Genomic DNA, 53,876 nt, shown 5'->3' with positions numbered 1-53,876 from the left:
TCCATCTCCAGCTTGCCCTTGCCGTTGAGCGTGGCGAGGACGAGGTCGGGGTTGTGCACCTCGACACCGGCCGGCGGCGCGATGTCGGCGGCGGTGACGAGACCGGGCCCCTGCTTGCGCAGATACATCACAACCGGCTCGTCATGCTCGCTGCTGACGACGAGCTGCTTGATGTTGAGGATGAGGTCGGTGACGTCTTCCTTGACACCAGGCACGGTGGTGAACTCGTGCAGCACGCCATCAATACGGATGCTGGTGACAGCCGCACCGGGGATGGAGGACAACAGAGTCCGACGGAGGGAGTTGCCGAGGGTGTAGCCGAAGCCCGGCTCCAGCGGCTCGATGACGAACCGGGAGCGGAACTCGTCGACGACCTCTTCGGTCAACGAGGGACGCTGAGCGATCAGCATGTCGTGAATCCTTCAGTCATGGACACCCACTATTTGATGCCCGACTAGTACTACAAGGGTACGGGCGGCACGGCCCCGAAGAGCCATACCGCCCGAACCGAAAACAACCGCAGATCAGAGAATCCGAAGACCCTCAGACCAGCTGATCAGACACGACGGCGCTTGGGCGGACGGCAGCCGTTGTGCGGGGTGGGGGTGACGTCCTGGATGGAGCCGACCTCAAGACCGGTGGCCTGGAGCGAACGGATCGCGGTCTCACGACCCGAACCCGGACCCTTCACAAACACGTCAACCTTGCGCATGCCGTGCTCCTGCGCGCGGCGGGCGGCCGACTCGGCGGCCATCTGCGCGGCGAAGGGGGTGGACTTGCGCGAGCCCTTGAAGCCGACGTGGCCGGCGGAGGCCCAGGAGATCACGTTGCCCGAGGGGTCCGTGATCGAGACGATGGTGTTGTTGAACGTGCTCTTGATGTGAGCGTGCCCGTGAGCGACGTTCTTCTTTTCCTTGCGGCGCACCTTCTTGGCAGCGCCCTGACGACCCTTGGGGGGCATCTAAATCTCCTACGGGGAGGTGGTCGGTCCTACAGCGAAGACCGCTGATGAAGCGTTGTCCGCTGCGGACTACTTCTTGCCCGGCTTCTTCTTGCCGGCGATGGCGCGACGCGGGCCCTTGCGGGTACGGGCGTTCGTGCTGGTGCGCTGGCCGTGGACGGGCAGGCCACGGCGGTGGCGAATACCCTGGTAGCAGCCGATCTCGATCTTGCGGCGGATGTCGCCCTGGATCTCGCGACGGAGGTCACCCTCGGTCTTGATGTTGGCGTCCACGTACTCGCGGATCGCGACGAGCTGCTCCTCGGAGAGGTCCCGAACACGGGTGTTCGGGTCGATGCCCGTCTCCGCCAGCGTCAGCTGGGAAAGCGTCCGGCCGATGCCGAACACATAGGTGAGGGCGACCTCCACACGCTTTTCGCGCGGGATGTCAACACCGGAAACGCGTGCCATTCAATGGCTCCAGTTGTCGTTCGGAGGTCTTCCACAAAGCCGTTTCCCGACTCGCCGTATGAGGTACGAGCTGGGTCCCCGGCCTCCGACCGGGGGTATCAGGCCCATGCAACTACGGACCTGGACTCTGCGTATGAACAAGTACTGCTAACTGCTACTACTGCTGCTCGCGTCGCGCGAATCTCTGCGGGTGCAGAGGGAAGGTCGTGCGTCAGCCCTGGCGCTGCTTGTGCCGCGGGTTCTCGCAGATGACCATGACCCGACCGTGACGGCGGATCACCCTGCACTTGTCGCAGATCTTCTTGACGCTCGGCTTGACCTTCATGGGGTGAGGTTCTCCGGGTCAGTTGCCGGCGGCCCCGCGAGGAAACACGGGACGTAGGCAAGATCTACTTGTATCGGTAGACGATGCGGCCACGCGTCAGGTCGTACGGAGACAACTCCACCACGACCCGGTCGTCAGGGAGGATACGGATGTAGTGCATACGCATCTTGCCGCTGATGTGTGCCAGGACCTGGTGGCCGTTCTGGAGCTCAACCTTGAACATGGCGTTCGGAAGAGACTCGACGACAGTGCCCTCGATCTCGATGGCACCTTGCTTCTTGGCCACGCTTCGCCCTTCGAATCGACTACCTTGATCGACTCCCTTGCGTCCCCTTCACGGGGCGCATGCGGACATGCGGGTGCACGAGAGCCGACGAGTCAGTCTACGTCAGCGCACCCGGAAAGACGAATCGAGGAAGAATGCCCCACACCCATGATCCTTAACCAGACCAGACACACGAACGAGCCCCGCCCACCCTCCAGAGACAGTGCCAAGGCCGCGACTCAGCCCGTCCGGCGATTGAGGACGAGGCCGTCCAGGCCGATGGGGGGTCCAGGGGCGCAGCCCCGGGGCGGGACGCAGAGGACGCGCGCCAGGGGTCCGGGGCGAAGCCCTGAGCAGGGTACAGGGGACGCAGCCCCCGCCGGGGTACAGGGGACGCAGCCCCGAGCGGGGTGGTGCAGGGGGCACAGCCCCAAGCGGGGTGCAGGGGACGCAGTCCCCGCGGGGGTGCAGGGGCAGCGCCCCGCCGGGGGTCCAGGGGGCCGTGCCCCCTGGTGGGGTGCAGGGGACGCAGTCCCCGCCGGGGTGCAGGGGCAGCGCCCCGCCGGGGGTCCAGGGGGCCGTGCCCCCTGGTGGGGTCGAAGGGGCGGAGCCCCTGGGGATGGGAACGGGTAGGGGCGGCGGGGGCGAAGAAAGCCCTACGCCAGCGGGTCCGGCGCAGCCGTGACGCCCAGCTCCGCCAACTTCGCCCGCCCCCCGTCGGGAGACGTAAGCACCAACGGCCCCGCCTCAGTCAACGCCACCGAATGCTCCCAGTGCGACGACCAGGTCCCATCCGTAGTGATGACCGTCCAGTCGTCCGCCAGGACCTCTGTCCGAGGCGTCCCCAGCGACACCATCGGCTCGATCGCAAGACAGAACCCGGGAACCAGCTTCGGCCCCTTCCCCCGCTTCCGCTCGACATAGTTCAGCAGATGCGGATCCATGTGCATCTCGGTCCCGATCCCATGCCCGCCATAGTCCTCGATGATCCCGTACCGCCCGCCCCCCGCCTTCGGCTGACGCCGGATGTACGTCTCGATCGCCCGCGAGACATCGACCAGCCGATTCCCCTGCTTCATGGCCGCGATCCCCGCCCACATCGACTCCTCGGTCACCCGAGACAGCTCAATCAACTCAGGCGCGTGCCCCGACCCCACGAACGCCGTGTACGCCGCGTCCCCGTGCCAGCCATCCACGATCGCACCGCAGTCGATCGAGATGATGTCCCCGTCCTTCAGCACGACCTCGTCGGACGGGATGCCATGGACGACGACCTCGTTGACGGAGGTGCAGATCGTCGCCGGAAACCCGCCGTACCCAAGGAAGTTCGGCTTCGCGTTGTGCTCCGCCAGCACCTTCCGCGCGACCTGGTCCAGATCCTTCGTACTGGCACCGGGCACGGCCGCCTCACGAGTGGCCGCGTGAATGGCGGCGACGACAAGCCCCGCCTCGCGCATCTTGGCGATCTGCTCGGGGGTCTTGATCTGCACCATGGGACCTACGGCCTTTCCTGAACCGGGTGGCGAACGAACACACTCGACAAGTCAACGGGTCAACGATACGGGCCCCCGCCCCACGCAGCAGCCGCGGTCCCCGACAGGGGAACCGCGGCTGTCCACACGTACAGACGAAAACAGCTACTCGCCCTCGCCCTCGCCCTTCAGCGCGGCCATCGCCTTACCGGTGACGTCCTCCACCTTGCCCAGCGCCGAGATCGTCACCACAAGGCCCTGGGCCTTGTAGTAGTCGATGATCGGCTCGGTCTGGGTGTGGTAGACCTCCAGCCGCTTGCGCACCGTCTCCTCGGAGTCGTCGTCCCGCTGGTACAGCTCACCGCCGCAGGTGTCACAGACACCCTCGGCCTTCGGCGCCTGGTACGTCACGTGGAAGACATGCGCGGAGTCGTTACGGCAGATGCGGCGGCCGGCGATGCGCTTGACCACCTCGTCCTCGGGGACCTCCAGGTCGAGCACCGCGTCCAGCTTCATGGACTCGGCCTTGAGCATCTCGTCCAGCGCCTCGGCCTGCGAGACGTTCCTCGGGAAGCCGTCCAGCAGAAAGCCGTTCACCGCGTCGGACTGCTCCATGCGGTCCTTCGCCATGGCGATCGTGACCTCGTCGGGTACCAGGTTCCCCGCGTCCATGTAGGACTTGGCGAGTTTCCCGAGGTCCGTCTGCTTGCTGATGTTGGCCCGGAACAGGTCGCCCGTGGAGATGTGCGGGATCGACAAGTTCTTGGCCAGGAACGCGGCCTGCGTTCCCTTCCCTGCACCAGGCGGCCCGACGAGGACGATTCGCATCAGCGGAGGAACCCTTCGTAATTGCGCTGCTGGAGCTGGCTCTCAATCTGCTTCACGGTCTCAAGACCGACACCCACGATGATGAGGATGCTGGTCCCGCCGAACGGGAAGTTCTGGTTTGCCCCGAAACCAACCAACGCCATCGTCGGGACGAGAGCGATCAGACCCAGATACAGCGAACCCGGCCAGGTGATCCGGTTGAGTACGTAGCTCAGGTACTCAGCGGTTGGCCGGCCAGCCCGGATGCCCGGGATGAAGCCACCATACTTCTTCATGTTGTCGGCTACTTCTTCGGGGTTGAAGGAGATGGCGACGTAGAAGAACGCGAAGAAAACGATCAGCAAGAAGTACGTGGTGATGTAAATCGGGTGGTCACCCTTGGTCAGGTTCTGCTCGATCCATGTCTTCCAGCCGGAGGTGCCGCCGGAGAACTGCGCGATCAGCGCGGGGATGTAGAGCAGCGAGGAGGCAAAGATCACAGGGATGATGCCGGCCTGGTTGACCTTGAGCGGAATGTACGTCGACGTACCGCCATAGGAACGGCGGCCGATCATGCGCTTCGCGTATTGAACCGGAATACGGCGCTGAGCCTGCTCGACGAAGACCACCAGCGCGACCATGACGAGGCCGACGGCGATGACCGTGCCGAACTCGATCCAGCCGTCCGCCAGGTCGCCCTGGGTCTTGATGGCCCACAGCGCGGACGGGAAGGTGGCGGCGATCGAGATGAACATCAGGATCGACATGCCGTTGCCGATGCCGCGGTCGGTGATCAGCTCACCGAGCCACATGACGACGGCGGTTCCGGCGGTCATGGTGACGACCATGGTGATGGTGACGAAGATCGACTGGTCCGGGACGATCTCGCTCGCGACCGGGCAGCCGCTGAAGAGCGCGCCGCTGCGGGCGGTGGCGACGAGGCCGGTGCCCTGGAGGATGGCGAGCGCCACCGTCAGGTAACGGGTGTACTGCGTGATCTTCGCTGTACCGGCCTGACCCTCCTTCTTGAGGGCCTCCAGACGCGGGATGACCACGGTCAGCAGCTGGAGAATGATGCTCGCCGTGATGTACGGCATGATGCCGAGCGCGAAGATCGTGATCTGCAGCAGCGCGCCACCACTGAACATGTTCACCAGACCGAACAGGCCCTGGTTGCCCTTCGCCACGTCGATACACGTCTGGACGTTCGAGTAGTCGACACCGGGGATCGGGATGTGTGTGCCCACCCGATAGACCACGATGATGCCGAGCGTGAAGAGCAGCTTCTTGCGCAGGTCGGGCGTCTTGAACGCCCGGGCGAACGCGGTGAGCACGGTGCCTCCTGCGACCCCCGCGCTACTGCGTCAGAGGTGACGGTCTTGAGGTTCGACGAATAAGCGGACAGATAACTAACAGCCAAGAGGGGTCCGGAGTTCCTCGTGAGCACAACGGACTCAAATTGACAGTGCTGGCCACCTTACCGGCGACCATGCCTCCCTAGGAACGACCAACCGGGGATACCCCTTTTGTGGGGTATCCCCGGCAGGGATCGCTCAAGTCATCGAGGCGCCTGTGGTGTTCAGACGAGCTCGGTGACGGTACCGCCGGCGGCGGTGATCTTCTCCTTGGCGGAGCCGGAGACGGCGTCGACCGTCACCTGCAGCGCCACGGAGATCTCGCCCTGGCCGAGGACCTTGACGAGGCTGTTCTTGCGAACGGCACCCTTGGCGACGAGACCCTCGACGGTGACCTCGCCACCCTCCGGGTACAGCGCGCCCAGCTTGTCGAGGTTCACGACCTGGTACTCGGTCTTGAACGGGTTCTTGAAGCCCTTGAGCTTCGGGAGACGCATGTGGAGGGGCATCTGGCCACCCTCGAAGCGCTCCGGAACCTGGTAACGGGCCTTCGTGCCCTTGGTACCACGACCAGCCGTCTTACCCTTCGACGCCTCACCACGACCCACACGGGTCTTGGCGGTCTTGGCGCCCGGGGCGGGACGGAGGTTGTGGATCTTGAGCGGGTTGTTCTCCGCCATGATCAGTCGACCTCCTCAACCGTCACGAGGTGGCGGACGGTGTGAACCATTCCGCGGAACTCGGGGCGGTCCTCCTTGACGACCACGGTGTTGATCCCCTTGAGACCAAGGGACCGCAGGGTGTCACGGTGGTTCTGCTTGCTGCCGATGTACGACTTCGTCTGCGTGACCTTGAGGCGAGCCATTACGCACCCGCTCCCGCACGTGCACGGAGCAGAGCCGCGGGGGCGACGTCCTCAAGGGGCAGACCGCGGCGGGCCGCGATCTCCTCGGGACGCTGCAGGCCCTTGAGGGCCGCCACGGTCGCGTGCACGATGTTGATCGCGTTGGACGAACCGAGCGACTTCGACAGGATGTCGTGAACGCCGGCGCACTCCAGGACAGCACGCACCGGGCCACCGGCGATAACGCCGGTACCGGGGGAGGCAGGCTTGAGCAGGACGACGCCCGCGGCCTTCTCGCCCGTGATCGGGTGCGGGATGGTGCCCTGGATACGGGGGACCTTGAAGAAGTGCTTCTTGGCCTCTTCAACACCCTTGGCGATCGCGGCCGGCACCTCCTTGGCCTTGCCGTAGCCGACACCGACGGTGCCATCGCCATCGCCCACCACGACCAGCGCGGTGAAGCTGAAGCGACGACCACCCTTCACAACCTTGGCGACGCGGTTGATCGCGACGACGCGCTCAACGTACGCGGTCTTCTCGGCGGCAGCAGCGCCGCCGTCACGGCCCTTCCGGTCCCGCCGCTCGCCGCCACCGGCACCGCTTCCGCGGCGCTGGGGTCCAGCCATTGGATTACCTCTCTCTTTTTCCGCTAGCTACGCTGCGCCGCGGCACGAAGCCGCGAGCGCGACGGGCGGCTCAGAACTTGAGCCCGGCTTCGCGGGCGGCGTCGGCCAGGGCGGCGATACGACCGGCGTACCGGCTGCCACCACGGTCGAACACAACGGCCTCGACGCCTGCGGCCTTGGCACGCTCGGCGACCAGTGCGCCGACCTTGCCGGCCTGCGCCGACTTGTCATCGCCCTCGGTACCGCGGATCGAGGCGTCCAGGGTCGACGCCGACGCCAGGGTGTGCCCCTGGATGTCGTCGATGACCTGGGCCACGATGTGGCGGTTGGAGCGGGTCACAACCAGGCGGGGACGCTCAGCCGTTCCGTTGACCTTCTTACGGATCCGGATGTGACGCCGCTTGATGGCAGCACGCTTGTAAGCGTCGCCCTTAGCGATCTTCGTACCGTATGCCATGGCTTACTTACCCGCCTTTCCGACCTTGCGGCGGATGACTTCGCCCTCGTACTTGACACCCTTGGCCTTGTACGGGTCGGGCTTGCGCAGCTTGCGGATGTTGGCCGCAACCTCGCCGACCTTCTGCTTGTCGATGCCCTCGACCGAGAACCGCGTCGGGTTCTCGACCTTGAAGCTGATGCCCTCGGGCGCTTCGACGGTGATCGGGTGGCTGTAGCCGAGCGCGAACTCGAGGCTCGTGCCCTTCGCCGCCACGCGGTAACCGACACCGCTGATCTCGAGCTTCTTCACGTAACCCGTGGTCACGCCGGTGATCATGTTCGCCACCAGCGTGCGGGACAGGCCGTGCAGGGCCTTGTTCTGACGCTCGTCGTTGGGGCGGGTGACGTTGAGAACGCCGTCCTCACCCTTGGCGATGTCGATCGGCGCAGCGACGGTGTGGGAGAGGGAACCCTTGGGGCCCTTCACCTGGACCGTGCGGCCATCGATGGTGACGTCCACGCCGGCGGGAACCGTGATGGGGAGCTTGCCAATACGCGACATAGCTGTTTCCTCCGTTCCCTTCTACCAGACGTAGGCGAGGACTTCTCCGCCTACGCCCTTCTTGCCGGCCTGCTTGTCGGTGAGGAGACCGTGCGACGTGGAGATGATCGCCACGCCCAGGCCGCCGAGCACCTTCGGCAGGTTGGTGGACTTCGCGTAAACCCGGAGACCGGGCTTGGAGATCCGCTTGATGCCCGCGATGGAGCGCTCACGGTTCGGGCCGAACTTCAGCTCGAGAACGAGGTTCTTGCCGACCTCGGCGTCCTCGACCTTCCAGCCCGTGATGAAGCCCTCCTGCTGGAGGATCTCCGCGATGTGCGACTTGATCTTGCTGTGCGGCATACCCACGGTGTCGTGGTACGCCGAGTTCGCGTTACGCAGACGAGTCAGCATGTCCGCGATCGGATCAGTCATGGTCATGAATTGGCCTTCGGCCTCTCTCGCCGGGGTTTCCTGGATGCGCCATCCCTCTCCCCACTCACTCAGTGGCGGGACGGGTGCGGTGCGGGGGACCTACGGCGTAGTAAGTCGTACGGGCGTCAGGCGCCCAACCCTCCTAGCCTAAGCCATGGAGGGGTGGGCACCTGACCAACCCATTTGCTTACCGAGAGCTTCCAGAATCCCAGTCCAGCCTGTCGGCCCGAAGGGCCGCCCTTGAGGGGTGGTGGTCGGGCGACGGGTGGGAGGGATTACCAGGAGCTCTTGGTCACGCCCGGCAGCTCGCCACGGTGAGCCATCTCACGAAGGCAGACGCGGCACAGGCCGAACTTGCGGTACACGGAGTGCGGACGGCCGCAGCGCTGGCAGCGCGTGTAGCCACGTACACCGAACTTGGGCTTACGAGCAGCCTTGGCAATCAGAGCCTTCTTCGCCATCTCGCTTACGCCTCCTTGAAGGGGAAGCCGAGGTGACGGAGAAGGGCGCGGCCTTCGGCGTCGTTGGTCGCCGTGGTCACCACGGTGATGTCCATACCCCGGGTGCGGTCGATCTTGTCCTGGTCGATCTCGTGGAACATGACCTGCTCGGTGAGACCGAAGGTGTAGTTGCCACGACCGTCGAACTGCTTGGGAGAAAGACCACGGAAGTCGCGGATGCGCGGCAGCGCGAGCGACAGGGTGCGGTCCAGGAACTCCCACATGCGGTCGCCACGAAGCGTGACGTGGGCACCGATCGGCTGACCCTCACGCAGCTTGAACTGCGCGATGGACTTGCGGGCCTTGGTGACGGCCGGCTTCTGACCGGTGATCGTGGTGAGGTCGCGGATGGCGCCCTCGATCAGCTTGGAGTCGCGGGCGGCGTCGCCCACACCCATGTTGACCACGATCTTGACGAGGCCGGGGATCTGCATGACGTTCTCGTACGAGAACTCGTCACGCAGCTTGCCCGCGATCTCCTCGCGGTACTTCGTCTTGAGACGCGGAGTGGTGGTGGTCGTCATTAGATGTCCTCACCCGTCCGCTTGGCAACGCGAACCTTGTTGCCCTCATCGTCGAAGCGGTAACCGACACGCGTGACGACCTTCTTGCCGTCCTTCTCAACGACCAGCTGGACGTTGGAGACGTGGACGGGCGCCTCGGTCGTGACGATGCCGCCGGCCTGCGAACCCTTCGCGGTCGGGCCAGCCTTGGTGTGCTTCTTGACCCGGTTGACACCCTCGACCAGGACGCGGTCCTCGCGGGGGAAGGCCGCGATGACCTTGCCCTGCTTGCCCTTGTCCTTACCGGTGATGACCTGAACCAGGTCGCCCTTCTTGATCTTCATGCTTACAGCACCTCCGGCGCGAGCGAGATGATCTTCATGAACTTCTTCTCGCGCAGCTCCCGGCCGACCGGGCCGAAGATACGGGTGCCACGAGGGTCGCCGTCGTTCTTCAGAACAACAGCGGCGTTCTCGTCGAAACGGATGTACGAGCCGTCCGGACGGCGGCGCTCCTTGACGGTGCGAACGATGACCGCCTTGATGACGTCACCCTTCTTCACGTTGCCGCCGGGGATCGCGTCCTTGACGGTGGCGACGATGACGTCACCGATGCCCGCGTAGCGGCGACCGGAGCCACCGAGGACACGGATGCAAAGGATTTCCTTCGCACCAGTGTTGTCGGCGACACGCAGTCGCGACTCCTGCTGGATCACGTCTATCTCCTGATTGTCTGCCGGTTCCCGGCGAGCTCCGCAAGTGTTCTGCGTGTCTTGCGGAGCTCACCGAGCCTGGCGGAACTGTCCTGCGGGGGTGCCCGCAGGAGGACTTACTTGGCCTTCTCGAGGATCTCGACGATGCGCCAGCGCTTCGTGGCGGACAGCGGACGCGTCTCCATGAGGAGGACACGGTCGCCGATGCCGGCAGCGTTCTGCTCGTCGTGCGCCTTGAGCTTGCTCGTACGGCGGATGACCTTGCCGTACAGGGCGTGCTTCACACGGTCCTCGACAGCGACGACGACGGTCTTGTCCATCTTGTCGCTGACGACGAGACCCTCACGGGTCTTGCGGAATCCGCGCGCCTCGGTCGTGGTGCTGTTCTCGGTCACGTTGCTCTCGCTCATCAGGCGCTCTCCACCGTCTCGATGCCCAGCTCGCGCTCACGCATCAGGGTGTAGATCCGCGCGATGTCCTTCCGGACGGCCTTGAGCCGACCGTGGTTCTCGAGCTGACCGGTCGCCGCCTGGAAGCGGAGGTTGAACAGCTCTTCCTTGGCTTCGCGGAGCTTGTTGAGAAGCTCCTCGTCACCCAGTTCGCGCAGCTCGGACGCCTTGGTACCGGCCGACATCACGCTTCACCTGCCTCGCGCTTGACGATCCGGCACTTCATCGGCAGCTTGTGGGCTGCGCGAGTGAGGGCCTCACGGGCGATCTTCTCGTTGGGGTAGGACAGCTCGAACATGACCCGGCCCGGGTGCACGTTCGCGATCCACCACTCCGGCGAACCCTTACCGGAACCCATGCGGGTCTCGGCGGGCTTCTTCGTGAGCGGGCGGTCCGGGTAGATGTTGATCCAGACCTTGCCGCCACGCTTGATGTGGCGGGTCATCGCGATACGGGCGGCCTCGATCTGGCGGTTGGTCACGTACGCCGGCGTGACGGCCTGGATGCCGTACTCGCCGAACGCGACCGTCGTACCGCCCTTGGCCATACCACGGCGCTTGGGGTGGTGCTGCTTGCGGTGCTTGACCCTACGGGGGATCAGCATGTCGGTCAGGCCTCCGTTCCGGTGCTTTCAGCAGCCGGAGCGGCAGCCGCCGGAGCCTCGGCCTTGGGGGCCTCGGCAGCGGGAGCCTGCTGCGGCTTGCGGCCACGTCCACCGCGCTCGCCACCACGGCCACCACCACGGGCCGGACGGTCGGCACCGCCACCGGCACCACCGCGGGCCGGGCGGTTACCCGCACGGGCAGCGGCGTTCTCGGCGCGGACCTCGGCGATGTTCTTGACGTCGCCCTTGTAGATCCAGACCTTCACACCGATACGGCCGAAGGTCGTCTTGGCCTCGAAGAAGCCGTAGTCGACGTTCGCGCGGAGCGTGTGCAGGGGCACACGGCCCTCGCGGTAGAACTCCGAGCGGGACATCTCGGCGCCGCCGAGACGGCCACCGCACTGGATCTTGATGCCCTTGGCGCCGGCCTTCATCGTGCCCTGCATGCTCTTGCGCATGGCACGACGGAAGGAGACGCGGGAGGACAGCTGCTCGGCGACGGCCTGGGCCACCAGCTGAGCGTCCGTCTCCGGGCTCTTGACCTCGAGGATGTTGAGCTGGACCTGCTTCTTGGTCAGCTTCTCCAGGTCGCCGCGGATACGGTCGGCCTCGGCGCCGCGGCGGCCGATGACGATGCCCGGACGCGCGGTGTGGATGTCGACGCGGACGCGGTCACGGGTGCGCTCGATCTCGACCTTCGAGATGCCGGCGCGCTCCATGCCGGACGTCATCATCCGACGGATGGCGACGTCTTCTCCGACGTAGTCCTTGTACAGCTTGTCGGCGTACCAACGCGACTTGAAGTCGGTGGTGATGCCGAGTCGGAACCCGTGCGGGTTTACCTTCTGGCCCATTACCGGGAACCTTCCTTGCTGCTGACGACCACGGTGATGTGGCTGGTCCGCTTGCGGATCCGGTAGGCACGGCCCTGGGCGCGCGGCCGGAACCGCTTCAGGGTCGGACCCTCGTCGACGTACGCCTCGGTGATGACGAGGCTGCCGGCGTCGGTGTGGTCGTAGTTGTGCGCGGCGTTGGCAATGGCGCTGTCAAGCACCTTGCCGACCGGCACGCTCGCGGCCTGCGGGGCGAAACGCAGGACCGCCTGAGCCTCCGTGGCATCCATGCCACGGATAAGGTCCACCACGCGGCGGGCCTTCATGGGCGTAACGCGGATGTACCGCGCCTGGGCCCTGGCTTCCATGGTTGTCCTTCCAGTGTCTGTCATGGTCATTCCACCCCGCGTTAGCGGCGCTTCGACTTCCGGTCGTCCTTGACGTGACCCCGGAAGGTGCGCGTCGGCGAGAACTCGCCGAGCTTGTGGCCGACCATCGACTCGGTGACAAACACCGGAATGTGGGTCTTGCCGTTGTGCACCGCGATCGTGTGGCCGAGCATGGCCGGGATGATCATCGAGCGACGGGACCAGGTCTTGATGACGTTCTTGGAACCGGCTTCGTTCTGGGCGTCCACCTTCTTGATCAGGTGGTCGTCGACGAAGGGCCCCTTCTTGAGACTGCGCGGCATCTAAACCCGCTCCTAGCGCTTCTTGTTCGTCTTGCGGCGGCGGACGATGTACTTGTTCGAAGCCTTCTTCGGCGAACGAGTACGACCCTCCTTCTGACCCCACGGCGAGACCGGGTGACGTCCACCGGAGGTCTTGCCTTCACCACCACCGTGCGGGTGGTCAACCGGGTTCATCGCCACACCGCGAACGGTCGGACGGACGCCCAGCCAGCGCTTGCGCCCGGCCTTGCCCCAGTTGATGTTGCTCTGCTCGGCGTTGCCGACCTCGCCGACCGTGGCGCGGCAGCGCTGGTCGACCAGACGGATCTCACCGGAGGGCATACGAAGGTGGGCCATCGTGCCCTCCTTCGCCAGCAGCTGTACCGAGGCGCCTGCGGAGCGGGCGAACTTGGCGCCGCCACCGGGACGGATCTCGATCGCGTGGATCGTGGTACCGACCGGGATGTTGCGGAGCGCCAGGTTGTTGCCCGGCTTAATGTCGGCCCCGGGACCGTTCTCGACGCGGTCACCCTGCTGCAGGTTGCGGGGGGCGAGGATGTAGCGCTTCTCGCCGTCCACGTAGTGCAGCAGCGCGATGCGCGCGGTGCGGTTGGGGTCGTACTCGATGTGCGCGACCTTCGCCGGCACGCCGTCCTTGTCGTGACGACGGAAGTCGATCACTCGGTAGGCGCGCTTGTGTCCGCCACCCTGGTGGCGAACGGTCACACGACCGGAATTGTTACGGCCGCCCTTGCTGTGCAGGGGGCGAACCAGCGACTTCTCCGGCGTGGACCGCGTGACCTCGACGAAGTCGGCGACGCTGGAGCCACGGCGGCCCGGCGTAGTCGGCTTGTACTTGCGGATTCCCATTTCTCAGTCCTCGTCCGATATCGGACGATCCGACCCGCTTACGCGGACGGACCGCCGAAGATGTCGATACGGTCGCCCTCTGCGAGGGTCACGATCGCGCGCTTGGTGTCAGCGCGCTTACCGAAACCGCTCTTGGTGCGCTTGCGCTTGCCGATGCGGTTGATCGTGTTGACCCCGGTGACCTTGACCGAGAAGACCGCCTGGACGGCCTGCTTGATCTGGGTCTTGTTGCTGCCCGGAGCGACGATGAACGTGTACTTGTTCTCGTCGATGAGCGCGTAGCTCTTCTCGGACACGACGGGCTTCAGCAGGACGTCACGGGGGTCCGTGTACGACTTGCTGGCCGGCGTGACGACGGTGTTCTTGCCCTCGGCCTCGTGGCGCTTCGCCTTGGCGACGCGCGCGGCCTTGGCGGCCTTGGCCGCCTTGGAGGCAATGGCGGGGTGACGGATCGCCATCAGACCTCGCTCCCTTCGGTGTCAGTGGCCTTGGGGCCGGACACGAAGGACTCGAAAGCGGCCTGGGTGAAGACCACGTCGTCCGAGACGAGAACGTCGTACGTGTTCAGCTGGCCCGGCTCCAGGATGTGCACCTGGGGCAGGTTGCGCGCGGAAAGCAGCGCGGCCTCGTCGGAGCGCTCGATGACCAGGAGCACGTTCTTGCGCTCGCTGACCTTGCCGAGGAAGCTCTTGGCGGCCTTGGTGGAGGGGGTCTCGCCCTCGATCACGCCGGTGATGACGTGGATACGAGCGTTGCGGGCCCGGTCGGTGAGGGCGTGGCGCAGGGCCGCGGCCTTCATCTTCTTGGGCGTCCGCTGCGAGTAGTCGCGCGGGGTGGGGCCGTGAACGACGCCACCGCCGGCGAACTGCGGCGCACGGGTCGAACCCTGACGGGCGCGGCCGGTGCCCTTCTGGCGGTAAGGCTTCTTGCCACCACCGCGGACCTCGCCACGACGCTTGACCTTGTGCGTGCCCTGACGGGCGGCGGCCAGCTGTGCGACGACGACCTGGTGGAGCAGCGGAACGCTGATCTTCTCTACGTCGAAGATCTCGGCCGGGAGCTCGATGGTCCCGGCTGTGTCGCCGGAGGGCGACAGAATGTCAATGGTGCTCATGAGTCCTCAGGCCCCCTTGGCCGCGGTGCGGACCAGGACGAGGCCGCCGTTCGGACCAGGAACCGCGCCCTTGATCAGGAGCAGGCCCTTCTCCGCATCAACGGCGTGAACGGTCAGGTTCTGGGTGGTGACCCGCTCGTTGCCCATGCGACCCGCCATGCGGAGGCCCTTGAACACGCGGCCCGGGGTGGCACAGCCACCGATGGAACCGGGGGAGCGGTGCTTGCGCTGGGTGCCGTGACCGGCGCCGAGGCCCTTGAAGTTGTGACGCTTCATGACACCGGCGAAGCCCTTGCCCTTGCTCTTGCCGGTCACGTCCACCTTGACGCCGGCCTCGAAGACCTCAGCGGAGATCTCCTGGCCCAGCGTGTACTCGGAGGCGTCCGCGGTGCGGATCTCGACGAGGTGGCGGCGGGGGGTGACGTCGGCCTTGGCGAAGTGACCCTTGAGGGGCTTGTTCACCTTGCGGGGGTCGATCTCGCCGAAGGCGATCTGGACCGCTTCGTAGCCGTCGGTGTCGTTCGTACGGACCTGGGTGACGACGTTGGTGCTCGCCTTGACGACGGTGACCGGAACAACACGGTTGTTCTCGTCCCACACCTGCGTCATGCCGAGCTTCTCGCCCAGGATGCCCTTGATCTGCTTAGCCATTCTCAGATCACCGTTCCCTAGAGCTTGATCTCGATGTCGACACCGGCCGGGAGGTCGAGTCGCATCAGAGAGTCAACGGTCTTGGGCGTCGGGTCGAGGATGTCGATCAGGCGCTTGTGCGTGCGCATCTCGAAGTGCTCGCGCGAGTCCTTGTACTTGTGCGGCGACTTGATGACGCAGTACACGTTCTTCTCAGTGGGCAGCGGCACCGGGCCCGCGACCGACGCACCAGTTCGCGTCACCGTCTCGACGATCTTCTTCGCCGAGGAATCGATGACCTCGTGGTCGTAGGCCTTGAGCCGGATGCGGATCTTCTGTCCCGCCATGGCTACTCAGTAGTCCTTTGTCTAGTGAAACGCTCTGGAACCCGGGGGTTCGCGTCCCGTCCTCCGACCCACGCGGTCGGGTGTGTCGCGCTCCTGCCGCACAGATATCCGCTAATCCATCAACGGATTCCCCTACGTACGAGGGACGCGGCCCGCCCGAAAGCAACCGCAGGACCGGGGGCTGAAACACCCACCGGGTGCCTGGCCTGCACCCCGCTGACACTTCCCGAAAGATTCCCGTACGTCCGCCCCAGCGCTGCCTTACGGCAGTTGAGGCGACGAGTACTGTGGGACTCGCTTCCGGTCCTCCCGACGGGAGGCGCGCAGCATCGGCGCTCGACCGAGCAACTCCGACAGTCTGCCATACGGGGCACGGCCTCCGCCAATCGAGCCGGAGAGAATACCCCGAGGGTGACGAAGGTCAAACACGAGCGGGGTATGTCCCCCGCCCGGCCGCATCGGTCATGCTCCCCGTGTGACGTATGACATGGACCTGAACACGGCGGCGGCGCACCTGGAGTCACGCATACAGGGCTGGCGGGCGGAGGGCATGCAGGTCTCGGACGCCCTGTGGGCAGCGGACGCGGCCGTCCTGGAGGTACGGATCGCGTCGCCGTCCTGGCAGATACCGCTCACCGTCATACAGCTGTACGAGTCCGGCCACGCGCGTGCCCTGTTCCTCTCACCGGCCGACCCCGTCGAGGAACGCCACCGGATCCCGTCCCTCGACGCGTGGAGCACGATGCTCACGGAGACGGTGACCCGAGCGGCCCGCGTACGCCACACACAGGCCCGCCTGCTGACTCGCACCTGCACGACCGGCTGGCTGGACTGGATCCACGGCGAGCTGTGGCTGCTCCCCGAGGGCCTGCTGCGTATCCGCAGCGGCTTCATGACGACGCTGGCGAACGGCCACGGCTCCGGCCTGACGGCCCAGGACCCGTACCGGCCCCTCACGTACGACCCGGCGACCGTCCTGGCGACCCACCCCACGAACAAGCTGATCCCGTTCGCGGGGATGGCCGCGGCGCGCCTGCACGGCGGGGTGACCACCTCCGGCATGGAGGTGGCCATGACGGACGGCACCCGCCACAAACTCCTGTGGGCGACCTTGGACCCGGCCCGGCGACTGCTGCGGGAGCGGCTGCTGCCGCTGCTCGGCACGAGGCTCACCCACTGACCGGGTTCAGCGCACGTCGATGTAGTCCTGGCCGCTGGTGGCAGTGCCGGTGACGCTGTTGCCGTAGTACACCCACCGGAAGAAACCGTCGGTGGTGGCGGTGACGGTGGTGCTCAGGGCACCCGCGCTGTTGGTCCTGACCTTCTTCAGCGTCTTGAAGGAGGTGGCGTTCTTGGCGCGGAACTGGAGGCTCACGGTGCTGCCGGCGTAGGGGTCGTTCTTCTTGGTGGTCCAGTTCGCCCGGGTGAGCTTGCTCGTGAGGGTGAGCTGCTTGCCCTTGGTGACCGGCTCGGGGGTGGCGTCGGCGGTGGCGAGCTTGGCGGCGCGGCGGAGGGAAACGCCTCCGGACCTGGTCTCGTACTCCTCGGCCACGACAGTGGTCTCGTCAGCCTTGAAGAGACGGAGCACTGCGGCGATCTTCCATGTGGTGGCGTCGCTGTTGGAGTCGACCTGCTCCTGTGCCGGATGGGGCTCGATGTACAGGTTCCCCTCGCATCGGGCCCTCTTGAGGTCGAGTTCATAACAGGTGTAGCTGCCCGGCCCTATGTAGTTCGGTCCGTTCTTGGCCGCCTCCGCTGCCGAATTCCCTCGGTAGAGGTAGGGGAACGCGTCATAACGGAACGGATGATCCGTGTCGTACCCCGCAGGCAGAGCGATCCTGAACTTGATGGGCGGTTCCACCACCCTCGACGTGCCGACCACGATCGGCTTGCCGTTGTTGATGACGAGGTCGGACAGGACGATGCCCGTGTCCTTGGCCTGTGCGGCCGGGGCGTTGAGCACCGAGAGCGCGAGGGCTCCGGCCGTCGCGACCACGGCAACGGTACGTCTTCGGTTCATTCGGGCCTCTCCGACAGTCAGTTGCTTGATCGGTTGATCAACTGGCGGAAGCGTACGAGATGAACTCGGTCCAGGTGGTGGGGGTGAGGGTGAGGCGGGGGCCCTGGGCTGCCGACTTGGAGTCGCGGACGTGAACGGCACCGGGGGCTGTGGCTATCTCGACGCAGTCGCTGGGGTTGCTGCTGTCGCTGTAGCTGCTCTTGAACCAGTGGAGTTCCGTGGCACTCATAGTTCTCCCAGCGCTTGCTCGATAAAGGCCAGCGACTCCCCCGGGGAGAGCGCCTGAGTCCGGATGATGCCATACCGCAGTTCGAGGATCTGGAGCTGCCTCGGGCTGGACACCGGCCTCCCGCCGAACTCGTCATCGGTGCGCCCTGCTCCCGTACCGTCCCCGAATTTCAGCACCTGGATGCGACCGCTTGTTCCCGGGTGGTCCGCGCGTGCCGTCGGCATCACCTGGAACTCGACGTTCGGCAACTGGGCGATCTCCAGCAGATGTTCGAGCTGTCGGCGCAGCACCATTGTCCCGCCGACCGGGCGTTCAAGGGTCACCTGTTCCTGGACGAAACCGAGTTCCGCGGCGGGCTCCCGCTGGAACACGGCCTGCCGAGCCATGCGCCCGGAGACTGCCCGGTCCAGGCTCTCCGCCGAGAGCTTGGGCCGCCAGGTGGCAAGCAGCGCCTGCGCGAACTCCCGCGTCTGCAGAAGCCCATGGACGTTGTGGTTGCTGTACAGCAGCATCTCAACAGCCCGGTCCTCAAGTTCCTTCAGCTCACGCACCTTCCTGGGGTACCGGACCCTCTCCATGTCCTCCATGAACGCCCGCAGATGCCCGCCCGCGTTCAGGACGTCATCAGCCCGGTCCAGGAACTCCACCCTTGGGATCCGCGCCCCGCGCTCGATCTTGCGGATCATGTCCTCGCCGTACCCCATGACTTGGGCGAAGTCGGCCACCCGCATCCCGGCCTGCTCACGACAGAACTTGATGAGCCGCCCGACGGCCTCCACCAACGGCGCACTCTCGTCACCAGGTTCGAGGTCCCAGCCGGACTCGTCCACACCTTCGTTTTCGCTGTTCATGCCCACCCACCTCCAACGCGCACCCGTACCCGCACGTCATCCGAGACAGCCAAGACAGAGCGAGACAAGAACCGGACAGCGCGGATACGCACAGGCGTCACCGCACGTCAAGGCAAGCATGTTCCGCCACGCTGAGTGACATGAATCAAGAAACCGCCGATCACGCACCCCAACACACCGACCACATCCGCAACTTCAGCGCTCTGCTGCCGCCCACACCCCGTGGAGCCCGGCAGGCTCGTCGACTGGCGGTGGAGCAACTCCGCGACTGGGGGCTCCCGTTGTACCCCGCGCAACACCTGGTCGCCGAACTCACGGCGAACGTCGTGACCCACGGCCGCGTACCGGGCCGCGATTTCCGGCTGGTGCTGTACGTCATCGACACCACCCTCCGCATCGAGGTGACGGACACGAGGGACGACCTGTTGCCGGGGGTACGGGAGGCGGCGCCGGACAGCAAGTCGGGGCGGGGGCTGGTGATCGTGGAGGCGTTGGCGGACCGGTGGGGGGTGGGGTTGGGGCCGCGTCCTCGGAAGACGGTCTGGGCGGAGTGCGGAGTGGGGTAAGGATTCGACCTGCCGTACGGGCGGGGGTCAGCTCCGGAGGTCCTCCGGGTGGTACTCCATGTGCTTGAGTTCGGTGCCGTTCCCGTCCATGACCATGCTCAGGCCGGAGTGGCCGAACAACGCTTCGACCTCACTCAGCGCAAGCACTTCGACCCGGAAGCAGCCGCACGGGTTCCGCATCACGAGCGGCAGCTCGGCATCCGGCGCTTGGGCCTCCGCGAAGTCCTCAGCGGTGGTCCGCTGGGCAGGGGTGAGGGAGTCCAGCGGAATGAAGTCGGGAGGCTCGATCAGGAACTGAGTGAGCCGTTCTCGGCTGACGCTGTTCAGCCTGCACCATGAGCCGTCCGTGAAGACGATCTTTACGTCACGACTTGCCTGGAAGCTCCGCAGTTCAACTCTCTCGATGGTGGACCGAGGGGTTTCCCAGAGGAGTTCGTCGTCAACTCGATAGCGATTCCCTTTGACGTTGGGGAAGCCCACGATCACGAGCCGACGGTCGGTGACGACCGCGTGCGTTCGATACCGCTTCTCGGAGGAGCGGCCGGGGTCCAGCTGCCAGGGCAAGGTGCGGGCCACAGTGCCCTGCGCAGCCCATATCACCGGGAAGTCGTCGACCTCGTCCGCAGGGTCGTCCGACGACGTGTCGCTGCCGTCCCCGGAGTCCATGTAACCGGTGAGATTTCCGCCATGGGCGGAGAGGAATGCCAGAACGGCGACGCCTGCGGCAATCGCCACGCCCTTGACGGTGTTCCGGGCGATCGTGCCGCTCGTCGAATGCGCTGTGTACGTCGGGCCCGCCGGCCAGCCGACGAGTTCACCCTGAATGTCGTGACGGTCCTGGTCGCGGAACCACCTCATTCCGCTGACGCGCATGACCGCGCCACTGGCGAAGGTGACCGGAGCGCGAGCAAGAAGTACCTCACCCTCGTCAGGCTCCCAGACGCTCATATCAGCATGGTTCTTTCCTCGTGCCGGCTGTGGATACCGGTGCTACAGATCGCCCGGCTTCGGCTGCGCGGGAGCACCCGAGTCGTCCATCAGGATGGAATGCGTCTCGAAGAGACCCTTCCCCGCCTTCGCCGGGACGCGGGCTTCGACGAGGACGATCCCGCTGGTCAGCCTCGTATACGCAGGCGGCTGCGCAGTTTCGGGGAGGTCTGCCATGAAGCGGGACACCCGCTCGCGCTGTGCGTTGGACAGGGCGCTCTCGGCAAGTCCCTGCGCTGTGCCCGAGAGGAACTCGGCGAGGCGCTCTGCGGTGTCGGGGCTGCCCGTGAAGAGACGGATCCAGGACTGGTCGGTGAAGGTGATGCGTACATCCGCGCCGACCTCGCTGAACTTCATGCGCCGGGCTCCGGCGATCGACTCCCGCGCGTACTCGCCCAGCACATCGGCCTTGTCGAGAGTGCCGCTCCGGGTGCCGAGGAAGAGCAACCGCCGACTGGTCAGGGCCAGATCCGTGGTGTATCCCTCCGGACGCCGCCCCGGATCCAGCTGCCACGGCGCCGTACGCGCGAGGGTCCCGGGGGCTGCCCACATCACGGGGAAGTCGTCGACCTCGTTCTCCGGTTCCTCAGGCTTCCCTCGGACGGGGACGTCCCCGAAGGGCGAGCCGGAGGCTCCTCCGATGTTGGCGATGAGGTTCGCGATCAACGGGATACCGACGAGAAAGGCACGGCCTGCACGGCGAGCGGTCTGGTCGCCCACCGCATGCGGGCTGTAGACGGGACCGGACGGCCAGCCGGTCAACTCGTCCTGAATGTCGCCGCGCTCGGGGCCCCGGAACCATCTGCTGCCCGCGACCGCGGGAGCCACCCCGGTGGCGAACTTGGCCGTGGCCCGGAGGAGCAGGTCTTCGTCGGCTGCGGGATACCAGTCCATCAGTACGTCTCTCTCCTACGTGAATTCCAGCGAGCCAACGATTCCTGCAATGGCGTGCGTGAACTCTTCCCATTGTTCTACGGAAGCCGTGTCCAGAGTGATCACGGCGGTGAACGGGCCGGTCGGGAACGGAATGTGCACCTGGATCTGCCCCATCACCAGTTCCTCGTCATTACCGCTTTTCGTGTACAGGCCGTCCACCACGAGCTTGCGGAAGGCGATCACCGAGACCGCCGGACCGCAGGGCAGGTCGAGCCAGGTCACATCCCGCATGGGGTCGGGGCTCAGCACCGCGAAGATTCCCTGGGCGACGGTGTCCGGGTCCGCCTCTCCCGACTCGAACACGGCCACAGTGAGCGAACAGTGCGCCACCCCGCCGCCGTCCCCGATGTCGTACAGACCGATGCCGAAGAACGAGACACCGCCCGCCAGCATCTCCTGTGCCGTCGCGCCGTACAGACCGCTCATGGCCTCCCACAGGGGCTCCTCGCCCCGTGGGTAGATGTTTTGGACCAACTTCCGTACGGCTTCGGTCCGTTCGGTCTCGTCGAGGGAGACCTCGATCGCGTGCATACCCTCGGGCAGGCTGATGCTCATCGGCGGCAGCGCCATGCCTTCCACACCCAGCACCCGGAGTTCTTCGGCGTTGTCCATACCGTGGTGCTCAGTTCCCGTAGTCGTTGGTGGCGATGGTGTGGGCCTTGTTTCCGGTGAGCGCCGACTTGATGGTGGCGTCCAGGGCGCGGCCCGCGTTGCTCATCGGCGCGATGATGTCCTCGGCGCTCTTGACGAACGGCAGTTTCGACCCGATCAGGTTGACTCCCTGAGTACCGAGCCATTGCCCCTGCCGGATGTTCTGCAGTCCGCTCTCGGCGGCGAGAGCCAGACGGCTGCCGCCCTCGCCGAGTTTGACGACCGGAGTGGCCTTCAACGGGCCGAAGAGAATGAACGTCTTGCTGATGTCCGTCACGCCGCGATAACCCGAGCCGAGCTTGGCGGCACGCGCGGTGGCACTGGTCCCCTTGGCCAGTGCCGCGGTCCCCGTAAGCCCCTTGACCCCCGGCAGGATGCCCAGCGCATCGAACCCGATGTCCGCCCAGCTCACATCCGCACCCGCCGCCTTCGCCACCACATGCGTCAGCAGTGCGGCCCCGCTCGTGATCATCGCTGCGGCGGCGAAGATCGCGCCGATCGGTTCGAAGGGAGCGGTGATGATCGCGAGCACCCCCAAGGCACTGCTGACCATGCTCAGTACATCGCCGATCTCCTTGATCAGGTCCGCGTGCTCCTTGAGCCAGTCCCCCGTTGCGCCCCACGCGTCCGCGATACCCGTGCCGAGCTTGTCCCAGAAGCCGGGCTCGTCAGGAGCGATGTCGGCGGCCTTGTCCAGCTCCTTGCTGATCTGGCCGGCGGCTCGCCGGTAGCGTTCTTCGAGTTCGTGGACCTTCTGGATGACCCCGTTCACCGCGCTGGAGGTCTTGGCCAGGTCCTCGCTGCCCTTGCCGTCGGCCTTTGCCTCGGCCTCCGACTTGGCGTCGAGTTTTTCCTGGGCGGACTTGTCCAGGCGGTCCGTCTCGTCCTGGAAGTCCTGGAGTTCGCCCGCCCAGCGATGCAGCGCGCGCGAGGCCTTGTCGAAGGACTCGTGGCTCTTGCGGATCAGCGGGGTGACGTCCTCGCCTATGTACTCGGTGAATGCGAGTGCGGCCTTGCCCTTCCAGGCGCCGCACTCGATCCGCTCCAACTCCCCCAGAGCCGTGCCCAGTTCGCTTGCCAGCTTGCCGAGACGCTTGGCTAGTTCCCTGGTGTCCTCGACGTCTCCCGGGGTGGGATCCCAGCCGATGCTCGGCGGGACTATTCGCTGGCCCGCCACGTCACTTGCCCTTCTTCGAGGCCTTGGCGGACTTCAGGGACTCGGCCAGCTCCCGGTCGAGCCCGTCGAAGGTCTCGGCGATCTTGTTGATCATCTTCACCGCACCCTGGGTGTGCTTGCCGAGCTGCTTGATGCCGTAGCCCCAGTCGTCGGCGAAGTCCTGGACGTCCTCGACCAGTCCGCTCTCGCCGACACACGAGGCGTCCGCGCTGCGCAGGCTGCGGCGGGTCGTCTCCATGCGGTCGCTGATCGAGGAGAACGTCTTCTTCAGGTCCGCGAATATGGTGTCGTCGAGGCGCAGGTCACTCATGGTGGTTCCCCCGTGAAACAAAAGTGCGATCAAAACACCGAAGTTATCGGTGGGGTCCGTGTCTTCGCCACACCGAACCCGCTCGGCAGGGAGGGGGTTTGTGAATTCTTGGGAATCGACCCGCACACGGCGACCTCCCCGCCCCCACGCCTCCCTCGCCAGCGGGCACTTCCCCTGACACAGGCCAGCCCGTGTCGGAACTCTCTCCCATCGACGCCTTCCATGTCGGATTCCCGGCATTCAGCCCCCGTGGCTGGGTCCAGGAGCCCCACCCGGCGGAAAGTGACGCCCGAAGTCAGCCAGCGCCGCGCCCGGCGCCCCAAGGGAGAGATTCGTGAACGTCAACGTCACGTCCACGGCGGAAGTGCCGCAGGAACGGCGGGCGGCCACGCTCGTCATGGCCTGTCTCGGCGTGTTCGTCGCCTATCTGCCGGTGACCACCGTCTCGGCGAGTCTGCCCGCCATTCAGCGGGCCCTCGGCACCTCGACCTCGCAGCTGTCCTGGGTGTCCGACGCGTTCGTCCTGCCCATGGCCGCCCTCATCCTGACCGCCGGTGTGTTCGGGGACGTACACGGACGGAAGAAGGTGTTCCAGGCCGGGCTCGGGTTCAGTGCTCTGGGCGCTCTGATCGCGCTGTGCGCGCAGTCCGTCGAGGTTGTGTGGTTCGGGCAGGCGTTCGCGGGGCTCGGGGCCGCCGCCCTGCTGCCCACGACGCTCGCGCTGATCAGCCACGCCGTCCCCGACCCGCGTGAGCGCGGGAAGTTCATCGGCCTGTGGGCGACCGCCCTCATGTCGGCGCTGGCCCTCGGTTCTCTCATCGCCGGCGTGATCCTCGAACACTTCGCCTGGCGCTGGATCTATCTGCTGCCCATCCCGGTCTCGCTGCTCGCGATGGCGTTCGCCGCGAAGCTGCTGACCGACTCCCGCGCCCCGGGCACGCGCCGCCTGGACTGGCCCGGCCAGGCCACCGCCGCGCTGACGATCACCGCTCTGGTGTACGGGATCATCGAGGGCGGTGTCACCTCCTTCACCGACCCGAAGGTCATGGTCGCGCTGTCCACCGCCGCGGTCGGCGCGGTCGCGTTCGTCATGGTGGAGCGGCGCAGCGCCGACCCGATGCTGGATCTGACGCTGTTCCGCAGCCCGGCCTTCACCGCCACCACCCTCATCGCCATGATCAGCTTCCTCGGCCTGATCGGCTTCTTCTTCGCGCTCAGCCTCTACTTCGGCATCGTCCAGCAGCTCAGCACCCTCGAAGCGGCCTACCGGCTGGTGATGGTGAGCATGGTCCCGCTGCTGCTCGGCGCCCCGGTCGGACGTCTGATGCACCGCGTCTCCCCCCGGCTGCTGATCCCGGGCGGCCTGGTGATCAGCGCCACCGCGCTGCTGTCGCTCACCTCCATCGGTACGGACACCTCGTTCGGCTCGCTCGCTTGGCGGCTGGCCCTGCTCGGCTTCGGTCTGTCCTTCGTCATCACGCCGATGACCGCCACGGCCGTCAGTTCGGTGCCGTTCCACCAGGCCGGCATGGCCGCGGCCGGCAACAACGCCTTCCGCCAGGTCGGCGGCGCTCTCGGCCCCGCCGTCCTCGGCACCCTGCTGACCTCCCGGGCCGTCGACGTCCTGCCCGACCACCTCCGTGACGCGGGTCTGACCGGCGCGACGGTCCGGCACGTCACCTCGGTCGCGGACAGCGGCGGACTCAGCGCGGTCGGCGGACTCGACCTGGGCGCGGACACACCCCGGGTCATGGCCGCCCTGTCCGAGGCCTTCGTCGACGGACTCCGGCTCTGTCTGACCGTCTCGGCCGTACTGGCCCTGCTGGCCGCCGCTGTCGGAGCCGCCCTGTTGCGCCGCCAGCAGCACACGACACCCCGGGTCACCTCGCAGGGCACCCCGGCTCCCGTCCCGCACGCCACCACCGGCGCCGCGACACCCGACGTACCGGCAGCACGGCCCTGAGCGGATGACCACCGGGCCTGCCGGTACCGGCGCCGTCCGTGGGGACGGGTTCGGCGCCTCCGTGTGGTCCGGGACCGATTCCCCCGGGTCCCGGGCCACACGGCGTCCAAGGGCGGCCTACGCTGAGAAGATCCCCCTCGATCGACGATCAACCCCTCTCAGCTCTCAGCTCTCAGCTCTCAGCTCTCAGCTCTCAGCTCTCAGCAGGTCAACGCCCCGCATCCCACCCACAGCAGGAGAGACCGGTGGAGCAGTCCACCCCCAGTGCCTCGCCGGGCCCCCTCGACGCCCTCGACCTCAAGCTGCTCCACGCGCTCCAGATCGACGGACGGGCCCCGTTCAGCCGTGTCGCCGAGGTGCTCGGAGTCTCCGACCAGACGGTGGCCCGGCGCTTCCGGCGGCTGCGTACGACGGCGAGCCTGCGGGTGCTGGGCATGACCGACGCGAGTGTGCTCGGCCGGACCAGCTGGATCGTGCGGCTGCGCTGCACCCCCGACGTGGCCGAACAGCTCGCGAACGCCCTGGCCAGGCGCTCCGACACCTCGTACATCGACCTGGTCTCGGGCGGTACCGAGGTGGTGTGCTCGATGCGGCCCCGCAGCCAGAGGGAGCGGGACGAACTCCTCTTCGACCGCCTCCAGCGCACACCCCGGGTCGTCTCCGTCAGCGCCCACTGTCTGCTGCACCACTTCTACGGCGGCGCACTGGGCTGGCTGAACAAGAACAGGGCGCTGGAGCCGGCGCAGGAGGAGTCCCTGCGTCCGCCCCAGGCCGAGCCACCGGCCACGCCCGTGCTCCTCGACGAGACCGACGAAGCGCTGCTCACCCTGCTGCGGCGGGACGGCCGGGCCACGTTCGCCGAACTCCAGACCGGCACCGGCCAGTCGGAGTCCGTCGTCCGACGGCGGCTGGAGCAGCTGCGCTCCACCGGCGCCCTGTACTTCGACGTCCAGATCGACAACGCGGCTCTCGGACAGGGCGTCACCGCGCTGCTCTGGCTGACCGTGAAGCCGTCCGCCCTCGACTCGGTCGGACGGTCGCTCGCGGCACACCCCGAGGTGAGTTTCGCCGCGGCCACCACCGGCCAGTCCAACATCGTCGCGGCCGTCAGCAACCGCAGCACGGGCACCCTGTACACGTACCTCACCGAGCGGATCGGCGTCCTCGACGGCGTCCACTCCGTCGAAACGACCCTGGCCCTCCGCCAGATCAAACAGCTCGCCTACGAACCGACCCGCTGAGCCGCCGAGCCAACAGCCACCAGCGAACAACCACCAGCCACCAGCCACGAGACAGTCAGTCCGCGGCCAGCCCCTCCCCCACCGCCTCATACGCCGGCTTCCGCCCGAACTCCTCGTCCATCAGCGTCGCCGCCCCCTGCCCGGCGAACACCCCCGGCACCCACGAGTACTTGTCGCTGAACCCCCACACCGTGAACGACGTGCACCGCCGGGCGTTCAGACAGGCGTCCAGCAGCCCCCGGAAGTACGTCGCCTGCGCCGCCAGCTTCGACTCCTCCACCGGCAGGATCATGCGTACGTCGACCTCCGTGAACGCCGTCTGCATACCCAGCTTCTCGAAGCGCGCGAGGTTCTCGGCGACCTGGCCCGGGAAGCCGTACTGGATCGCCAAGTGCCCCTGGATGCCGAAGCCCTGTACCGGCACGCCCTCTGCCCGCAGCCGCTTCGCCAGGTCGTAGTAGGCCGTCGACTTCGCGTTGACGCCCTCGACGTTGTAGTCGTTCAGGAACAGCCTGGCCTTCGGGTCGGCCGCGTGGGCCCAGCGGAAGGCGTCCTCGATGTACGACGGACCCAGCTCACGCAGCCAGATCGAGTCGCGCAGCGAACCGTCCTCCTCGAAGACCTCGTTCACCACGTCCCACTGATAGACCCTGCCCTTGTACCGCTTCACCTCCTTCGTGATGTGAGCCTTCAGAATCCCGCGCAGTTCCTCCGCCCCGATCGATCCGTCCGCCACGCCTGTCGTCAGCCAGCCCGGCAACTGGCTGTGCCACACCAGCGTGTGGCCCCGCACCGCCTGCCCGTGCGCCCTCGCGAAACGCACCAGGTCATCGGCCTTCCCCCAGTCGTACGTCCCCCGACTCGGCTCGACCGATTCCCACTTCATCACGTTCTCGGCGGTAACAGAATTGAACTCCCGTGCGACTTTTAGGTGATATATCCTATCGTCCGCGAGCGCCGCCATGTCCACGGCAGTGCCGATGCGTACGCCAGTCCCGGCCGCCAACGCCCGCAGCGGGACGGGGTCCGGGCGCGCCGACGCCGGCTGCGCACCCGCGCCGGTGATGAGCATCGCCACGCCCGCCAGCGCGACGGCGGAAACAGGCATGCGGAAGCTGTTCATGTGCGGTCCCTTCGCTCGGTGTATTACCTCTTCAGCGGATGCGGCGACTCTCCAACGGCCCCAGATACGTAGGTGTCAGCCCACCCGTGTCGATCACCAGCCGCTGCACGACCACCGTCGGATCGACCACCCAGAACTTCAGCCGGTGCACCCCAGCCGCAGCCACCACATGCCTGGTCGCCGTCACATTCACGTTGTCGGACGTGTGCCGTGCCCACTGCTTGTTCATCAGGCCGTCGTCCGCGCCCGTGACGGCGTGGATGTCTACCTGCTGCGGCTCGGCCCCGTCGAACGAGACCGCATACCGCAGCCCGCCCGTCGGAAGCGTCGGGTTGCGCGGCGACAGATACGCCCACACCGTCACCTCACCCGCCGACAACAGACCGACCTCGTACTCCAGCCGCGCCGAACCCCCGCCCGGCGTCCGGCGCGGAGCCGTCACCGGCCAGGGCGTCATCCCCGCGCCCGTACGCCCGATACGGTCCAGCCGCCGCCAACTCCCCACCGCCCGCGTGTGGTTGTCGGCGTCGATCGCCACATAACCCCCCGCCTCCACGAACCCCCGCAGCCCCCGCTGATCCCTCCGAGACGGCTTCTCCACGACACACCCGACCACCACCGACGCCCCCGCGCCCGACACCGTCAACGAGGCCTCCGTACGACCGTCCGGCACCCGATCCCAGTCCACCCGCACCCCCAACCGCACCTGCTGCTCGACCCGCCCCTTCGGCCGGTCCACCACCAGCCACGGCACCGACGACTCCACCCGGTACGCGAAGGGCGTACGCCCCCGGTTGAACACCTCGACGTACTGGTCGGGCCGTGTCTGGTACGGGCTGAACACCGGCAGCACAGCCGAACCGGAGGATCCCCCCGGCCACCACTCCCCCGCGTCCTCCGCACCGTCGACCGACACCCCCAACTCCCCCTCCACCGGCAGCTCCAGCCGCCGCACCGCCGGGAACAGCACGTCCGGCAACGCCACGTTGTCCTTCTCCGGCTGCTGCCAGGGCGCGTTGGGCCCGTACCGCTCGACATCCCCGTAGTCGATGTGCGGCTGGGTCTGGAAGCCCTCCCACTTGCCGCCCGCCACCCCATGGTTGAAGCGATCGGCGAGCGCGAAGTCCCGTTCCAGGCCGGCTTCCGCCTCCGCCGCGCGGTCGTTGGTCGCCGCGCGCCCCTGGGCCGCGTAGAGGAGGTTCTTGAACTCGGCCTCGCGCAGGGCGTACAGGTTGGCGGTCGCCGCCACCTCGTACCCGACCAGCTCGTACCACGCGTCCTGCGCCGACAGGGGCAGCCTCCGCCCCACCCGTTCCGCCTCCCGCGCCAGCCCCTGCCACTCCTCCGTCGCCCGCTCCAACTCCCGGTGGGCAAAGCGGAATGGGGTCTCCTGGTCGTCGTACACGATCGCCGACTCGTCCTTCGTCGGGTCCTTCGCGGGGTTGAGCGTGATGCGGCGGTTGAGCAACTCCGGCTTACGGCGGGCCTGGAGCTGCCCGTACTCGGCGAGCACCGACGCGATCGCCGCCGCGTGCTCGGCCCCGAAGTTCTGTCGGGCGTACCGCCGTTCCCACTCCCCCAACGCAGAAAGATCCCAACGCTCAGGATTCCAGGCGTAGTTGAGGAAGAACTCCGTCGGGAGTTCGTTCCCCTTCAGGTCGCCGACGTTAGTCACCCACAGGCCGTGGTTCCCGTACGCGTGCGCCTGGTGGAGCTGGTCCCAGAGGTTCTGGAGGTTGGCGGTGTCGACCCACTTGTAGTTGCGGCCGACGCCGACGTAATCGAAGTGGTAATACAACCCATACCCACCGCCCCTCGCCGGTTCCGCCGGGTCGGGATGCTTGCGGATGTTGCCCCAGTTGTCGTCCGTGAGGACGACCGTGACGTCACCCGGAACCCTCAACCCCCGGTCCCAGTACCGCTGGACCTCCTTGTAGAGGGTCCACACCTGCGGGGTCTCCTCCACCGGCCGGCCCGTCACCTCCGCGATGATCCCGCGCTGCGTCTCGATGATCTCCCGCATCAGCTCGATGCCGTCGCCGTCCGGCAGACTCGTGTCGCCGTTGCCGCGCATGCCCAGCGTGACGACGCCCTCGAAGTCCTCGTCGACCATGCGGCGGATGCCTTCGCGCCAATACGCCCTTACCGCCGCCGCGTTCCGCCGGTACGACCACTCCCCCGTGCCCCCGTACGGGTCCCGCCCCGGAGTCACCACGTTCCCCGCGCTGTCGCGCACCGCCGGTACCGCGTGCCGGTTCCACTCCTCGATGCCGCGCATCATGGGCGCCTCGTGGGACGTACCCATGACGATGCCGTACGCCTTCGCCCGAGCGTGGTTCTCCGGGTCGTCCTCGGCGAAGGCCCTGCCCCACACCGCCGGCCAGAGATAGTTCGCCTTCAGGCGCAGCAGTACCTCGAAGACCCGCTCGAAGAAAGCCGAGTTGAAGCCGCCGGGGTGGCCCGGCGCCTTCCCGGGGCCGAAGAACCTCGGCGCCCAGGTGCCCAGTGCCGGGTTCTCGTCGTTGATGAAGATCCCGCGGTACTTCACAGCCGGGGTGCCCTGCGTGAACCTGCCCGGTAACACGTACACCGCGTCCCGGTGGACCGGCGGGACATCGTCCCACCAGTACCAGGGCGAGACCCCGATGCCGTACGAGACGTCGTACGCCCCGAAGATCGTGCCGCGCGGATCGCTGCCCGCGACGACGAACGCCCGGTCGACGCCGGGCATCGGGTGCTCCACGACGGTCTGGAGTGAGGTCTCCCAGCGCCCTGCGATGCCCGTGACGTCGAGCTTGCCGGAGCGGACCAGACCGTCGATCAGCGGACTGCGGCCTATCGTGCCGACGAGGATCACCTTTCGGGCGACGGTCGCGCCCGGACGTACACCAGTCACGCGTTCGATGTCGTCCCGCAGGTCGGCAGCCACTCGTACGACTCCGGGGTGGTCGTCCGTACTGACCACGACCGGGGCGCCGACGAGCGCGAACGCCCCGCCGGTGAACGAGATGTACGCGCCGGCGTCCGTACGGCGGGCCCCTGCCCATGCCACCCCCGACAGCGCCGGCACCGCGGCAAGACCAGCCCCAAGAACGGCTCTACGGCTGACGACCCCAGACATGGCACATCCCTCCACGCGAATTTGGTCAGTGGCATGACAAATGGTGGAGGGAGTGACCAGCGGGGGGAACGGGTCGTACGCGCCGAATAGTTTCGTTACAGCAACCAGGCACAGCAAAGAGGCCCGTACGACCGAAGTCGTACGGGCCCCTCCGAAGAACTACCGGGTCAGGCTGTCAAGCCAACAAGACTTACTTGTTGATCTTGATGACCTGGCCGGCGCCCACGGTCCGGCCACCCTCACGGATGGCGAACTTCAGGCCCTCTTCCATGGCGATGGGCTGGATGAGCTCGACGCTCATCTCGGTGTTGTCGCCCGGCATGACCATCTCGGTGCCCTCGGGGAGGGTCACGACGCCGGTCACGTCCGTGGTGCGGAAGTAGAACTGGGGGCGGTAGTTGTTGAAGAACGGCGTGTGACGGCCGCCCTCGTCCTTGGACAGGATGTAGGCCTGCGCCTCGAACGAGGTGTGCGGGGTGACCGAGCCGGGCTTGATGATGACCTGGCCGCGCTCGACGTCCTCGCGCTTGATGCCACGGAGGAGCAGACCGACGTTCTCGCCCGCCTGGCCCTCGTCGAGCAGCTTGCGGAACATCTCGATGCCGGTGACCGTGGTGGTGGTCTTCTCCTGCTTGATGCCGATGATGTCAACGGTCTCGTTGACCTTCAGGACACCACGCTCGATACGGCCGGTGACGACCGTACCGCGACCGGTGATCGTGAAGACGTCCTCGACGGGCATGAGGAACGGCTTGTCGACGTCACGCTCGGGGGTCGGGATCGCCTCGTCGACGGCGGCCATGAGGTCGAGAACCGACTGACCCCACTCGGCGTCGCCCTCGAGCGCCTTGAGCGCCGAGACCTTGACGACCGGCAGGTCGTCGCCCGGGAACTCGTACTCGGAGAGGAGCTCACGGACCTCGAGCTCGACGAGCTCCAGGATCTCCTCGTCGTCCACCATGTCGGCCTTGTTCAGGGCGACAACGATGTACGGCACGCCGACCTGGCGGGCCAGGAGCACGTGCTCCTTGGTCTGCGGCATCGGGCCGTCGGTGGCGGCCACGACCAGGATCGCGCCGTCCATCTGGGCGGCACCGGTGATCATGTTCTTGATGTAGTCCGCGTGACCCGGGCAGTCGACGTGGGCGTAGTGACGACCCTCCGTCTGGTACTCGACGTGCGCGATGGAGATGGTGATACCGCGCTGGCGCTCCTCAGGAGCCTTGTCGATCTGGTCGAAGGCCGAGGCCTCGTTCAGGTCGGGGTACTTGTCGTGCAGCACCTTGGTAATGGCGGCCGTGAGGGTCGTCTTACCGTGGTCGATGTGACCGATGGTGCCGATGTTGACGTGCGGCTTAGTCCGCTCGAACTTTGCCTTCGCCACTGGGGTCCTCCTGCGGAGTGGTTCTGGTACGCCTTACTCATCGGCGCCAGGTGATCTTTGCTGGGATGCCGCCCGCCGGGCTCTGCCCTCCCGGGTGAGCCCCGGCGGTCGGTGTCAAGCCTAAAGCGTGTAAACGGTGTGTGTTACTCGCCCTTGGCCTTCGCGATGATCTCCTCGGCGACGTTCCGGGGAACCTCGGCGTAGGAGTCGAACTGCATCGAGTAGCTTGCGCGACCCGAGGTCTTGCTGCGGAGGTCACCGACGTAGCCGAACATCTCCGAGAGGGGCACAAGGCCCTTCACGACGCGGGCACCGGCACGCTCCTCCATGGCCTGGATCTGACCACGGCGGGAGTTGATGTCGCCGATGACGTCACCCATGTAGTCCTCGGGCGTGGTGACCTCGACGGCCATCATCGGCTCCAGGAGCACAGGGCTGGCCTTGCGCGCGGCCTCCTTGAAGGCCTGCGAGCCGGCGATCTTGAACGCCAGTTCGGAGGAGTCGACCTCGTGGTAGGCGCCGTCGAGAAGAATGATGCGGACACCAGTCATCTCGTAACCGGCGAGGATGCCGAACTGCATGGCCTCCTGCGCACCGGCGTCGACCGAAGGGATGTACTCCTTCGGGATGCGACCACCGGTCACCTTGTTCACGAACTCGTACGACGCGTCGCCGCCCTCGATGGGCTCGATCGCGATCTGCACCTTGGCGAACTGACCGGTACCACCGGTCTGCTTCTTGTGGGTGTAGTCCACGCGCTCGACGGCCTTGCGGATCGTCTCGCGGTACGCGACCTGCGGCTTGCCGACGTTGGCCTCGACCTTGAACTCACGGCGCATACGGTCGACCAGCACCTCAAGGTGCAGCTCGCCCATACCACCGATGATGGTCTGGCCGGTCTCCTCGTCCGAGTGAACCTGGAAGGAGGGGTCCTCCTCCGCGAGACGCTGGATGGCAACACCCAGCTTCTCCTGGTCACCCTTGGACTTGGGCTCGATGGCGACCTGGATGACCGGCGCCGGGAAGTCCATGGACTCCAGGATCACCGGGGCCTTGTCGTCACACAGCGTCTCACCGGTCGTGGTCTGCTTCAGACCCATCACGGCGACGATGTCGCCGGCGCCCACCGACTCGATCTCCTCACGCTTGTTCGCGTGCATACGGTAGATCTTGCCGATGCGCTCCTTCCGGCCCTTGACGGAGTTGAGCACCGCCGAGCCGGACTCCAGGCGACCGGAGTAGATGCGTACGAAGGTGAGCTTGCCGAGGTGCGGGTCGCTCATGATCTTGAACGCGAGCGCGGACAGCGGCTCGTCCACGGACGGCTTGCGCTTGACGACCAGCTCGGGGTCCTTCACGTCGTGGCCTTCGATGGCCTCGACGTCGAGCGGGGTCGGCAGGTAGCGCACGACCGCGTCGAGCAGGGGCTGGACGCCCTTGTTCTTGAACGCGGTGCCACAGAACACCGGGGTGACCGTGACGCCCTTGGACTTGCCGGACGCGATGGTGACGCGACGGATCGCGGCGTACAGCTGCTCCTCGGTGGGCTCCTGGCCCTCCAGGAACAGCTCCATGATCTCGTCGTCGTTCTCCGCGACGGCCTCGACGAGCTTGCCGCGGTACTCCTCGGCAGCCTCGACGTGCGTGGCCGGGATGTCGACGACGTCGTACATCTCGCCCTTGGCGGCCTCGGCGGACCACACGAGCGCCTTCATGCGGACCAGGTCCACAACGCCCTTGAAGTCCATCTCGGCACCGATCGGAAGCTGCATGATCAGCGGAACCGCACCGAGGCGGTCCTTGATCATGTCGACGCAGCGGTGGAACTCCGCGCCGGTCCGGTCGAGCTTGTTGACGAAGCAGATGCGGGGCACGCCGTAACGGTCGGCCTGACGCCACACCGTCTCGGACTGCGGCTCGACACCCGCGACACCGTCGAACACCGTGACGGCACCGTCGAGGACGCGGAGCGAACGCTCCACCTCGACCGTGAAGTCGACGTGCCCGGGGGTGTCGATGATGTTGATGGTGTAGTCGTCGTCCTCAAGCGGCCAGTGACAGGTGGTGGCAGCAGAGGTGATCGTGATGCCACGCTCCTGCTCCTGCTCCATCCAGTCCATGGTGGCGGCGCCGTCGTGGACTTCACCGATCTTGTAGCTGACGCCGGTGTAGAAGAGGATCCGCTCGGTGGTGGTCGTCTTGCCCGCGTCGATGTGGGCCATGATCCCGATGTTGCGGACCCTGGCCAGGTCAAGTGAAGTGGTAGCCATAAGGCTTCGGTCTTCTCTCGGTCTCGATGGGGGTAGCGACTACCAGCGGTAGTGCGCGAAGGCCTTGTTGGACTCGGCCATCTTGTGGGTGTCCTCGCGCTTCTTCACGGCCGCACCGAGGCCGTTCGAGGCGTCGAGAAGCTCGTTGAGCAGACGCTCGGTCATGGTCTTCTCGCGACGGGCGCGGGAGTAACCGACCAGCCAGCGCAGCGCGAGCGTGTTGGCGCGACCGGGCTTGACCTCGATCGGAACCTGGTACGTCGCACCACCGACACGGCGGGACTTGACCTCAAGGGTCGGCTTGATGTTCTCCAGCGCGCGCTTCAGCGTGATGACCGGGTCGTTGCTGGTCTTCTCGCGCAGGCCCTCCATGGCGCCGTACACGATGCGCTCGGCGGTGGAGCGCTTGCCGTTCAGCAGCACCTTGTTGATCAGGGAGGTGACAAGAGGAGAACCGTAGACCGGGTCGATGATGACCGGGCGCTTCGGGGCGGGGCCCTTACGAGGCATTTTCTACTTCTCCTTCTTGGCGCCGTAGCGGCTGCGGGCCTGCTTGCGGTTCTTGACACCCTGGGTGTCAAGGGAGCCGCGGATGATCTTGTAGCGAACACCGGGCAGGTCCTTCACACGGCCACCACGCACGAGCACGATGGAGTGCTCCTGCAGGTTGTGTCCCTCACCCGGAATGTAGGCCGTAACCTCGATCCCGCTGGTCAGACGCACACGCGCGACCTTACGCAGGGCCGAGTTCGGCTTCTTCGGGGTGGTCGTGAACACACGCGTGCAGACGCCACGGCGCTGGGGCGAGCCCTCAAGCGCGGGCGTCTTGTTCTTCTCGACCTTGTCCTGCCGGCCCTTCCGGACCAGCTGCTGGATCGTAGGCACTACTTCTCCGGTTTCTGTGTGCCGATGGTGAAGCTAACCTGGAACATCGCCGACCCACGCGGTCGGGTGTGTCGAATACTGCAGACTCCCGCCGGCAAGGCGAAAAGGGCGCAGATTGCGGTGGCCGCTTACAGCTCCCCGTACGGTTCGAAGGCACGCACGAGGGCCAGGGCACACCCCAGGCACAAGGTCTGAGCGTACCTACCTCAACGACTTCGGTCAAAACAAATGGACGCCGGTACGACAGGCCGGGGTCCGGGCGGCGCCCGAGCCACCGTTTGTTTGCTTCTAGCAGCTTTGCATGCCTTACGGCGGCTTGCTGGCCAAGGTGGCTGATTCGCGCCCTTTACAGCCCCGTGGACTTGCCCGTTCAGTACCTTGATCCGTCCGCTGCGACGATTCGGGGGCAGAGCGTGATGAGGACGGCGGCGCATTCACTGGACGACGGGGGCCTGGACGACCGGGTGCCCTTCCTGGCCCGCCTGGAACAGGAGGACCGCACGGCCCTCCTGTCTCTGGGCCGCGAACTGAATTTCGCCACCCGGGTGGCCCTGATACATCAGAGCGAGCCCTCCTCCCACGTCCTCTTCCTGGTCCAGGGCTGGACAAAGGTGACGGCCTCGGCGGCCAACGGCTACGAGGCCCTGCTCGCCCTGCGCGGCCCCGGCGACATAGTCGGCGAGTCGGCGGCGCTCACCGGCCGCCCCCGCTCGGCCACGGTGACCGCGCTGGAGGCGGTCCGGGCGGTGGCCGTCGAGCACGAACGCTTCAAAGACTTCCTGGGCCGTTCACCGGCTGTTTCGTTCGCCCTCCTGGGCCTCACGGCCGACCGCACCCGGGCCGCCGACCGCCGCCGCCTGGAGTTCGCCTCCATGAACGTGCGGGAACGCTTCGCGATCCTCCTCCTGGACCTCGCCCGCACCCACGGCCGCCGCACCCCCGAGGGCATCGAACTCTCGGTCCCCCTGAGCAAGCAGGAGCTGGCGGGCTCGGTGGGCGCGTCCAGGGAGATGGTGCAGCGGCTGCTGCGGGAGCTGCGGGAGAAGGAGGCGGTGGAGACGGGGAGGCGGGCGTTGCTGATTCGAAGGCCGGACATCTTGAGAAGGATCGCGGCGGCCGACCTGAGCCCGTCCGGCGATTGAGGACGAGGCCGTTCGGGCCGAAGCGGGGGTCCGGGGGCGGCAGCCCCCAGGTCCGACGGTCACCTCAACTCCCGCAGCCACCAACCCCCTTATGTGTACCCGTACACACTCCGACTGCGTCATACGCCCTCACACCGCACCGTCCCCACCCGCCACGCTGCTGCAAGCAACCCCCACATGCATGTCGAAGGGCGACCATGACCGACCCCGTGAGCCGCACGATCCTGCTGCTGGACATAGAGAGGTTCAGCGACCGGGACGACGTGGAGCAGGCCTACCTGCGGCGCATGCTGTACGACATCACCGACCGCGCACTCGAAAGCGCCGGCATCGACGAGACCCGCCGCCTGCGTGCCGACCGCGGGGACTCCGTGATGGAGCTGATCGACGCGAACGCCCCGGTCACCGCCCTGCTGCGGGCCCTGCTCGTGGAGGTCCCGGCCCAGCTGCGGACCGTCAACCGCATGGCGTCCAGCTCGGCCCAGATCCGGCTGCGCGGGGTCGTGGCCACCGGGTACGTGGCCGTGGACGAGCACGACGGCTGGGTCGGCACCGACCTGAACAACGCCTGCCGGCTGCTGGACGCCCAGTTGCTGCGGGCGGCCCTGCGCGAACGCCCCCACGACTTCGCGCTGATCGTCTCGGACTCCCTGTACGGGGGTGTCGTACGGCACAACCACCCCGGCATCCCGGCCGACGAGTTCCACCCGGTCGGCGTCGACACCAAGAACGGCCGGATGACGGCCTGGCTGCACGGACCGCTGCCCGGCGGATACGAGGCGGCCCCGGCCGGCACGGCCGACCAGGACCACCGTGACACGGGGATGGGGGAGGCGCCGGGCGGTTCGGGGGACCGCCCGGCGCCGCAGACCCCGCAGTCACCGGAGACGAAGGGGACGCCGGAACCGAGGGTCCCCGCGCAGGGCACCTCGCCCGCGCCGGAGAGCCGGCCCGCCCCGGGCCCCGTCTTCAACTTCAACGGTGCCGTCAGCATCGGCGGCAGCGTCGTGGCCGGCGACCAGCACGGCGTCAGCGGCGGGCAGGTCACCGGGGACGTCAACATGGGCGGCCGCAACGGGGGTGACGGCTCATGAGCGCACCGGACGCGGCGGAGGCCACTCGTCCCGGCCCCGCCGACGACCCGGCCGCCTCCGACGACGGCAAGGACGGCAGAGACGGCGCCGCGAAGGAGTCCCCGGCGGCCGAGGGCGCCGCGGAGTCCGAGGACCGCGAGCAGCCGCAGACCGCCTGGTCGGCCCGGCGCGACCTGATCGACCACAGCCCCCGGACGATGCGCTTCGGCGACGACGCCCGCATAGGCGGCAGCGCGGTCGGCGGCGACCAGCACGGTGTGAGCGGCGGCCGGGTCACCGGTGACGTGATCATGGGCACCAAGACGGAGATCCACCAGTGGGCGATACCCGGGTTCTCCGCCCCGTCCGCCGCCTCCGGCGAGGTCCCGCAGACCACGCTGGACCGGCTCGCCGCCTCGTTCGTCGCCGCCGACGCGACCGTCGAGAACCTGCTCGCCCGGCTGCGCCGCGACCGCGTCCTCGTCCTGTCCGGCGCCCGCTTCACCGGGAGACGCACGGCCGCCCTGGCCCTTCTGCACCGGCTCGGGGCGGCCCCCGTACACACGCTCGACCGCGACACGGACCCTGGCACGCTGGCGAACAGGTTCACCGCGGCGGACGAACCCGCCCCCGCCGAGCAGCCCCGGGGCTACGTCCTCGCCGACCTCGCCACGCACCGGGGCCGGCCCCTCCGCGAGCACCATCTCCTCGCCGCCCGCGACCGGTTGGCCGCGCGGGACGCCTATCTCGTCGTCACCGTGGGCCACACGGCGGTACTGGAGGACGTACCGGCCGTCGAATGGCGCTCGCCGCCTCCGGCCGACGTACTCGCCGCACACCTCCGCACCCGCGTCGCCGACGAGGAGACGACGGCCAAGCTGCTCGAACTCCCGGACGTGACCGAGTTCCTGAGCCGCAGTCATCAGTTGCGCGAGGTGGCCGCCTTCGCACAGCAGCTGGGCCGGTACGCGGCGGACGAGGTCACCGCGGAAGACATCGCCCAGTTCTCGCTCGTCTCCCTGGAGAACCAGGTCCAGGAGTGGTTCGAGGAGGACGAGGCGTCGATCCATCTGCGCGACAAGGCGTTCCTGGTCGCGCTGGCCGCGTTCGACGACGGCCCGTACGCCCTCACCGCCGAACTCAGCGATCTGCTCTACCGCTTCCTCCAGAAGACACAGAACCCGGTCGGTATCGCCGAGGTCCCCGTCTTCGGCACGCACATCGGCAAGCGGCTCCAACTCGCCCGCGCCGAGCGGTACGAGGACGACGAGCACACCGAGTGGGGCCCGGTGACCCAGCAGAAGGCCCGGTTCATCGACGACCGCGCCTCCCTCGTACTCCTGCGCGAGGTCTGGACCGGCCATCCCTCCGCACGCCCCGCGCTGATCAGCTGGCTGCGTCAACTGGCCGACGACGGGCGCCCACTCGTCCGTACCCGGGCCGCGTCCACGGTGGCCGTCCTGGCCCGCACCGACCTGCCCTCGGCGATGGCCCTGGTCATCGAGCCCTGGGCGACCTCCAACCGCTTCCGGCACCGGCTGGTGGCCGTCAACTCGCTCACCCTCGCGCACCTCATCGGCACGCCGAACATCCCGCGCATCCTCGACGAGTGGTCCCGGCACGAGGACCGGCGGCTGCGCTGGGTGGCCGTACGGGCGTACGCGCTGATCGGCCCCGAGCGCTGCGAGCAGGCCCTGGCCGCGCTGCGCACGGCGGCCCGCAGCCTGTACGAGACCCACGACAACTCGGACGCCTTCGACCGCGAGATGGCCGACGAACTGCGCGAGGCCGTCGCCCTGTTGCTGCTCTCCGAGGCCGGCGACACCGTCCTCGCCGAACTGCGCACGCACCTGGACGACGACCGCCCGGTGCACGACCTGACCATCGGCGGCTTCGTCAGCGCCTGCCGCCGCACCCAGGACGACGAGCGGTACGGCCATCCGCTGGTCCTGGCCTGGTACGCGCGGTCGGCCACCGAGGGCTCGGCCGCCGCCCACGGCATCCCGTTCCTGTGGCGGGCGGCGCTGGGCGATCCGAACACGACCCGATACGCCCTGGACGTGCTGCGCGAGTGGGTCCTGATCGCCGACCGCTCGACGACCACGGAGTGGGCCCTGGCGCATCTGCTCCCGACCCTGGTCACGACCCCGGCGGAGTTCCACCGTCTGGGCCATCTCCTGCGGACGATGCCGGGCGAGGACGGCGCGGCCCCGCCGGCGGTGGCGGCCCGCCTCCTCACGACACTCCCGATCCGCTAGCAAGCACATCCCGCTCACGCTCACCGAGGAGCAACGCACGATGCCCGCCTTCCACCGCCCGCCCGAGTGGCAGCAGTCCGCGGACCGGCACACGCAGTTGATCGACCCGGTCCTCACCGTGCGGCAACTGTCGCGCTTCGAACTCTCGTTGAAGTCGACGGTCCGTATCGACCACGCGCTCGTCTTCTCGACCGCCAAGGGCGGTTACGAGGCCTATCTCCCGCCCCGCCGTCCGACGCGCAGCGAGATCGCGGCGCGGCACTACACGGCGGTGTACGAGGTCGACATGGGCGTGCACCCGTTCTCGGGCACGCTCACACTGCCCAGCGACAACGACGCGTTCGAGTTCTCGGCCGAGGTCGACGTGTCCTGGCAGGTCGTCGACCCGGCCCGGTTCGTGGGCAGCGGCCACCGGGACGTGCCGGGCCTGCTCATCGGCGAACTCCAGCGCGCGGCACGCCCGGTGAGCCGGCGCTTCCCGATCGCGGAGAGCGCGGCGGCGGAGGGGGAGCTGCTGCAGGCGATCAACGTCCTGGGCCCGCTGGGCGCCCCGGCGGGCCTCCAGACCACGTGGACCCTGCGGCTGCGCCGCGACCAGGAGAACATCGACCACCAGCGCCGCCTCCAGGCGATCGACCACTCGGCGACCGAGCAGGTACGGGCAGCCGAGCGCGGTTCCGAGGTCGACGTGGAGGTGGACCGCCGCAACCGTCAGCAGGACGCCCTCCAGATCGAGCGCGCGATGTCGTACGGCACCCAGCAGCAGCACCTGGCCCTGCAACAACAGCGCTGGGACTACGAACAGGCGGCCCTGCAGAGCAGCCAGCAGCACCAACTGTCCGTCCAACGGGGCCACCAGGAACTGGAGTTGCAGAAGATCGAGGCGGAGAAGATCGCCTTCTACCAGTGGCACCTTTCCCAGGGCGGCGTCCAGGCCTGGGCCCTGCACCTGGCCCAGCACCCCGAGGACTCCCGCCTGGTCATGACGAGCATGCGCGACGACCAACTCCGCATGATCCAGGCCCAGATGGACCTGGTGAAGGACCTTCTCCACGGCGACAACGCGGAGAAGTTCGAGCTGGAGGGCCCCAAGCAACTGGCCCTGCGCACAGTGAGCGACATCCTCACCCAACGCCTCCCGGGCGTACCCCAGAACCCGCCGCCGCTGCCGGGCGGGGAGGCGGCTCCGGGGGTCCCGTACGGCGATCCGTACGGCGACCCTTACGGGGCGGGGTACGGGCAGGGGGTGCCCGGTGCGGCTGGGATGCCCGGGGCGGCTGGAGTGGCTGGGCAGCCGGGGGGCGTCCCAGGGATGGCGGGCCAGGCGGGAGGCGTCTCCGGGCAACCGGGCTCCGCCCCGGGCCAGGCGGGCCTCGCCCCTGGCCAGCCGGACTTCCTTCCGGGCCAAGCGGGTCCCGTCCCCGGACACCCCGGGTTCAACTCCGGCCAGCCCGGATTCACTCCCGGCCAGCCCGGACCCGCGCCCGGGCAACCGGACCTCGTCTCCGGCCAGCCCGGACCCGCGCCCGGGCAACCGGACCTCGTCTCCGGCCGGCCCGGCCCCGTGTACGGAACCCCGGGACAGCCCCCGAACGACGCGACCCCGGCGCAGGCTCAGGCTGTCCAGCCGCCGGTGGCTCCGGGTGTCGCGCCCGGCCAGGCGTCGGCCGCCTCCGCCTGGGGTACGCAGCCCCCGGCGAGCCCGTATCCGGGCGCCCCGCAGGCATCCGCGGCCCAGGCACCCATGCCGGGTGCCGGCGGGCCGTACGGGGCCGTTCCCGGGTACGGCGTTCCGGGCCCCGCCGATGTCCCCGGAGCGCCCGCCGCGTACACACCGCCGGCCACGGCCACGCGCCCGCCGGGTGCGCCGTACCAGCAGCCGTACTCCGCTCCCCAGACCCCCGCCTGGCAGCCGCCCCCCGGCTACGGCAGCACCCCGACGCTCCCCGAGCAGCAGGACGCACCGGCGGGCGAGGCGACGGACGGGACCGAGGAGGACGGGGCAGGCGGCGGCGCATGACCACGCTCGATCCGCGCCGCACCCCGGCGCCACTCCCACCGGACCCGCCCGCCGACCCCGCTCAGCTCTGCGAGCGCCTGCTCGCGGACCTCCGTACCGAGATCGCCCGAGCCGACAGCAAGGCGTCCGTCCTGGTCGCCGCGCTCGGGATGACCGCCGGTGTGTTCAGCGGGCTGCTCGCCGGGCGGAGCTGGAATCCGGGCGCGCTCAGCACCTTCGGCACCGTCGTCTGGGGCGCCGGGGCCGCGTCCCTGGCGCTGTCGCTGTTCGCGCTGCTCCTCGCCGTCCTGCCCCGCCACCGCTCCGAACCGTGGGCTCCGGGCCGGCCCCTCTCCTACTTCGCCGACATCCAACATGCCGTGCGAATCGGCCGGTTGGAGGCGGCGCTCGCCGACACCCAGCGCGATCCCACGGCCGCGCTCATCTCGGCGCTCACCGAGACGAGCCGTATCGCCACGCGCAAGCACCAGTGGATCCGTACCGGCCTGATCTCCTTCTGCACCGGCACGCTCCTCCTCCCCGCCTCGCTGCTCATCGGCTGATCACACCGGACACCGGACCGCTCAGTCACCGTCCCCGCACGTGAAGGAAGACCCATGACCCAGCCACCCTCGTCACCACCGGAGTACCCCGAACCCGCCGAGCAGCCCCTGGCCCCACCGACGTACCCCGAATCCGCCACCCAGCGGCCTCCGGTCGTCCCGCCGCAGTACCCCGAGCCCACCGCCCAGACTCCGCTCCCACCGACGTACCCCGAACCCGCCCCCCGGCCCCCGAACCCGCGGGCATACCCCGAACCCGACGCCCGGCCCCCGAGCCCTCCGACGTACCCGGGACAGGCAGCGGCCCAGCCGTCAGCCCCGCCCGTCCACCCCGGGTCGACAGCGGCTCACTCCTCGGCCCCGCCGCCGTACCCCGGGCAGTCCGCTCCCGCGTACCCGCAGGCGGCGCAGCAACCCCCGCCGTACCCGGACCCGGCCCAGGCACCCTCGTACCCGGACCCGGCCCAGCCACCCCAGTACACAGACGCCGCCCAGCCGCCCTCGTACCCTGCCGCCGCCCAGCCGCCCCCCTCCTATCCCGGCGCCGCTCCCCAGGCACCCGCATACCCCGACTCCGCCCAACCCCCGGCCTACCCGGGCGCGCCCCTGAACCAGGGCCAGCCCCCCGCCTACCCGGGCGCGGCCTCCGCCCAGCCTCCGCCGCCCTCCTACCCCCAGGCCGGCACCGCCCAGCCGCCCGTCCCCCCGCAGTACGCGCCCCCACAGCAACCCCCGACCGCGGCCCAAGCCCCGACCCCTCCCACCGAGCACCCCCACCACATCCCCACCGACCGCGGGCGCGTCCACATCTCCGCCCACCAGCGCCGTACCGACGCCACCGCCGTGGGGAACCTGCTCCTCTATCTCCCGAACTTCCTCTGCAGCCTCCTCGTCGTCAGCCTCTTCTCCCTCTTCTTCGGGAAGCTCGGCTTCCTCGTCGTGATCCTCTGGCTGCTGAGCGGCGCACTCGTGTTCCACCGGCCCACCGAAAGCGCCCTCGCGCGCCGTTTGCTTCATCTGCGCTACCCCACTCCACAAGAACGAGCCAAACTCGAACCGGTCTGGCGTGAGGTCACCGCCCGCGCGGGAGTCGAGGGGCGCAACTACGAACTCTGGGTCGAGGACAGCGACGGCCTGAACGCGGTCGCCGCCGCCGGCCACATCGTCGGCGTCACCCGCTTCGCCATGAACCAGCTGCCCAACGGCGAACTCGCCGCCGTCATGGCACACGAGCTGGGCCACCACGTCGGCGGCCACGCCTGGTCCGGGCTCCTCGGCTACTGGTACGCGCAGCCCGGCCGGATCGCCTGGCGGGTCCTGCGCGCCCTCTCCGTGATCGTCTTCAAGGTGTCCCGCGCCTTCTCCTGCCTCGGCGTCGGCTTCGTCGTCCTCGTCCTCGGCGGCATCGCCCTGGCGACCATCAGCAGCCTGTACGGCCTGCCCCTGCTGATCCTCGGCGTGCCGTACGCCCTCGCCGCCGTCGGCCGCCGCGCCGAACTCCGCGCCGACGAGCACGCGGCGGCCCTCGGCTTCGCGCCGATGCTGGCCGCCGTACTCCACAAGCTGCACCAGGACGAGCAGGCGCAGACGGCGGCGCTCGCCGCGCTCAACGGCGGTGTGGCGCCGGAGGAGAGCCCGCTGAGCAAGCTGCTCTCGTCCCACCCGGACTACCACACCCGGCTGCACCACCTCCAGCCGTACCTCCAGCAGCAACGCTGAGGGCAGGACGGCAGGCCGACAGGCTGAAGGGCGGTCACCCCGTGTCCGGGTGACCGCCCTTCAGCATTCTCAACATCTCCAGCGGCTCAGCGTTCCCGTGACCGCCGAGCCGCCGCCCGCGTCGCACGCTCCGCCGCGAACACGTCCTCCAGCCGGAACAGCAGGGCGCGACCGGCCCGGCCCGCGGCGGTGAGACGGCCGAGCTGCACCCATTTCCGGATCGTGGCGGGAGCGACTCCGATCTCCCGCGCGGCCAGCTCCCCGGTGATCAGGGTCGGCTGTCCCTCGTACGGCGTGCCCGTAGGCGTGTTGGTCGAGGTGCTCATCGGCCGACCCCCAATGCGACCCCCGACGCCGAGCACGCGGCAGCGACCCGCTCCCACTCCCCCTCCGGCCACCCGTGCCGGTGCCCGGGATCGTGGTGGCAGGCACAGTCGGGGGCGGTGCAGCGGCAGGCGGGGTTGATGCAGAGGACCGCCTGCCGGTCGGGGAAGGCTCGCAGGGAGACCGAGTCGCACCAGGGGCAGCGACCGGACACGCGTACGACGATCTCGCTGTCGCCCAGCGCGCGGGCGCAACGCCGGGCCAGCCGACGGGCCTCGTCGCGTACATGTACGGCCAGTACCCGGTCCGTGGCGATCTCGTCGAGCAGGGCCCCGATCCGGCGTAACCGCTCCGGCACGGGAGCGCGGTCCGGCCGGGGCAGCCCGAGCCGGTCGCGTACGGCCTCCTCCAGTTCGACCACGCCGTCCGCGATGTCGCGGATGGCGTCGGAGATGTGCAGCCGCAACGGAGCCGTTCTGGGCCCGGGCACCGCCAGACCATGGGTCTGCTGGAGCACCAGCGCCTCCTCGCGCTCCTGGCGCAGACGTGCGCCGAGTTCGGCCGAGGGTGCGGGTGCCGTACGGCCCCGGCAGCCGGGCGTACGGCCACGACCGGGGGTCAACTCTTCGTAGAGTTCCGGGAATTGCTGCGCCAGAACGCCGATCCACAGTGCGGCGTGCGCGGTCGGCCGCTCAGCCAACGGAACCTCCCGCACACCTCGACAGATTGCGAGCGCGCGCGCAATGATTTGCCTTTGCGTGTCCTACGTCCAACCAACCCCACATACCCCTGACCTCTCCCCCGTGCCCTTGCGTCACTTGTCGCGAGCTTGTAATTCCGCGCGCGCAAGCAAGCTAAACTCGCGCCACCCCCGAAGGAAAGCGAGTAGCGCCATGACGACCCCCGAGCTCGACGCGTTCGCGGCATGGGTCGAAGAGCTGATGCGCCGGCGCGGCTACGACATCGACAGCCCACGCGGCGGCGGCAAGTCGCGCATCGCGGACGAGGCGGGCGTACACCGTGCGGCCGTGACCCGACTGCTGCACCGCCAGAGCATGCCGGACCTGGAGACGACACGGCGCCTCGCCCGCGTACTGAACGTCTCCGTCCGCGAGATGCTCATCCGCTCCGGCCGACTGACCGCCGAGGAACTGACCGACCCGCGCGCCCACTTGCCCACCGCCCCTCCCACCTCCGCCCCGATCCGCCGCCTCACCGTGAACGAGGCCGCCGACCTTCTCGGCGTGCCGACGGACCAGCGCGAGCGGTTCGCCAGAGCCGTGGAGCAGTTCCTGCCACCGACGGCGGACGCGGGGACACCGCTCGCCTCCCACTGACCCCCCGCCCCCTACCTCTCTATGACCACCCTGCCTCACTAGTTGCGCGCGAGCAAGCAATCTGTCACAGTTGGCGCAGCAGCCGAACTGTGTCCGCACAGCAGGGGTTCCTGACACGTCAGGGACCCCTGTTCGCGTTCCCCGGACGCCCAGTTGCCCGGTTGCCCCAGTCGCCCAGCCGTCCGAGGTGATCCGGAATGACCTCAGCCGTACCTCCGCCCGACACCTTTCTCGAAGTCGAGGCGCTGGTCGTCGACATCCTCGAAGCCGACCCGGCGCTCTCCACCGCGCTCGTCGCGGTCGAGCCGCCGAGTGACTTCGACGGCACGGCCGCCGCCGTCCTCGTCAACCGGCGCGGTGGTGCCTGGATCGGTGATCTGCACGTCGACGAACCGCTGATCGAGCTGGAGGTGTACGGGCCGACCAAGGCCGCCGCGCACACCCTGGCCAACGCGGGCCGCCGCGCCGTACTCGCCGCGGCCGGACGTACGTACGGCACGAATCTGATCACCGACGTCGTCGAGGAGGACGGCCCGCGCTGGCTGCCCGACTACCTCTACCGGGCGGCCAATCGGTACGTGTGCGTCCTCAAGGTGTCCGTCAGCGTCTACTGACCCCTCCCCCGGCACTTCCCCCCGCCCCTCATTTCCTGTCCCTTCCTGTCCCTTAGTTGAGGAGAACCAGCAATGGCAGGCAGCAACACCTCAGAGATCCGCATCGCGGGAACCGGCCGCCTCTACGTCGCCGTCGCCGGCACGGCCGTACCGACCGTCTTCTCCGACACCCCGGCCGCCGACTGGGGCGCCCGCTGGAAGGACCTGGGCTACACCTCCGGCGAGGGCGTCACCTTCAGCAAGAAGGACAAGCTGGAGGCCGTCGACAGCTGGCAGACGATCAGCCCGGTCCACTTCGTCTACTCCGACCGGGATCTGACGCTGAAGTTCTCACTGCTCCAGTTCAACGAGGACACGCTGCCGTTCTTCATGGGCGGCGGCTCGGTCAAGCCCGTCGAGGGCTCCGCGGGCGGCTCGGGGGTCTTCGAGTACAAGATCGCCGACCGCGCGTACGCCGATGTCCGCGCGCTCGGGCTGGAGTTCACGGACGTACGGGCGAGCGACGGCTCGGTCGTGACGTACCGCTTCGGCATCCCGCGCGGCCAGGTCACGGCGTCCGACGACATCAAGCTCGGCCGCAAGGCCCCGGCCCAGCTCGGCATCACCTTCCAGGCCCTCGCCTCCGTCGAGGGGGAGTCCCTGGGCGGCTTCGTCATGAAGGACGCGGCGTACGCGGTCTGACCCACCCGATCCACCCGATCCACCCGATCCACCCACCCGCCGGACACCGGGGGCGATCCCTCCGCGCCGCCGGTGTCCGGCCCATCACCCCACCGCCCCACCCACTGCTTGACGCCTCTGACAAGGAGTACGACCGAAATGGCCTCTTTCGACGTCAACGCGGCCCGCGCCCAGCGCCTCGAATCCTTCGGCCGCAGCTGGTCCTTCAACCTGGACGGCGACACCTTCACCCTGCCGACCGAGCTGACCCGGGCCACCGCCAAGGCCCTGCGCAAGCTCGACGACAACGACGTGGACGGGCTGCTCGCGCTGCTGCTGGGCGAGGAGCAGTTCGCCCGTTTCGAACGGCACGAGGTCACCATGCAGGACATCGCCGCGATCCTGGAGGCGTACGGCAAGGAGACAGGGCTCGGCCTGGGGGAAGGCTGAGCCTCGGCGTGTTCGTCGACGAACACGCCGAGGCACTGGAGGCCGACCTGCTCCGCTACTACGGCACCGACCTGCTCGACTGGCACCGCGGCCGGCTCTCCTCCCGACGGCTCACCGTGCTCGTCAAGCACCTGCCGCGCGACTGCGCCCTGAACCGCGAACTCCACGGCGAGGCAGCCGAGTGGACGGTGACCGACCATCTGCTGGCCGCCACCGTGGACCATCTGGCCGCCGCCAACTGGATGTTCGCCTCCGTCAACTCGGCCGAGGACGCGGATCCACCGGAGCTGCCGGTGCCGGTGCCTCGGCCCGACGACCCGAGGGTGGGACGACCGGACGAGCCCACTCATGAGGACAGCGGCAAGGTGACACCGCCACCGGGGGCACCGCCGACGCCGTCCCAGGTCGCCCGCTTCTTCGGCTGACCGGGACGACCCGGACCGGCGTCAGGAGGACTCCGGCGGTGTCTCCTCCTGTCCGGACTCCCGTCCGGATTCCTGTACGGGAGGCACCCCGCCCGGCCTGTCGTCGAGCGGGGGCACGCTGGGCCGCCCCTTGCGCCGGACCACCTTGCGCCGGTCCCGTTCCGCACGGCGTTCCCGCACCTCACGGGCCGAGAGCAGGATGTCGGCCCGGGGATCGGGCAAGGCACCGGCGTCCGGGTCGGCCTCCGTTCCCGGTTCCCGGTCGGCCACGGCCCGCTCCCGCTCGCCCCGCTGCTCCACGCCGGTCACCGCGGGCGGCGGTTCGAGCAGTTGGACGTACGGCAGCGGAATGACCTCGCCCTCGCGTTCGCCCTCGGCCCTCTTCGACGGTCCCGTACGCCGGGGCCGGCGCCCCGTACGCGCGTCCTCCTGGCCCTGGAGGTACGCGGCGGTGATCCGGACCTCGTACTCGCGTCGTATCCCGGGAAGCTGCTCGGAGACGACGTCCGCCCAGCCGGCGCTGTAGGCGGTCAGTTCACGCCGGTCGAGTTCGGCGCGGGGCATCACGACGAGGTCTTCGGGGTCGTAGCCCAGCCGGAGGACGAGTTCGGTCACACGGGCGATCAGCTGGGCCAGGTCCTGGGACTGGTCGAGCCAGTCGATCACATGGTCACGCCGAACTCTGCTCGCTTCCCCGTCCACCCCACTGGCCTTGCCCTCGCGCGTCAAGTCCCTTCAACAACACGGTAGTTCACCGGCCGCTCATCCACGGCGGTTCGCAGCCGGATCGTGACCCGGAACCTCGACAGGTTCTTCACCGCCTCGCCACAACGGGCAAGGAAGGTCGTCGAAAGTGGCCAACCACACAACTGATGAGGTATACGACAAAACAACCTCGATCGAGGCGAAGATCGATGACCTCCGCAATCAACTGGTCAGCACGAAACTGCTCGACAGCAAGATAACCGAGCTCAAGAAAGCCATCGAAGCCGGGCCGACGGACAAGCCCACGGACGTTGCGGCCGCAGGGTCCAACATTCCCATCTTCAAAGAGATCCTGCTGGCCCTCAAAGCCGCGAACTGGGGCAGCCTCACGATTGTGCTCGTTGCCCTGGGTCTGTCGGCCGCCGCACTGGTTGTTCTGGTCGACGACACCAGGAAGGTCATCGGTCAGGTCAGGGACTGGACCAAATCCCGGAAAGAAAAAGCGAGTTCCTCCAAGCCCAGTACACCAAACACCAGTGGCCCCGCCCTCAGCGCCCCCAAGCCTGCTGATCTCACGAAGACCACCGGCGTGGTCAACACGCTGAAGAACGCCTTCGCAGGTCTGGTCAGCACCGTATCGAGGCTCCTCGGCCCACTGAACAGCGCCAACAATTTCCTGGGGAACTACAAGGGGAACGCGAACGGCGCCGCGGCGGCCACGGACAAAGTCGGCAGTTCGGCGCAGAAAACCGCGGGACAGATCAAGTCGAACACGGCGGCGACCCAGGTCGCGACAACCACGTCGAACAGCCTGCGGAACGGCCTCGACCAGCTTGAGAAGACTGTCACCAAATCGGGAAAGGCAGTCCAGACCGCCGGCACCAACACCGCGAAATACGAGGCCGGAGCCAACAAGGCGGCCAAGGGCCAGGACAAGATGAACAAGTCGATGAAGGGCAACTTCTTCGGCATGCTCATGGGCCTGCTGGCACCGCTCATCCAGCGGATCGTCGACATGGCGACCAGGTCGAAGACCATGCAGGACATCCTGAAGAAAGCCTTCGAGGTCATCAAGTCCGTCATTGACGGCGTCATCAAGTTCATCGGGCCGATCATGCAAAAGGCGGCCAAACTGATCAAGGACGTCTGGGACGGAATCAAAAAGGCCATCGAAACCGTCGTCAAAGCCGTGGCGAAGGTAATCCAGACGTACTTCGACATCTGGAAGAAAGTCATCACCACCGTCCTCGACGCGATCAAGGCTGTCGTCAGCAAGGTGTGGAACGGCATCAAGTCCGTCATCATGCCCGTCGTCGACTGGGTCAAGTCCGCGATCCCGAACGCGTTCCAGGCCGTCAAGGACAAGCTCTCCGACGCCTGGAACGGCCTCAAGGACATCGCGGGCCGCGCCTTCGACGGCATCAAGAACGCCGTGAAGGCACCGATCAACGCGGTCATCGGGCTCATCAACTCCGCGATCGGCAAGCTCAACAGCATCAGGGTGTCGATCCCCGGCTGGGTACCGTTCGTCGGCGGCAAGACCTTCGGGCTCAGCCTGCCGAAGATCCCCACCCTCGCGACCGGCGGTGTCGTCCTACCCCGCTCCGGCGGCGTACCGGCGATCCTCGCCGAGGCCGGGGAGGCGGAGGCCGTGCTGCCGCTGAGCAAGCTGGACCGCATGCTCAGGAACGCGGCCTCGCAGGGCCGGATCGGCGGCGACGGAGCCACCGGCGCGGGCGGGGCCCTGCGGATCGAGAACTACTACGCGGCCTCCTCCAGTGACCCCCAGCGGACCGCCGACGCGCTGATGTTCCTGGCCAAGGCACGCGGGTGGCGCGGATGAGTGCCGCGGCGGCAGCGGGTCCGGCGAACACCGACCCGTTCGCCCCGGTCCTGCCCGTGCTGAACGCGTTCCGTACGCAGGCGGCGCAGACCGCGAGCGCCGTACAAGGGCTCGTCGGCCGGATCAGAAGCGCCGCCACGGCCACCGGCGGCATCCGTGCCTCCCTCGCCCAGGGCGGCCAGGCGGTCGGCCGGGCCAGGGCGGGTGCCGAGGCCTCCGCCCGTTCCGTGACCAAGGCCGGTCAGTCGGCCGCGACCGCCGCCAGGGGCGTGAAGTCGTTCGGCGACCGGGCCAGGAGCGCCGGCCGTGCCGTCGGCCTGCTCAGGGCCGGACTCGCCACGGTGGCGACGCTCGTCGTCGGCTTCGCCGGCCCCATGGGCGTCGTAGGCGATCTGATGGGGGCCTTCGGCCTCGCCATGACCATCGGCGCCGGGGTGATGATGGTCATCAACCTCCTCACCCGCGCCAACCCGATCGGCTTCGTCGCGGGCCTGCTCCTGCCCGTCGCCGGATGGCTGATCGACCTCGCCGTGAACTCCGAGGCCGGGCAACGGATCATCGAGCAGCTCGCGACGATCGTGCTCAAGTACGTCGAGGGGTACCTCGCCGTCATCACCCCGGTCCTGCAGATCATCGGGACGCTGGTGAGCACGTACTTCGGCGCGATCCTCACCGTCGTCACGACCGTCCTCTCCGTCGTCGGCGCGGTCGTCGGCACCGGCTTCGCCGTGCTGCACGCGCTCACCACCGGAAACATCGAGGCGCTGCGCGGAAAGGTCGACGCCGTGTGGCGCGGCTTCAAGGGCGTCCTGGAGTCCGCCGTCGGCTGGATCACCCGGACGATCCCGGACATGTTCCAGCGGATCAAGGGCGCCATGTCGAGCACCCTCGGCGGGATCGGCAAGTTCGTCAGTACGGGCGTCGAGATGGTCGCGGGCCTGGTCAAGGCCCCGATCAACGGCCTGATCGCCTTCGCCAACTGGATCATCGACGGCCTCAACTCACTCAGCGTCAACATCCTCGGCAAGACGTTCGGCATCAACATCCCCAAGATCCCGATGCTCGCCGAGGGCGGTGTCGCCGTACCCGGAATCGCCCGTCGCGCGGGCAAGGTGCTGCCGCTCACCGCCCTGGAGCGGCAGCGGGCCCTCGCGAGCAGACGCGCGGCCCCGTCGTCCTCGCCGTACCGGATGGCCGAGTTCCGCGAGTCCGAGGGCGCGGGCCCCCGGGCCACCGCCGAGGACCTGCTGTTCCTCTCCTCGGCCCACGCACACCCATGAACCCCGACAGCGAGGTGACGGCCCCATGGCATCGACAACGGCCGAGACGACCGCGTACCCCGACTCCACCCTGGACCCGGCCCCCGGCTCGCTCATCACCCGCGAAGGGCAGATCCAGTGGGCCGGGCTGCTGCTGGGCCCCGGCACGGCCTACGAGATCGATCGCGGCGGACTCACCGGCTGGGAGGACCTCCCGGACTTCGACACCGGCGACGCCGACCACCCCACCGCCCACGGCGCCTGGGCGGGCGCCCGCTACGCCAAGCCCCGCAGGATCGGCGGCACGGTGTGGACCGTACCGGAGACCGTGGGCAGCCCCGAGTCAGCGCTGACCGCCACCCGCGTCCTGCGGCAGGCCCTGCTGCTCGCCGACGAGGAGCGCTGGCTCGCGGTCCGGCTGCACGGCGAGACCCTGGCCGTACGGGCCCGGGTCAGCCAGCGCGTACTGGCCGCCGACCGGGTCTACGCGACCCAGGGTGTGTCCAGGGCGGCCGTGCAGTGGTACGCCACCGACCCGCGCCGCTACCTGGTGACCGAGCAGACCGCGGTCACCGGGCCCCCGCAGCCGGAGAGCGGACTGAGCTGGCCGCTGACCTGGCCGCTGTACTGGGGCCAGACCGTCTCCACCGGCGATGTCGTCGCCGCGAACGACGGCTCCGCGCCCACCCACCCGGTGATCACCTTCAGCGGACCGTGCGTCAACCCCACGGTGACCGACCGCACCACCGACCGCCGGCTGCGCTACACGATCCGCCTGGCGGCGGGCGACCAGCTCGTGGTGGACACCGGCGCCGGCACGGTCACCCTCAACGGCACCGCCTCCCGCCGCCACACCGCCGCCGCGGACAGCGGCCCGGAGGAACTCTTCGCGTTCGCCCCGGGCCGCGCCCAACTGGCCTTCCGCCCGGACGACTTCGGCTCCGGCGCCCAGATGTCGGTGCGCTGGCGCAGCGCGGAGTGGTGACCTCACCGGGCTCCCGCACTCTCCCGACTCCCGCCATCCACAGAAGGACTTGGTATGAACGCACGCTCCGCCTGGCTGTCCCCGAACGGCCAGACACGGGAGGACACCCGCGTCGTCCAGACCGGCGCGGTCACCCCCGCCACCAACATCCGGGGCCGCTCCGGCGTCTTCCCGGGCTCGCCCGACGGGGCCTTCCGGGTCACGGGCTTCGCGCTGACCGGCACCTCCGGCGGTATGACCGCCACCGTGGGGGTCGGCCGGGGCGTGGTGCAGGCCGAGGACGACCGGGGCGCCTACCCGGTGGCCGTCACCCAGCCGGTCACCCTCACGTTCGCCGGCGGTGCGGACCAGAGCCGCCGGGATCTCGTCGTCCTTCGGATCTACGACGACCAGTACGACGCCTCCGGCCGCACCGAAGCAGTCGTCGAGGTCGTCCCGGGCACCCCCACCGCCACCGACCCGGCCCCGCCCGCGACCCCCGCCGCATCCCTGCCCCTGTACACCGTCCTGGTCCCGGCGAACGCGAGCGCCGGCAACGGAGGGATCATCTGGGCCTCCGCCGCCACCGTCACCGACCTGCGCACCAGTGTCGTGGCCGTCGGCGGCATCCTCCCGACGGAGAACGACTCCCGCACCGGCGCCTACCCCGGCCAGTACCGCGACACCAGCAACACCCTGCAACGCTGGAACGGCACCGCCTGGGTCGCCTACCCCCGAGAGACCGGCGGCATCGCCCCCAACGGGGCCGTCGGCAACGGCAGTTACGTCGGCCAGCACCGCGACGGCCCGAACGGCCTGCTCCAGCGCTGGAACGGCAGCACCTGGGTCTCGTACCAGCAGGTCCCCACCTGGCAGACCTACACGCCCATCTGGTACGCCAGCACGGGCGTCGCCCCGGTCCTCGGCAACGGCGCCCTGAACGCCAACTACTCGAAGATCGGCACGGTCGTCCATCTCCGGCTCCGTCTGGCGATCGGGTCGACGACGAACATCGCCGCCCAGGACGCGACCGCCATCTGGTCCTTCTCCCTGCCCGCTCCCCCGGCCCTCGGCTG

65 protein-coding genes (2 of these 65 only partly in view) are annotated in these 53,876 nt (G+C 68.1%); 19 read left to right on the top strand and 46 right to left on the bottom strand.

Features of this window, described 5'->3' with window-relative positions; all coding sequences use genetic code 11:
* The 29 genes from ACFYXF_RS25565 to rpsJ all read right to left on the bottom strand — a co-directional run.
* On the bottom strand, positions 1-410 hold the start of the coding sequence (locus ACFYXF_RS25565; protein WP_003966937.1) for a DNA-directed RNA polymerase subunit alpha. It extends 613 nt beyond the left edge of the window; the window shows 410 of its 1,023 coding nt (coding positions 1-410); its start codon is at positions 408-410; the stop codon falls past the left edge of the window.
* A gap of 146 nt (positions 411-556) precedes the next feature.
* Positions 557-961, bottom strand: coding sequence for a 30S ribosomal protein S11 (gene rpsK, locus ACFYXF_RS25560; protein ID WP_003956432.1), 405 nt, complete (start codon positions 959-961; stop codon positions 557-559).
* A 69-nt stretch (positions 962-1,030) separates the two neighbouring features.
* Positions 1,031-1,411: a 30S ribosomal protein S13 gene (gene rpsM / locus ACFYXF_RS25555; protein ID WP_006376031.1), complete on the bottom strand. Its 381-nt coding sequence runs from the start codon at positions 1,409-1,411 to the stop codon at positions 1,031-1,033.
* A 211-nt stretch (positions 1,412-1,622) separates the two neighbouring features.
* Positions 1,623-1,736 carry a 50S ribosomal protein L36 gene (rpmJ, locus tag ACFYXF_RS25550; protein ID WP_003998809.1) on the bottom strand — a complete coding sequence of 38 codons (114 nt, stop codon included), beginning with the start codon at positions 1,734-1,736 and terminating at the stop codon, positions 1,623-1,625.
* Positions 1,737-1,800: 64 nt separating this feature from the next.
* Entirely contained in the window at positions 1,801-2,022 is a 222-nt protein-coding gene (infA, locus tag ACFYXF_RS25545; protein ID WP_003948620.1) for a translation initiation factor IF-1, read from the bottom strand.
* Between the two features lie 635 nt (positions 2,023-2,657).
* The gene (gene map / locus ACFYXF_RS25540) at positions 2,658-3,494 is read right to left on the bottom strand and encodes a type I methionyl aminopeptidase (protein WP_389352613.1); all 837 of its coding nucleotides are present in this window, start codon (positions 3,492-3,494) and stop codon (positions 2,658-2,660) included.
* Between the two features lie 144 nt (positions 3,495-3,638).
* Entirely contained in the window at positions 3,639-4,301 is a 663-nt protein-coding gene (locus ACFYXF_RS25535; protein ID WP_389352611.1) for an adenylate kinase, read from the bottom strand.
* Positions 4,301-5,614, bottom strand: coding sequence for a preprotein translocase subunit SecY (gene secY, locus ACFYXF_RS25530; protein WP_369030560.1), 1,314 nt, complete (start codon positions 5,612-5,614; stop codon positions 4,301-4,303). The genes ACFYXF_RS25535 and secY overlap by 1 nt, the downstream gene beginning before the upstream one ends.
* A 245-nt stretch (positions 5,615-5,859) precedes the next feature.
* Positions 5,860-6,315, bottom strand: coding sequence for a 50S ribosomal protein L15 (gene rplO, locus ACFYXF_RS25525; protein WP_030671797.1), 456 nt, complete (start codon positions 6,313-6,315; stop codon positions 5,860-5,862).
* 2 nt (positions 6,316-6,317) lie between these two features.
* Complete coding sequence (gene rpmD, locus ACFYXF_RS25520; RefSeq protein ID WP_006376032.1) at positions 6,318-6,500, bottom strand: 50S ribosomal protein L30; 183 nt, start codon at positions 6,498-6,500, stop codon at positions 6,318-6,320.
* Positions 6,500-7,105 carry a 30S ribosomal protein S5 gene (rpsE, locus tag ACFYXF_RS25515; protein ID WP_006376045.1) on the bottom strand — a complete coding sequence of 202 codons (606 nt, stop codon included), beginning with the start codon at positions 7,103-7,105 and terminating at the stop codon, positions 6,500-6,502. Before rpsE ends, rpmD begins: the two co-directional genes overlap by 1 nt.
* Positions 7,106-7,175: 70 nt before the next feature.
* On the bottom strand, positions 7,176-7,562 hold the full coding sequence (gene rplR / locus ACFYXF_RS25510) for a 50S ribosomal protein L18 (RefSeq protein ID WP_235475500.1): 387 nt from the start codon (positions 7,560-7,562) through the stop codon (positions 7,176-7,178).
* A gap of 3 nt (positions 7,563-7,565) precedes the next feature.
* Complete coding sequence (gene rplF / locus ACFYXF_RS25505) at positions 7,566-8,105, bottom strand: 50S ribosomal protein L6 (RefSeq protein ID WP_235475501.1); 540 nt, start codon at positions 8,103-8,105, stop codon at positions 7,566-7,568.
* A 21-nt stretch (positions 8,106-8,126) separates the two neighbouring features.
* On the bottom strand, positions 8,127-8,525 hold the full coding sequence (rpsH, locus tag ACFYXF_RS25500) for a 30S ribosomal protein S8 (protein WP_010986352.1): 399 nt from the start codon (positions 8,523-8,525) through the stop codon (positions 8,127-8,129).
* A gap of 269 nt (positions 8,526-8,794) precedes the next feature.
* Positions 8,795-8,980 (bottom strand): type Z 30S ribosomal protein S14, encoded by a 186-nt coding sequence (locus ACFYXF_RS25495; protein WP_003948630.1) that lies wholly within the window; start codon positions 8,978-8,980, stop codon positions 8,795-8,797.
* Between the two features lie 5 nt (positions 8,981-8,985).
* A complete protein-coding gene (gene rplE, locus ACFYXF_RS25490; RefSeq protein ID WP_369030559.1) occupies positions 8,986-9,543 on the bottom strand; it encodes a 50S ribosomal protein L5 in 558 nt (185 codons plus the stop codon).
* A complete protein-coding gene (gene rplX / locus ACFYXF_RS25485) occupies positions 9,543-9,866 on the bottom strand; it encodes a 50S ribosomal protein L24 (RefSeq protein ID WP_235475503.1) in 324 nt (107 codons plus the stop codon). Before rplX ends, rplE begins: the two co-directional genes overlap by 1 nt.
* Before the next feature lie 2 nt (positions 9,867-9,868).
* Positions 9,869-10,237, bottom strand: a complete 369-nt coding sequence (gene rplN / locus ACFYXF_RS25480; protein ID WP_006376015.1) for a 50S ribosomal protein L14 — start codon at positions 10,235-10,237, stop codon at positions 9,869-9,871.
* 113 nt (positions 10,238-10,350) lie between these two features.
* Positions 10,351-10,644 (bottom strand): 30S ribosomal protein S17, encoded by a 294-nt coding sequence (rpsQ, locus tag ACFYXF_RS25475; RefSeq protein ID WP_369030558.1) that lies wholly within the window; start codon positions 10,642-10,644, stop codon positions 10,351-10,353.
* Positions 10,644-10,868 carry a 50S ribosomal protein L29 gene (gene rpmC, locus ACFYXF_RS25470; RefSeq protein ID WP_005481220.1) on the bottom strand — a complete coding sequence of 75 codons (225 nt, stop codon included), beginning with the start codon at positions 10,866-10,868 and terminating at the stop codon, positions 10,644-10,646. The genes rpsQ and rpmC overlap by 1 nt, the downstream gene beginning before the upstream one ends.
* Complete coding sequence (gene rplP, locus ACFYXF_RS25465; RefSeq protein ID WP_235475505.1) at positions 10,868-11,287, bottom strand: 50S ribosomal protein L16; 420 nt, start codon at positions 11,285-11,287, stop codon at positions 10,868-10,870. The genes rpmC and rplP overlap by 1 nt, the downstream gene beginning before the upstream one ends.
* Positions 11,288-11,292: 5 nt before the next feature.
* On the bottom strand, positions 11,293-12,141 hold the full coding sequence (gene rpsC / locus ACFYXF_RS25460; protein WP_105974512.1) for a 30S ribosomal protein S3: 849 nt from the start codon (positions 12,139-12,141) through the stop codon (positions 11,293-11,295).
* Entirely contained in the window at positions 12,141-12,488 is a 348-nt protein-coding gene (rplV, locus tag ACFYXF_RS25455) for a 50S ribosomal protein L22 (protein ID WP_235475507.1), read from the bottom strand. Before rplV ends, rpsC begins: the two co-directional genes overlap by 1 nt.
* Before the next feature lie 41 nt (positions 12,489-12,529).
* Positions 12,530-12,811 carry a 30S ribosomal protein S19 gene (gene rpsS, locus ACFYXF_RS25450; protein ID WP_010986346.1) on the bottom strand — a complete coding sequence of 94 codons (282 nt, stop codon included), beginning with the start codon at positions 12,809-12,811 and terminating at the stop codon, positions 12,530-12,532.
* A 12-nt stretch (positions 12,812-12,823) separates the two neighbouring features.
* Positions 12,824-13,660, bottom strand: coding sequence for a 50S ribosomal protein L2 (rplB, locus tag ACFYXF_RS25445; protein ID WP_371669686.1), 837 nt, complete (start codon positions 13,658-13,660; stop codon positions 12,824-12,826).
* A gap of 38 nt (positions 13,661-13,698) precedes the next feature.
* The gene (rplW, locus tag ACFYXF_RS25440; protein WP_389352605.1) at positions 13,699-14,118 is read right to left on the bottom strand and encodes a 50S ribosomal protein L23; all 420 of its coding nucleotides are present in this window, start codon (positions 14,116-14,118) and stop codon (positions 13,699-13,701) included.
* Positions 14,118-14,774: a 50S ribosomal protein L4 gene (gene rplD / locus ACFYXF_RS25435; RefSeq protein WP_235475509.1), complete on the bottom strand. Its 657-nt coding sequence runs from the start codon at positions 14,772-14,774 to the stop codon at positions 14,118-14,120. The genes rplW and rplD overlap by 1 nt, the downstream gene beginning before the upstream one ends.
* A 6-nt stretch (positions 14,775-14,780) precedes the next feature.
* Positions 14,781-15,425, bottom strand: coding sequence for a 50S ribosomal protein L3 (gene rplC / locus ACFYXF_RS25430; protein WP_235475510.1), 645 nt, complete (start codon positions 15,423-15,425; stop codon positions 14,781-14,783).
* A gap of 17 nt (positions 15,426-15,442) precedes the next feature.
* Complete coding sequence (gene rpsJ / locus ACFYXF_RS25425; protein WP_003948644.1) at positions 15,443-15,751, bottom strand: 30S ribosomal protein S10; 309 nt, start codon at positions 15,749-15,751, stop codon at positions 15,443-15,445.
* Between the two features lie 475 nt (positions 15,752-16,226).
* On the opposite strand from rpsJ, the gene ACFYXF_RS25420 reads away from it, so the two are divergent.
* Entirely contained in the window at positions 16,227-16,931 is a 705-nt protein-coding gene (locus ACFYXF_RS25420; protein WP_389352603.1) for a hypothetical protein, read from the top strand.
* A 6-nt stretch (positions 16,932-16,937) separates the two neighbouring features.
* Here the strand turns inward: ACFYXF_RS25420 and ACFYXF_RS25415 are convergent, their stop codons facing one another.
* Genes ACFYXF_RS25415 through ACFYXF_RS25405 form a run of 3 tightly spaced genes read right to left on the bottom strand, consistent with a single transcriptional unit; the run spans position 16,938 to position 18,851 of the window.
* Positions 16,938-17,771 (bottom strand): hypothetical protein, encoded by an 834-nt coding sequence (locus ACFYXF_RS25415; RefSeq protein ID WP_389352602.1) that lies wholly within the window; start codon positions 17,769-17,771, stop codon positions 16,938-16,940.
* Positions 17,772-17,808: 37 nt separating this feature from the next.
* Positions 17,809-18,000 carry a DUF397 domain-containing protein gene (locus tag ACFYXF_RS25410; protein ID WP_389352600.1) on the bottom strand — a complete coding sequence of 64 codons (192 nt, stop codon included), beginning with the start codon at positions 17,998-18,000 and terminating at the stop codon, positions 17,809-17,811.
* A complete protein-coding gene (locus ACFYXF_RS25405; RefSeq protein WP_389352599.1) occupies positions 17,997-18,851 on the bottom strand; it encodes a helix-turn-helix domain-containing protein in 855 nt (284 codons plus the stop codon). The genes ACFYXF_RS25410 and ACFYXF_RS25405 overlap by 4 nt, the downstream gene beginning before the upstream one ends.
* 140 nt (positions 18,852-18,991) lie before the next feature.
* On the opposite strand from ACFYXF_RS25405, the gene ACFYXF_RS25400 reads away from it, so the two are divergent.
* Positions 18,992-19,417, top strand: a complete 426-nt coding sequence (locus ACFYXF_RS25400; protein WP_389352597.1) for an ATP-binding protein — start codon at positions 18,992-18,994, stop codon at positions 19,415-19,417.
* A gap of 27 nt (positions 19,418-19,444) precedes the next feature.
* On the opposite strand, the gene ACFYXF_RS25395 is transcribed toward ACFYXF_RS25400, so the two are convergent.
* The 5 genes from ACFYXF_RS25395 to ACFYXF_RS25375 are packed head-to-tail and all read right to left on the bottom strand — an operon-like array spanning position 19,445 to position 23,478.
* Positions 19,445-20,365 carry a hypothetical protein gene (locus ACFYXF_RS25395; protein ID WP_389352595.1) on the bottom strand — a complete coding sequence of 307 codons (921 nt, stop codon included), beginning with the start codon at positions 20,363-20,365 and terminating at the stop codon, positions 19,445-19,447.
* A gap of 42 nt (positions 20,366-20,407) precedes the next feature.
* A complete protein-coding gene (locus ACFYXF_RS25390; RefSeq protein WP_389352594.1) occupies positions 20,408-21,298 on the bottom strand; it encodes a hypothetical protein in 891 nt (296 codons plus the stop codon).
* A gap of 15 nt (positions 21,299-21,313) precedes the next feature.
* Complete coding sequence (locus tag ACFYXF_RS25385) at positions 21,314-21,952, bottom strand: hypothetical protein (RefSeq protein ID WP_389352592.1); 639 nt, start codon at positions 21,950-21,952, stop codon at positions 21,314-21,316.
* Positions 21,953-21,962: 10 nt separating this feature from the next.
* Positions 21,963-23,168 (bottom strand): enoyl-CoA hydratase/isomerase family protein, encoded by a 1,206-nt coding sequence (locus ACFYXF_RS25380; protein WP_389352590.1) that lies wholly within the window; start codon positions 23,166-23,168, stop codon positions 21,963-21,965.
* Position 23,169: 1 nt separating this feature from the next.
* Positions 23,170-23,478, bottom strand: coding sequence for a hypothetical protein (locus ACFYXF_RS25375; protein ID WP_389352589.1), 309 nt, complete (start codon positions 23,476-23,478; stop codon positions 23,170-23,172).
* A gap of 397 nt (positions 23,479-23,875) precedes the next feature.
* Between ACFYXF_RS25375 and ACFYXF_RS25370 the strand changes: the two genes are divergently transcribed.
* Together ACFYXF_RS25370 and ACFYXF_RS25365 are read left to right on the top strand one after the other, a co-directional pair.
* Positions 23,876-25,441: an MFS transporter gene (locus ACFYXF_RS25370; RefSeq protein WP_389352686.1), complete on the top strand. Its 1,566-nt coding sequence runs from the start codon at positions 23,876-23,878 to the stop codon at positions 25,439-25,441.
* Positions 25,442-25,686: 245 nt separating this feature from the next.
* A complete protein-coding gene (locus tag ACFYXF_RS25365; protein WP_389352587.1) occupies positions 25,687-26,682 on the top strand; it encodes an Lrp/AsnC family transcriptional regulator in 996 nt (331 codons plus the stop codon).
* A 55-nt stretch (positions 26,683-26,737) separates the two neighbouring features.
* On the opposite strand, the gene ACFYXF_RS25360 is transcribed toward ACFYXF_RS25365, so the two are convergent.
* The 6 genes from ACFYXF_RS25360 to rpsL form a co-directional block, all read right to left on the bottom strand.
* The gene (locus ACFYXF_RS25360) at positions 26,738-27,805 is read right to left on the bottom strand and encodes an endo-1,4-beta-xylanase (protein WP_389352586.1); all 1,068 of its coding nucleotides are present in this window, start codon (positions 27,803-27,805) and stop codon (positions 26,738-26,740) included.
* A gap of 31 nt (positions 27,806-27,836) precedes the next feature.
* Positions 27,837-30,926 (bottom strand): glycosyl hydrolase 115 family protein, encoded by a 3,090-nt coding sequence (locus ACFYXF_RS25355; protein ID WP_389352584.1) that lies wholly within the window; start codon positions 30,924-30,926, stop codon positions 27,837-27,839.
* 190 nt (positions 30,927-31,116) lie between these two features.
* Positions 31,117-32,310 carry an elongation factor Tu gene (gene tuf / locus ACFYXF_RS25350; RefSeq protein WP_235475526.1) on the bottom strand — a complete coding sequence of 398 codons (1,194 nt, stop codon included), beginning with the start codon at positions 32,308-32,310 and terminating at the stop codon, positions 31,117-31,119.
* A gap of 143 nt (positions 32,311-32,453) precedes the next feature.
* Positions 32,454-34,580: an elongation factor G gene (fusA, locus tag ACFYXF_RS25345; RefSeq protein ID WP_369030547.1), complete on the bottom strand. Its 2,127-nt coding sequence runs from the start codon at positions 34,578-34,580 to the stop codon at positions 32,454-32,456.
* Between the two features lie 39 nt (positions 34,581-34,619).
* Positions 34,620-35,090: a 30S ribosomal protein S7 gene (rpsG, locus tag ACFYXF_RS25340; protein WP_005481264.1), complete on the bottom strand. Its 471-nt coding sequence runs from the start codon at positions 35,088-35,090 to the stop codon at positions 34,620-34,622.
* Positions 35,091-35,093: 3 nt separating this feature from the next.
* On the bottom strand, positions 35,094-35,465 hold the full coding sequence (rpsL, locus tag ACFYXF_RS25335; RefSeq protein ID WP_003948652.1) for a 30S ribosomal protein S12: 372 nt from the start codon (positions 35,463-35,465) through the stop codon (positions 35,094-35,096).
* A gap of 416 nt (positions 35,466-35,881) precedes the next feature.
* Between rpsL and ACFYXF_RS25330 the strand changes: the two genes are divergently transcribed.
* The 6 genes from ACFYXF_RS25330 to ACFYXF_RS25305 all read left to right on the top strand — a co-directional run bounded on the left by ACFYXF_RS25330 (position 35,882) and on the right by ACFYXF_RS25305 (position 44,219).
* A complete protein-coding gene (locus tag ACFYXF_RS25330) occupies positions 35,882-36,607 on the top strand; it encodes a Crp/Fnr family transcriptional regulator (RefSeq protein WP_389352684.1) in 726 nt (241 codons plus the stop codon).
* A 197-nt stretch (positions 36,608-36,804) separates the two neighbouring features.
* Positions 36,805-37,701 (top strand): hypothetical protein, encoded by an 897-nt coding sequence (locus ACFYXF_RS25325; RefSeq protein WP_389352581.1) that lies wholly within the window; start codon positions 36,805-36,807, stop codon positions 37,699-37,701.
* Entirely contained in the window at positions 37,698-39,938 is a 2,241-nt protein-coding gene (locus ACFYXF_RS25320) for a hypothetical protein (RefSeq protein WP_389352579.1), read from the top strand. The genes ACFYXF_RS25325 and ACFYXF_RS25320 overlap by 4 nt, the downstream gene beginning before the upstream one ends.
* 40 nt (positions 39,939-39,978) lie before the next feature.
* The gene (locus tag ACFYXF_RS25315; RefSeq protein WP_389352577.1) at positions 39,979-41,958 is read left to right on the top strand and encodes a hypothetical protein; all 1,980 of its coding nucleotides are present in this window, start codon (positions 39,979-39,981) and stop codon (positions 41,956-41,958) included.
* Entirely contained in the window at positions 41,955-42,500 is a 546-nt protein-coding gene (locus ACFYXF_RS25310) for a Pycsar system effector family protein (RefSeq protein ID WP_389352575.1), read from the top strand. Before ACFYXF_RS25315 ends, ACFYXF_RS25310 begins: the two co-directional genes overlap by 4 nt.
* A gap of 54 nt (positions 42,501-42,554) precedes the next feature.
* Positions 42,555-44,219 (top strand): M48 family metalloprotease, encoded by a 1,665-nt coding sequence (locus tag ACFYXF_RS25305; protein ID WP_389352572.1) that lies wholly within the window; start codon positions 42,555-42,557, stop codon positions 44,217-44,219.
* An 86-nt stretch (positions 44,220-44,305) separates the two neighbouring features.
* On the opposite strand, the gene ACFYXF_RS25300 is transcribed toward ACFYXF_RS25305, so the two are convergent.
* Both ACFYXF_RS25300 and ACFYXF_RS25295 read right to left on the bottom strand, forming a co-directional pair.
* The gene (locus ACFYXF_RS25300) at positions 44,306-44,545 is read right to left on the bottom strand and encodes a hypothetical protein (RefSeq protein ID WP_389352569.1); all 240 of its coding nucleotides are present in this window, start codon (positions 44,543-44,545) and stop codon (positions 44,306-44,308) included.
* Positions 44,542-45,243 (bottom strand): hypothetical protein, encoded by a 702-nt coding sequence (locus ACFYXF_RS25295; RefSeq protein WP_389352567.1) that lies wholly within the window; start codon positions 45,241-45,243, stop codon positions 44,542-44,544. Before ACFYXF_RS25295 ends, ACFYXF_RS25300 begins: the two co-directional genes overlap by 4 nt.
* Positions 45,244-45,436: 193 nt before the next feature.
* On the opposite strand from ACFYXF_RS25295, the gene ACFYXF_RS25290 reads away from it, so the two are divergent.
* The 5 genes from ACFYXF_RS25290 (at position 45,437) to ACFYXF_RS25270 (ending at position 48,029) form a co-directional block, all read left to right on the top strand.
* Positions 45,437-45,880 carry a helix-turn-helix domain-containing protein gene (locus ACFYXF_RS25290; RefSeq protein WP_389352565.1) on the top strand — a complete coding sequence of 148 codons (444 nt, stop codon included), beginning with the start codon at positions 45,437-45,439 and terminating at the stop codon, positions 45,878-45,880.
* 197 nt (positions 45,881-46,077) lie between these two features.
* Positions 46,078-46,494 carry a hypothetical protein gene (locus ACFYXF_RS25285; protein ID WP_369030538.1) on the top strand — a complete coding sequence of 139 codons (417 nt, stop codon included), beginning with the start codon at positions 46,078-46,080 and terminating at the stop codon, positions 46,492-46,494.
* Between the two features lie 72 nt (positions 46,495-46,566).
* Positions 46,567-47,175: a phage tail protein gene (locus ACFYXF_RS25280; protein WP_389352562.1), complete on the top strand. Its 609-nt coding sequence runs from the start codon at positions 46,567-46,569 to the stop codon at positions 47,173-47,175.
* A 138-nt stretch (positions 47,176-47,313) separates the two neighbouring features.
* Complete coding sequence (locus ACFYXF_RS25275) at positions 47,314-47,604, top strand: hypothetical protein (protein ID WP_369030536.1); 291 nt, start codon at positions 47,314-47,316, stop codon at positions 47,602-47,604.
* An 8-nt stretch (positions 47,605-47,612) separates the two neighbouring features.
* A complete protein-coding gene (locus ACFYXF_RS25270) occupies positions 47,613-48,029 on the top strand; it encodes a hypothetical protein (RefSeq protein WP_389352560.1) in 417 nt (138 codons plus the stop codon).
* A 21-nt stretch (positions 48,030-48,050) separates the two neighbouring features.
* Here the strand turns inward: ACFYXF_RS25270 and ACFYXF_RS25265 are convergent, their stop codons facing one another.
* Positions 48,051-48,758, bottom strand: coding sequence for a hypothetical protein (locus ACFYXF_RS25265; RefSeq protein ID WP_389352558.1), 708 nt, complete (start codon positions 48,756-48,758; stop codon positions 48,051-48,053).
* A 124-nt stretch (positions 48,759-48,882) separates the two neighbouring features.
* On the opposite strand from ACFYXF_RS25265, the gene ACFYXF_RS25260 reads away from it, so the two are divergent.
* The 4 genes in view from ACFYXF_RS25260 to ACFYXF_RS25245 are tightly spaced (at most 54 nt apart) and all read left to right on the top strand, a layout consistent with a single transcriptional unit that may run on beyond the window.
* Positions 48,883-50,577 (top strand): phage tail protein, encoded by a 1,695-nt coding sequence (locus tag ACFYXF_RS25260; protein ID WP_389352557.1) that lies wholly within the window; start codon positions 48,883-48,885, stop codon positions 50,575-50,577.
* A complete protein-coding gene (locus ACFYXF_RS25255) occupies positions 50,574-51,857 on the top strand; it encodes a tape-measure protein (RefSeq protein ID WP_389352555.1) in 1,284 nt (427 codons plus the stop codon). Before ACFYXF_RS25260 ends, ACFYXF_RS25255 begins: the two co-directional genes overlap by 4 nt.
* Before the next feature lie 25 nt (positions 51,858-51,882).
* A complete protein-coding gene (locus tag ACFYXF_RS25250; RefSeq protein ID WP_389352553.1) occupies positions 51,883-52,821 on the top strand; it encodes a phage distal tail protein in 939 nt (312 codons plus the stop codon).
* Positions 52,822-52,875: 54 nt separating this feature from the next.
* Positions 52,876-53,876, top strand: partial view of a hypothetical protein gene (locus tag ACFYXF_RS25245; protein WP_389352551.1) — the 5' portion only. Its footprint extends 223 nt past the window's final position; the window shows 1,001 of its 1,224 coding nt (coding positions 1-1,001); the start codon lies at positions 52,876-52,878; its stop codon lies beyond the right edge, outside the window.

The organism is Streptomyces sp. NPDC002680 (genome assembly GCF_042889145.1).
Taxonomy (GTDB): Bacteria; Actinomycetota; Actinomycetes; order Streptomycetales; family Streptomycetaceae; genus Streptomyces; species Streptomyces adonidis.
The sequence above is the reverse complement of the archived record's forward strand: the minus strand, read 5'-3'. Positions and strand labels throughout refer to the sequence as shown.

What these genes read in the sequence shown, in the direction of transcription:
- rpsK (WP_003956432.1), bottom strand. Translation starts at nt 961, where the DNA reads ATGCCCCCCAAGGGTCGTCAGGGCGCTGCCAAGAAGGTGCGCCGCAAG.
- rpsM (WP_006376031.1), bottom strand. Translation starts at nt 1,411, where the DNA reads ATGGCACGCGTTTCCGGTGTTGACATCCCGCGCGAAAAGCGTGTGGAG.
- rpmJ (WP_003998809.1), bottom strand. Translation starts at nt 1,736, where the DNA reads ATGAAGGTCAAGCCGAGCGTCAAGAAGATCTGCGACAAGTGCAGGGTG.
- map (WP_389352613.1), bottom strand. Translation starts at nt 3,494, where the DNA reads ATGGTGCAGATCAAGACCCCCGAGCAGATCGCCAAGATGCGCGAGGCG.
- ACFYXF_RS25535 (WP_389352611.1), bottom strand. Translation starts at nt 4,301, where the DNA reads ATGCGAATCGTCCTCGTCGGGCCGCCTGGTGCAGGGAAGGGAACGCAG.
- rplO (WP_030671797.1), bottom strand. Translation starts at nt 6,315, where the DNA reads ATGGCGGAGAACAACCCGCTCAAGATCCACAACCTCCGTCCCGCCCCG.
- rpmD (WP_006376032.1), bottom strand. Translation starts at nt 6,500, where the DNA reads ATGGCTCGCCTCAAGGTCACGCAGACGAAGTCGTACATCGGCAGCAAG.
- rpsE (WP_006376045.1), bottom strand. Translation starts at nt 7,105, where the DNA reads ATGGCTGGACCCCAGCGCCGCGGAAGCGGTGCCGGTGGCGGCGAGCGG.
- rplR (WP_235475500.1), bottom strand. Translation starts at nt 7,562, where the DNA reads ATGGCATACGGTACGAAGATCGCTAAGGGCGACGCTTACAAGCGTGCT.
- rplF (WP_235475501.1), bottom strand. Translation starts at nt 8,105, where the DNA reads ATGTCGCGTATTGGCAAGCTCCCCATCACGGTTCCCGCCGGCGTGGAC.
- rpsH (WP_010986352.1), bottom strand. Translation starts at nt 8,525, where the DNA reads ATGACCATGACTGATCCGATCGCGGACATGCTGACTCGTCTGCGTAAC.
- ACFYXF_RS25495 (WP_003948630.1), bottom strand. Translation starts at nt 8,980, where the DNA reads ATGGCGAAGAAGGCTCTGATTGCCAAGGCTGCTCGTAAGCCCAAGTTC.
- rplE (WP_369030559.1), bottom strand. Translation starts at nt 9,543, where the DNA reads ATGACGACCACCACCACTCCGCGTCTCAAGACGAAGTACCGCGAGGAG.
- rplX (WP_235475503.1), bottom strand. Translation starts at nt 9,866, where the DNA reads ATGAAGATCAAGAAGGGCGACCTGGTTCAGGTCATCACCGGTAAGGAC.
- rpsQ (WP_369030558.1), bottom strand. Translation starts at nt 10,644, where the DNA reads ATGAGCGAGAGCAACGTGACCGAGAACAGCACCACGACCGAGGCGCGC.
- rpmC (WP_005481220.1), bottom strand. Translation starts at nt 10,868, where the DNA reads ATGTCGGCCGGTACCAAGGCGTCCGAGCTGCGCGAACTGGGTGACGAG.
- rplP (WP_235475505.1), bottom strand. Translation starts at nt 11,287, where the DNA reads ATGCTGATCCCCCGTAGGGTCAAGCACCGCAAGCAGCACCACCCCAAG.
- rpsC (WP_105974512.1), bottom strand. Translation starts at nt 12,141, where the DNA reads ATGGGCCAGAAGGTAAACCCGCACGGGTTCCGACTCGGCATCACCACC.
- rplV (WP_235475507.1), bottom strand. Translation starts at nt 12,488, where the DNA reads ATGGAAGCCAGGGCCCAGGCGCGGTACATCCGCGTTACGCCCATGAAG.
- rpsS (WP_010986346.1), bottom strand. Translation starts at nt 12,811, where the DNA reads ATGCCGCGCAGTCTCAAGAAGGGGCCCTTCGTCGACGACCACCTGATC.
- rplB (WP_371669686.1), bottom strand. Translation starts at nt 13,660, where the DNA reads ATGGGAATCCGCAAGTACAAGCCGACTACGCCGGGCCGCCGTGGCTCC.
- rplW (WP_389352605.1), bottom strand. Translation starts at nt 14,118, where the DNA reads ATGGCGATCCGTCACCCCGCCATTGCCTCCAAGGCGGCCAAGGCCGCC.
- rplD (WP_235475509.1), bottom strand. Translation starts at nt 14,774, where the DNA reads ATGAGCACCATTGACATTCTGTCGCCCTCCGGCGACACAGCCGGGACC.
- rplC (WP_235475510.1), bottom strand. Translation starts at nt 15,425, where the DNA reads ATGGCTAAGCAGATCAAGGGCATCCTGGGCGAGAAGCTCGGCATGACG.
- rpsJ (WP_003948644.1), bottom strand. Translation starts at nt 15,751, where the DNA reads ATGGCGGGACAGAAGATCCGCATCCGGCTCAAGGCCTACGACCACGAG.
- ACFYXF_RS25415 (WP_389352602.1), bottom strand. Translation starts at nt 17,771, where the DNA reads ATGAACCGAAGACGTACCGTTGCCGTGGTCGCGACGGCCGGAGCCCTC.
- ACFYXF_RS25410 (WP_389352600.1), bottom strand. Translation starts at nt 18,000, where the DNA reads ATGAGTGCCACGGAACTCCACTGGTTCAAGAGCAGCTACAGCGACAGC.
- ACFYXF_RS25405 (WP_389352599.1), bottom strand. Translation starts at nt 18,851, where the DNA reads ATGAACAGCGAAAACGAAGGTGTGGACGAGTCCGGCTGGGACCTCGAA.
- ACFYXF_RS25400 (WP_389352597.1), top strand. Translation starts at nt 18,992, where the DNA reads ATGAATCAAGAAACCGCCGATCACGCACCCCAACACACCGACCACATC.
- ACFYXF_RS25395 (WP_389352595.1), bottom strand. Translation starts at nt 20,365, where the DNA reads ATGAGCGTCTGGGAGCCTGACGAGGGTGAGGTACTTCTTGCTCGCGCT.
- ACFYXF_RS25390 (WP_389352594.1), bottom strand. Translation starts at nt 21,298, where the DNA reads ATGGACTGGTATCCCGCAGCCGACGAAGACCTGCTCCTCCGGGCCACG.
- ACFYXF_RS25385 (WP_389352592.1), bottom strand. Translation starts at nt 21,952, where the DNA reads ATGGACAACGCCGAAGAACTCCGGGTGCTGGGTGTGGAAGGCATGGCG.
- ACFYXF_RS25375 (WP_389352589.1), bottom strand. Translation starts at nt 23,478, where the DNA reads ATGAGTGACCTGCGCCTCGACGACACCATATTCGCGGACCTGAAGAAG.
- ACFYXF_RS25370 (WP_389352686.1), top strand. Translation starts at nt 23,876, where the DNA reads ATGGCCTGTCTCGGCGTGTTCGTCGCCTATCTGCCGGTGACCACCGTC.
- ACFYXF_RS25360 (WP_389352586.1), bottom strand. Translation starts at nt 27,805, where the DNA reads ATGAACAGCTTCCGCATGCCTGTTTCCGCCGTCGCGCTGGCGGGCGTG.
- ACFYXF_RS25355 (WP_389352584.1), bottom strand. Translation starts at nt 30,926, where the DNA reads ATGTCTGGGGTCGTCAGCCGTAGAGCCGTTCTTGGGGCTGGTCTTGCC.
- fusA (WP_369030547.1), bottom strand. Translation starts at nt 34,580, where the DNA reads ATGGCTACCACTTCACTTGACCTGGCCAGGGTCCGCAACATCGGGATC.
- rpsG (WP_005481264.1), bottom strand. Translation starts at nt 35,090, where the DNA reads ATGCCTCGTAAGGGCCCCGCCCCGAAGCGCCCGGTCATCATCGACCCG.
- ACFYXF_RS25330 (WP_389352684.1), top strand. Translation starts at nt 35,882, where the DNA reads ATGAGGACGGCGGCGCATTCACTGGACGACGGGGGCCTGGACGACCGG.
- ACFYXF_RS25325 (WP_389352581.1), top strand. Translation starts at nt 36,805, where the DNA reads ATGACCGACCCCGTGAGCCGCACGATCCTGCTGCTGGACATAGAGAGG.
- ACFYXF_RS25320 (WP_389352579.1), top strand. Translation starts at nt 37,698, where the DNA reads ATGAGCGCACCGGACGCGGCGGAGGCCACTCGTCCCGGCCCCGCCGAC.
- ACFYXF_RS25315 (WP_389352577.1), top strand. Translation starts at nt 39,979, where the DNA reads ATGCCCGCCTTCCACCGCCCGCCCGAGTGGCAGCAGTCCGCGGACCGG.
- ACFYXF_RS25310 (WP_389352575.1), top strand. Translation starts at nt 41,955, where the DNA reads ATGACCACGCTCGATCCGCGCCGCACCCCGGCGCCACTCCCACCGGAC.
- ACFYXF_RS25305 (WP_389352572.1), top strand. Translation starts at nt 42,555, where the DNA reads ATGACCCAGCCACCCTCGTCACCACCGGAGTACCCCGAACCCGCCGAG.
- ACFYXF_RS25300 (WP_389352569.1), bottom strand. Translation starts at nt 44,545, where the DNA reads ATGAGCACCTCGACCAACACGCCTACGGGCACGCCGTACGAGGGACAG.
- ACFYXF_RS25290 (WP_389352565.1), top strand. Translation starts at nt 45,437, where the DNA reads ATGACGACCCCCGAGCTCGACGCGTTCGCGGCATGGGTCGAAGAGCTG.
- ACFYXF_RS25285 (WP_369030538.1), top strand. Translation starts at nt 46,078, where the DNA reads ATGACCTCAGCCGTACCTCCGCCCGACACCTTTCTCGAAGTCGAGGCG.
- ACFYXF_RS25280 (WP_389352562.1), top strand. Translation starts at nt 46,567, where the DNA reads ATGGCAGGCAGCAACACCTCAGAGATCCGCATCGCGGGAACCGGCCGC.
- ACFYXF_RS25275 (WP_369030536.1), top strand. Translation starts at nt 47,314, where the DNA reads ATGGCCTCTTTCGACGTCAACGCGGCCCGCGCCCAGCGCCTCGAATCC.
- ACFYXF_RS25255 (WP_389352555.1), top strand. Translation starts at nt 50,574, where the DNA reads ATGAGTGCCGCGGCGGCAGCGGGTCCGGCGAACACCGACCCGTTCGCC.
- ACFYXF_RS25250 (WP_389352553.1), top strand. Translation starts at nt 51,883, where the DNA reads ATGGCATCGACAACGGCCGAGACGACCGCGTACCCCGACTCCACCCTG.